52 protein-coding genes (1 of these 52 running past the window's edge) are annotated in these 56510 nt (G+C 65.7%); 30 read left to right on the top strand and 22 right to left on the bottom strand.

Annotated features, from left to right (window positions below):
• Positions 1-2452, top strand: partial view of an ABC transporter permease gene (locus tag QHC78_RS16020; RefSeq protein WP_319746269.1) — the 3' portion only. Its footprint begins 20 nt before the window's first position; the window shows 2452 of its 2472 coding nt (coding positions 21-2472); its start codon lies off the left edge, out of view; its stop codon occupies positions 2450-2452.
• Between the two features lie 10 nt (positions 2453-2462).
• Entirely contained in the window at positions 2463-2894 is a 432-nt protein-coding gene (locus tag QHC78_RS16015; RefSeq protein ID WP_319746267.1) for a group II truncated hemoglobin, read from the top strand.
• Positions 2895-2898: 4 nt separating this feature from the next.
• On the opposite strand, the gene QHC78_RS16010 is transcribed toward QHC78_RS16015, so the two are convergent.
• Positions 2899-3816, bottom strand: a complete 918-nt coding sequence (locus QHC78_RS16010; RefSeq protein ID WP_319746265.1) for a LysR family transcriptional regulator — start codon at positions 3814-3816, stop codon at positions 2899-2901.
• A gap of 100 nt (positions 3817-3916) precedes the next feature.
• Between QHC78_RS16010 and QHC78_RS16005 the strand changes: the two genes are divergently transcribed.
• The 6 genes from QHC78_RS16005 to QHC78_RS15980 all read left to right on the top strand — a co-directional run bounded on the left by QHC78_RS16005 (position 3917) and on the right by QHC78_RS15980 (position 11668).
• Positions 3917-5275: an FAD-dependent oxidoreductase gene (locus QHC78_RS16005; RefSeq protein ID WP_319746263.1), complete on the top strand. Its 1359-nt coding sequence runs from the start codon at positions 3917-3919 to the stop codon at positions 5273-5275.
• A gap of 87 nt (positions 5276-5362) precedes the next feature.
• Entirely contained in the window at positions 5363-6325 is a 963-nt protein-coding gene (locus QHC78_RS16000) for a Bug family tripartite tricarboxylate transporter substrate binding protein (RefSeq protein WP_319746261.1), read from the top strand.
• Between the two features lie 76 nt (positions 6326-6401).
• Positions 6402-7883 carry a DNA recombination protein RmuC gene (locus QHC78_RS15995; RefSeq protein WP_413816478.1) on the top strand — a complete coding sequence of 494 codons (1482 nt, stop codon included), beginning with the start codon at positions 6402-6404 and terminating at the stop codon, positions 7881-7883.
• Between the two features lie 140 nt (positions 7884-8023).
• On the top strand, positions 8024-8485 hold the full coding sequence (locus QHC78_RS15990; RefSeq protein ID WP_319746260.1) for a (2Fe-2S)-binding protein: 462 nt from the start codon (positions 8024-8026) through the stop codon (positions 8483-8485).
• Between the two features lie 10 nt (positions 8486-8495).
• A complete protein-coding gene (locus tag QHC78_RS15985; protein WP_413816477.1) occupies positions 8496-10745 on the top strand; it encodes a xanthine dehydrogenase family protein molybdopterin-binding subunit in 2250 nt (749 codons plus the stop codon).
• Entirely contained in the window at positions 10742-11668 is a 927-nt protein-coding gene (locus tag QHC78_RS15980; RefSeq protein WP_319746258.1) for an AraC family transcriptional regulator, read from the top strand. Before QHC78_RS15985 ends, QHC78_RS15980 begins: the two co-directional genes overlap by 4 nt.
• A 62-nt stretch (positions 11669-11730) precedes the next feature.
• On the opposite strand, the gene QHC78_RS15975 is transcribed toward QHC78_RS15980, so the two are convergent.
• From QHC78_RS15975 to QHC78_RS15960, 4 genes are all read right to left on the bottom strand, one after another.
• Positions 11731-13215, bottom strand: a complete 1485-nt coding sequence (locus tag QHC78_RS15975) for an aldehyde dehydrogenase family protein (protein WP_319746256.1) — start codon at positions 13213-13215, stop codon at positions 11731-11733.
• 83 nt (positions 13216-13298) lie between these two features.
• Positions 13299-14177 (bottom strand): TauD/TfdA dioxygenase family protein, encoded by an 879-nt coding sequence (locus QHC78_RS15970; RefSeq protein WP_319746254.1) that lies wholly within the window; start codon positions 14175-14177, stop codon positions 13299-13301.
• Between the two features lie 16 nt (positions 14178-14193).
• Positions 14194-15159, bottom strand: a complete 966-nt coding sequence (locus tag QHC78_RS15965; RefSeq protein WP_319746252.1) for a Bug family tripartite tricarboxylate transporter substrate binding protein — start codon at positions 15157-15159, stop codon at positions 14194-14196.
• A 72-nt stretch (positions 15160-15231) separates the two neighbouring features.
• Entirely contained in the window at positions 15232-15999 is a 768-nt protein-coding gene (locus QHC78_RS15960) for an SDR family NAD(P)-dependent oxidoreductase (protein WP_319746250.1), read from the bottom strand.
• A gap of 183 nt (positions 16000-16182) precedes the next feature.
• On the opposite strand from QHC78_RS15960, the gene QHC78_RS15955 reads away from it, so the two are divergent.
• The 4 genes from QHC78_RS15955 (at position 16183) to phoU (ending at position 20321) form a co-directional block, all read left to right on the top strand.
• A complete protein-coding gene (locus QHC78_RS15955; protein ID WP_319746248.1) occupies positions 16183-16953 on the top strand; it encodes an IclR family transcriptional regulator in 771 nt (256 codons plus the stop codon).
• Between the two features lie 114 nt (positions 16954-17067).
• The gene (locus QHC78_RS15950) at positions 17068-18735 is read left to right on the top strand and encodes an isovaleryl-CoA dehydrogenase (RefSeq protein ID WP_319746246.1); all 1668 of its coding nucleotides are present in this window, start codon (positions 17068-17070) and stop codon (positions 18733-18735) included.
• Between the two features lie 80 nt (positions 18736-18815).
• A complete protein-coding gene (rpiA, locus tag QHC78_RS15945; protein ID WP_319746244.1) occupies positions 18816-19502 on the top strand; it encodes a ribose-5-phosphate isomerase RpiA in 687 nt (228 codons plus the stop codon).
• 117 nt (positions 19503-19619) lie between these two features.
• Complete coding sequence (phoU, locus tag QHC78_RS15940; protein ID WP_319746242.1) at positions 19620-20321, top strand: phosphate signaling complex protein PhoU; 702 nt, start codon at positions 19620-19622, stop codon at positions 20319-20321.
• 250 nt (positions 20322-20571) lie between these two features.
• Here phoU and QHC78_RS15935 read toward each other — a convergent pair whose 3' ends face one another.
• Complete coding sequence (locus QHC78_RS15935; RefSeq protein WP_319746240.1) at positions 20572-20844, bottom strand: oxidative damage protection protein; 273 nt, start codon at positions 20842-20844, stop codon at positions 20572-20574.
• 76 nt (positions 20845-20920) lie between these two features.
• The gene (locus QHC78_RS15930) at positions 20921-21634 is read right to left on the bottom strand and encodes a GntR family transcriptional regulator (RefSeq protein WP_319746238.1); all 714 of its coding nucleotides are present in this window, start codon (positions 21632-21634) and stop codon (positions 20921-20923) included.
• Positions 21635-21790: 156 nt separating this feature from the next.
• Between QHC78_RS15930 and QHC78_RS15925 the strand changes: the two genes are divergently transcribed.
• The 3 genes from QHC78_RS15925 to QHC78_RS15915 all read left to right on the top strand — a co-directional run bounded on the left by QHC78_RS15925 (position 21791) and on the right by QHC78_RS15915 (position 24475).
• Positions 21791-22948, top strand: coding sequence for a hypothetical protein (locus QHC78_RS15925; protein WP_319746236.1), 1158 nt, complete (start codon positions 21791-21793; stop codon positions 22946-22948).
• A 72-nt stretch (positions 22949-23020) separates the two neighbouring features.
• Complete coding sequence (locus QHC78_RS15920) at positions 23021-24016, top strand: Bug family tripartite tricarboxylate transporter substrate binding protein (protein WP_319746234.1); 996 nt, start codon at positions 23021-23023, stop codon at positions 24014-24016.
• 129 nt (positions 24017-24145) lie between these two features.
• Positions 24146-24475 carry an Mpo1-like protein gene (locus tag QHC78_RS15915; protein WP_319746232.1) on the top strand — a complete coding sequence of 110 codons (330 nt, stop codon included), beginning with the start codon at positions 24146-24148 and terminating at the stop codon, positions 24473-24475.
• A 33-nt stretch (positions 24476-24508) separates the two neighbouring features.
• Here the strand turns inward: QHC78_RS15915 and QHC78_RS15910 are convergent, their stop codons facing one another.
• Genes QHC78_RS15910 through QHC78_RS15895 form a run of 4 tightly spaced genes read right to left on the bottom strand, consistent with a single transcriptional unit; the run spans position 24509 to position 27961 of the window.
• A complete protein-coding gene (locus QHC78_RS15910; protein ID WP_319746230.1) occupies positions 24509-25048 on the bottom strand; it encodes a 3-isopropylmalate dehydratase small subunit in 540 nt (179 codons plus the stop codon).
• 14 nt (positions 25049-25062) lie between these two features.
• Entirely contained in the window at positions 25063-26331 is a 1269-nt protein-coding gene (locus QHC78_RS15905; protein ID WP_319746229.1) for a 3-isopropylmalate dehydratase large subunit, read from the bottom strand.
• Positions 26332-26351: 20 nt separating this feature from the next.
• Positions 26352-26960 (bottom strand): RraA family protein, encoded by a 609-nt coding sequence (locus QHC78_RS15900; RefSeq protein ID WP_319746227.1) that lies wholly within the window; start codon positions 26958-26960, stop codon positions 26352-26354.
• A gap of 20 nt (positions 26961-26980) precedes the next feature.
• Positions 26981-27961 carry a Bug family tripartite tricarboxylate transporter substrate binding protein gene (locus QHC78_RS15895; RefSeq protein WP_319746226.1) on the bottom strand — a complete coding sequence of 327 codons (981 nt, stop codon included), beginning with the start codon at positions 27959-27961 and terminating at the stop codon, positions 26981-26983.
• Between the two features lie 185 nt (positions 27962-28146).
• Between QHC78_RS15895 and QHC78_RS15890 the strand changes: the two genes are divergently transcribed.
• Complete coding sequence (locus tag QHC78_RS15890) at positions 28147-28851, top strand: GntR family transcriptional regulator (protein ID WP_319746224.1); 705 nt, start codon at positions 28147-28149, stop codon at positions 28849-28851.
• A gap of 25 nt (positions 28852-28876) precedes the next feature.
• Here the strand turns inward: QHC78_RS15890 and QHC78_RS15885 are convergent, their stop codons facing one another.
• Positions 28877-29092, bottom strand: a complete 216-nt coding sequence (locus QHC78_RS15885; RefSeq protein WP_319746223.1) for a DUF3820 family protein — start codon at positions 29090-29092, stop codon at positions 28877-28879.
• 44 nt (positions 29093-29136) lie between these two features.
• On the opposite strand from QHC78_RS15885, the gene QHC78_RS15880 reads away from it, so the two are divergent.
• Together QHC78_RS15880 and QHC78_RS15875 are read left to right on the top strand one after the other, a co-directional pair.
• Entirely contained in the window at positions 29137-30009 is an 873-nt protein-coding gene (locus QHC78_RS15880) for an endonuclease/exonuclease/phosphatase family protein (protein ID WP_319746392.1), read from the top strand.
• Between the two features lie 94 nt (positions 30010-30103).
• Positions 30104-31810: an amidohydrolase gene (locus tag QHC78_RS15875; RefSeq protein ID WP_319746221.1), complete on the top strand. Its 1707-nt coding sequence runs from the start codon at positions 30104-30106 to the stop codon at positions 31808-31810.
• A 24-nt stretch (positions 31811-31834) separates the two neighbouring features.
• On the opposite strand, the gene QHC78_RS15870 is transcribed toward QHC78_RS15875, so the two are convergent.
• Entirely contained in the window at positions 31835-33004 is a 1170-nt protein-coding gene (locus QHC78_RS15870; RefSeq protein ID WP_319746219.1) for a zinc-dependent alcohol dehydrogenase, read from the bottom strand.
• A 265-nt stretch (positions 33005-33269) separates the two neighbouring features.
• On the opposite strand from QHC78_RS15870, the gene QHC78_RS15865 reads away from it, so the two are divergent.
• From QHC78_RS15865 to QHC78_RS15855, 3 genes are all read left to right on the top strand, one after another.
• Positions 33270-34235 carry a cyclase family protein gene (locus QHC78_RS15865; RefSeq protein WP_319746217.1) on the top strand — a complete coding sequence of 322 codons (966 nt, stop codon included), beginning with the start codon at positions 33270-33272 and terminating at the stop codon, positions 34233-34235.
• Between the two features lie 17 nt (positions 34236-34252).
• A complete protein-coding gene (locus tag QHC78_RS15860) occupies positions 34253-35929 on the top strand; it encodes a thiamine pyrophosphate-binding protein (RefSeq protein ID WP_319746215.1) in 1677 nt (558 codons plus the stop codon).
• 147 nt (positions 35930-36076) lie between these two features.
• On the top strand, positions 36077-37054 hold the full coding sequence (locus QHC78_RS15855) for a Bug family tripartite tricarboxylate transporter substrate binding protein (protein WP_319746213.1): 978 nt from the start codon (positions 36077-36079) through the stop codon (positions 37052-37054).
• A 13-nt stretch (positions 37055-37067) separates the two neighbouring features.
• On the opposite strand, the gene QHC78_RS15850 is transcribed toward QHC78_RS15855, so the two are convergent.
• Positions 37068-37715 carry a TetR/AcrR family transcriptional regulator gene (locus QHC78_RS15850; RefSeq protein ID WP_319746211.1) on the bottom strand — a complete coding sequence of 216 codons (648 nt, stop codon included), beginning with the start codon at positions 37713-37715 and terminating at the stop codon, positions 37068-37070.
• Positions 37716-37748: 33 nt separating this feature from the next.
• Here QHC78_RS15850 and QHC78_RS15845 point away from each other — a divergent pair, with 33 nt between their 5' ends.
• From QHC78_RS15845 to QHC78_RS15835, 3 genes are read left to right on the top strand one after another with little or no spacing between them, the layout of a single operon-like run.
• Positions 37749-38639, top strand: a complete 891-nt coding sequence (locus QHC78_RS15845) for a beta-keto acid cleavage family enzyme (protein ID WP_319746209.1) — start codon at positions 37749-37751, stop codon at positions 38637-38639.
• 19 nt (positions 38640-38658) lie between these two features.
• The gene (locus QHC78_RS15840) at positions 38659-39909 is read left to right on the top strand and encodes an LVIVD repeat-containing protein (protein WP_319746207.1); all 1251 of its coding nucleotides are present in this window, start codon (positions 38659-38661) and stop codon (positions 39907-39909) included.
• A 48-nt stretch (positions 39910-39957) separates the two neighbouring features.
• Positions 39958-40932 (top strand): Bug family tripartite tricarboxylate transporter substrate binding protein, encoded by a 975-nt coding sequence (locus QHC78_RS15835; RefSeq protein WP_319746205.1) that lies wholly within the window; start codon positions 39958-39960, stop codon positions 40930-40932.
• Between the two features lie 39 nt (positions 40933-40971).
• On the opposite strand, the gene QHC78_RS15830 is transcribed toward QHC78_RS15835, so the two are convergent.
• From QHC78_RS15830 to argA, 5 genes are all read right to left on the bottom strand, one after another.
• On the bottom strand, positions 40972-41736 hold the full coding sequence (locus QHC78_RS15830) for an amino acid ABC transporter ATP-binding protein (protein WP_319746204.1): 765 nt from the start codon (positions 41734-41736) through the stop codon (positions 40972-40974).
• The gene (locus QHC78_RS15825; RefSeq protein ID WP_319746202.1) at positions 41723-42376 is read right to left on the bottom strand and encodes an amino acid ABC transporter permease; all 654 of its coding nucleotides are present in this window, start codon (positions 42374-42376) and stop codon (positions 41723-41725) included. The genes QHC78_RS15830 and QHC78_RS15825 overlap by 14 nt, the downstream gene beginning before the upstream one ends.
• A gap of 8 nt (positions 42377-42384) precedes the next feature.
• Complete coding sequence (locus QHC78_RS15820) at positions 42385-43047, bottom strand: amino acid ABC transporter permease (protein ID WP_319746201.1); 663 nt, start codon at positions 43045-43047, stop codon at positions 42385-42387.
• A gap of 53 nt (positions 43048-43100) precedes the next feature.
• Entirely contained in the window at positions 43101-43886 is a 786-nt protein-coding gene (locus tag QHC78_RS15815) for a transporter substrate-binding domain-containing protein (protein WP_319746199.1), read from the bottom strand.
• 183 nt (positions 43887-44069) lie between these two features.
• A complete protein-coding gene (gene argA, locus QHC78_RS15810) occupies positions 44070-45422 on the bottom strand; it encodes an amino-acid N-acetyltransferase (RefSeq protein WP_319746198.1) in 1353 nt (450 codons plus the stop codon).
• On the opposite strand from argA, the gene hrpA reads away from it, so the two are divergent.
• Positions 45380-49309 (top strand): ATP-dependent RNA helicase HrpA, encoded by a 3930-nt coding sequence (hrpA, locus tag QHC78_RS15805; protein ID WP_413816476.1) that lies wholly within the window; start codon positions 45380-45382, stop codon positions 49307-49309. The two genes, argA and hrpA, sit on opposite strands and share 43 nt — an antisense overlap.
• Before the next feature lie 30 nt (positions 49310-49339).
• Here the strand turns inward: hrpA and QHC78_RS15800 are convergent, their stop codons facing one another.
• Entirely contained in the window at positions 49340-49720 is a 381-nt protein-coding gene (locus QHC78_RS15800; RefSeq protein ID WP_413816475.1) for a thioredoxin family protein, read from the bottom strand.
• Between the two features lie 85 nt (positions 49721-49805).
• Between QHC78_RS15800 and QHC78_RS15795 the strand changes: the two genes are divergently transcribed.
• Together QHC78_RS15795 and QHC78_RS15790 are read left to right on the top strand one after the other, a co-directional pair.
• Positions 49806-50585, top strand: a complete 780-nt coding sequence (locus QHC78_RS15795; RefSeq protein WP_319746195.1) for an EI24 domain-containing protein — start codon at positions 49806-49808, stop codon at positions 50583-50585.
• The gene (locus QHC78_RS15790; RefSeq protein WP_413816474.1) at positions 50582-51391 is read left to right on the top strand and encodes a competence/damage-inducible protein A; all 810 of its coding nucleotides are present in this window, start codon (positions 50582-50584) and stop codon (positions 51389-51391) included. The genes QHC78_RS15795 and QHC78_RS15790 overlap by 4 nt, the downstream gene beginning before the upstream one ends.
• Positions 51392-51406: 15 nt before the next feature.
• On the opposite strand, the gene QHC78_RS15785 is transcribed toward QHC78_RS15790, so the two are convergent.
• Positions 51407-52384 carry a Bug family tripartite tricarboxylate transporter substrate binding protein gene (locus tag QHC78_RS15785; protein WP_319746194.1) on the bottom strand — a complete coding sequence of 326 codons (978 nt, stop codon included), beginning with the start codon at positions 52382-52384 and terminating at the stop codon, positions 51407-51409.
• Between the two features lie 136 nt (positions 52385-52520).
• Between QHC78_RS15785 and QHC78_RS15780 the strand changes: the two genes are divergently transcribed.
• Positions 52521-53255 (top strand): isochorismatase family protein, encoded by a 735-nt coding sequence (locus QHC78_RS15780; RefSeq protein ID WP_319746192.1) that lies wholly within the window; start codon positions 52521-52523, stop codon positions 53253-53255.
• An 82-nt stretch (positions 53256-53337) separates the two neighbouring features.
• Here QHC78_RS15780 and QHC78_RS15775 read toward each other — a convergent pair whose 3' ends face one another.
• Positions 53338-53910, bottom strand: coding sequence for a phasin family protein (locus tag QHC78_RS15775; protein WP_319746190.1), 573 nt, complete (start codon positions 53908-53910; stop codon positions 53338-53340).
• Between the two features lie 423 nt (positions 53911-54333).
• On the opposite strand from QHC78_RS15775, the gene QHC78_RS15770 reads away from it, so the two are divergent.
• Together QHC78_RS15770 and QHC78_RS15765 are read left to right on the top strand one after the other, a co-directional pair.
• Positions 54334-55173 carry a DMT family transporter gene (locus QHC78_RS15770; protein ID WP_319746189.1) on the top strand — a complete coding sequence of 280 codons (840 nt, stop codon included), beginning with the start codon at positions 54334-54336 and terminating at the stop codon, positions 55171-55173.
• Between the two features lie 99 nt (positions 55174-55272).
• On the top strand, positions 55273-56265 hold the full coding sequence (locus QHC78_RS15765) for a tripartite tricarboxylate transporter substrate binding protein BugD (protein WP_319746187.1): 993 nt from the start codon (positions 55273-55275) through the stop codon (positions 56263-56265).
• Positions 56266-56510 lie beyond the last annotated feature (245 nt).

Below are 56510 nucleotides of genomic sequence, written 5' to 3'. Positions count from 1 at the left end.
TGCCGGCGAGCTCCGCCTCCTGGCGATGGCGCTGGTCGTGGCCGTGGCGTCGGTGACGAGCGTGGGCTTTCTGGCCGACCGTATCCGGCAGGCGCTGGAGCGCGACGCGGCCCAGTTGCTAGGCGGCGATCTCGTGCTCAACGCCGATGCGCCGGTTTCCGACGCACAGCGCGCCGAGGCGCGCCGCTTGGGTTTGTCCGTGACCGAGACCTTGCAATTCCCGTCCATGGCCACCGCCGGCAGCGGCGATACGGCGCGCTCGCAATTGTCGGCCTTGAAGGCGGTGTCGCCCGGTTATCCGCTGCGCGGGGCCTTGCAGGTTGCCGAAGGGCCGGGCAGGCCGGGTGCGCCTACGGCCGAGGTTCCCGCCCCGGGCACCGTATGGGTGGATGCGCAACTGCTGTCGCTGCTGGACGTGGAAGTCGGCGGCCAATTGCAGTTGGGCGACAGGCGCTTTCGCATCGAGCGGGTGATCACGGTGGAACCGGATCGCGGCATGAATTTCATCAACGTCGCGCCCCGGGTCATGATCAGGATGGACGACCTGGACGGGACCGGCCTGGTGACTTTTGGCAGCCGGGTGACCTATCGCCTATTGGTAGCCGGCCCGCAAGGGGCCGTGCGCGACTACGCGGCCTGGCTGCGCGCCCATCCCGAGCGCGGCCAGCGCGTGGAAACGCTGGATTCGGGACGGCCTGAAATGCGCCGTACCATCGATCGCGCCCATCAGTTCCTGTCCCTGGTGGCCTTGCTGGCTGCCTTGATCGCCGCCGTGGCCGTGGCGCTGGCGGCCAGGCGCTTTACGCTGCGGCATTTCGATAGCGTGGCGGTGATGCGCTGCCTGGGGGCGACGCAGTCCATGCTGACGTGGCTGTTTGCGGCGGAATTCTTCTTCATCGCGCTGGGTGCGGCGGCGCTGGGAAGTGCTCTGGGCTACGCGGCGCACGAAGGCCTGATTGCGGCATTGGGCGAGTTGATTACGTCGGATTTGCCGTCCGCCGGGCCGTTGCCGGCCATACAGGGATTTCTGGCCGGTATCTGGTTGCTGCTGGGTTTTGCCTTGCCGCCTTTGGCCCGGCTGCGGCATGTCTCGCCGGTGCGCGTACTGCGCCGGGACACCGGCATCGGCCAGACCCGCATCGCGGTCGGCTATGGCATCGGTGCGCTGGGATTCGCACTCTTGCTGCTTTGGTTTGCCCGCGATCTGAAGCTGGGACTCATGGTCGCCGGCGGCTTCCTGGGCGGTTTCCTGATTTTCTCGGCGGCGGCATGGCTGGGCATACGCTGGCTGGAGCCGCTGCGGCAATGGCAACGGGGGCCGGTGGCGTTGCGCTTCGCGCTGGCCGGCGTCGTACGGCGGCAGGGCGCTACGGTGGCGCAGATATGCGCGCTGGCGGTAGGCCTTATGGCGCTGCTGCTATTGTCCGTGACCCGCAGCGACCTGGTCGACGGCTGGCGCCAGGCCGCGCCGCCCGATGCGCCCAACCGTTTCCTGATCAACATCCAGCCCGACCAGCGCGAGGCCGTTTCCAGGCGCCTGGCCCAGGCCGGCCTGGGCCAGGTCGATCTGTATCCCATGATCCGGGGTCGTCTGATCGAGATCAACGGCCGCGCCGTCGGTCCTGCCGATTATCAGGACGGCCGGGCCCGGCGCCTGGTGGACCGCGAGTTCAATCTTTCCTACATGGAACGCATGCCGGGCCATAACCGTCCGGTGGCGGGCCGCTGGCTGGATCCGGCGCGCGCCGAGGTCTCCATGGAGGAGGGCATCGCACAGACGCTGGGCGTACACGTGGGCGACACGCTCAAATTCGACGTTGCCGGCAATCCGGTCGAAGCCCGGGTGTCGGGCCTGCGAGCGGTCGACTGGGATTCCATGCAGGTCAATTTCTTCGCCATTCTGTCGCCCGCCGCGCTGCGCGACATGCCGCAGAGCTGGATCACCGCGCTGCATCTGCCGCCCGACAAGGGCGAACTGTCGAGCTCGCTCATTCGCGAGTTTCCGAACCTGACCATTTTCGATACCAGCGCCATCCTGCGGCAGGTGCAGGGCGTCCTGGACCAGGTGGTGGCGGCGGTGCAGTTCCTGTTCCTCTTCACCCTGGCGGCAGGGTGCCTGGTCCTGTATGCGGCCTTGGCTTCTACCCGCGACGAGCGGGTGCGCGAAGCGGGCTTGCTGCGCGCCCTGGGTGCAACCCGGCGGCAACTGTCGATCGCGCAATGGCTGGAGCTGGCCGTCATCGGTGCGGCCGCAGGCCTCTTCGCCGCAGCGGGCGCATCGGTGGTGGCGTGGCTGCTGGCCCGCTTCGTGTTCAACTTCGCGCTGGCCCCCAATCCATGGGTGTGGGGAGCCGGCTTGCTGGTAGGCGTCGCCTGCGCATGGATAGGCGGCTGGATGGGTTTGCGCGGCGTGCTGCGCCATCCCCCGTTGGCCACGCTGCGCGACGCCTGAGAGAGATCGCATGCAGCAAGACAAAACGCAATTGATAAGGGAGCCGGCCGAACCGGCAGCGGCCGGCACGGTATTCGAGCGCGTAGGCGGGGAAGCCCGCGTGCGCGAACTGGTAGACCGCTTCTACGACCTGATGGACCTGGATGCCGACCTGGCCGATCTGCGCGCCGTGCACGGTCCTTCGCTGGACCAGGCGCGCGACAAGCTGTTCTGGTTCCTTTGCGGATGGATGGGCGGGCCGGACTACTACATCCGGCGCTTTGGCCATCCTCGCCTGCGGGCCCGCCACCTGCCTTTTTCTATCGGCACCCGGGAGCGCGACCAATGGGTGGTCTGCATGGGACGCGCCATGCAGCAGGTCGGCATCGCGCCGGAACTGGCGGACCAGCTCCTGGCGTCCTTCTATAACACCGCCGATTGGATGCGCAATCGGCCGGAATAGGGCGTCACCTCCGCAAGCGCGCGGCGGGCCGTTCCCACGGCGGCATACCGCCGAGATGTTCGCGCAACCATGCCAGCAGTGCCTCGATCCGGGGCAGCTGGCGCTTGCGCGCGGGGATAAGCGCCTTGAGCCATACGTCCTGCAGCGGGTGATCCTCCAGCAGCGCGACCAGCGTGCCGTCGTCCAGTGCCTGCCGGGCGATGTAGGTCGGCAGCACGGCGATGCCGTTGCCCGCGCGTGCCGCGGCGTACAAGACATAATTGTCGTTGGCGCCGAGACGGGCGGGGACATCGACGTTGACGGGGCCGCGGGCGCTGTTGAAACGCCAAGTGTGACCGGTCGGGGTGAACACCAGGCAGTCATGATCGGCGAGCTCGCGCGGATGGCGCGGCGCCGGCCGGCGCGCCAGATAGGCCGGCGCCGCGCAGACCACCTGGCGTAGCGGGCAGAGGGGCTCGTCGATCACCCCTTCATAACTGTCCGCCCGCCCGCTGACCGAAATGTCGAAACCTTCTTCGGCCGGGTTGGCCGAGCGGTCCAGCAGCATGATCTCCAGCGTCAGCCGGTCATAGCGTTGCTGGAAGGCGCTCAGGATGTCGGCCAGGTAGAGCACCGTGAGCGAGGTCGGGGCGCGGAGCCGGATCTGGCCGTCCAGCGCGTTCTCGTCGCGCCTGAGCTCCGAGGCGATGTCATCGAAGTCGCTGACCAGCGCCCGGGCGCGCGCATGGAATTTATGCCCGGCCTCGGTCAGCATGACCTTGCGGCTCGACCGGTCGAACAGACGCGTGCCCAGGGTCCATTCGAGGTGGCCGATACGCTTGGCCACGACCGACGGTACCGTGTCGAGCTGCCGCGCCGCTTCGGAAAAGTTGCCGCCCCGCACGGTCGCGAGGAAGGCCCGGAGATTGGCAAGGGTGTCCATAATCTATTCCCAATCGCGAAAGATGGTTGCTCAAATTAGACCAGATAATCCGATTTGAAATAGATACCATCTCGGCATTCAACGATGACGAGGTGGAGATATGACATCGGGACATCCGTCCAGCGTTTCTGAACCGGCCCGGCAGACGCCCGTGCTGGGCGAGTACGACGTGGTGGTGCTGGGCGGCGGGCCGGCCGGCATGACCGCCGCCGCGGCCGCGGCCCGGCATGGGTGCCGCACGCTGCTGATCGAGCGCTACGGCTTTCTCGGCGGGATGGGGACGGCCGCCGGCGTGACCAACTTCTGCGGCCTGCATGCCAACGTGTTCGGCGATAACCGGCGCGTGGTCCATGGCCTGGCCGACGAGTTGCTCGCCACGCTGGAAAGCCTGGGTGGCCTGTGCGAGCCGCACCGCATGTTCCAGGACAAGATCATGGCGCAGGCCTATGACAACGCCGCCTACAAGCTGGCGGCGGACGATCTCGTCGCCTCCAGCGGCGTGCAGGTGCTGTTCCATGCGCAGGCCGCCGGCGTATTGATGCGCTCGGCCGGCGAGATCTCCGCCCTGTTGCTGGAAACCAAGTCCGGGCGGGGCGCGGTAGTCGGCAAGATCTATATCGATTGCTCGGGCGACGGCGACATGGCCGCCGCGGCCGGTGTGCCGTACGAGAAGGGCGATGGCCACGGCGGCATGCTTTACCCCTCGACCATGTTCCGTGTGAACAACGTCGATCCGGCTCGCGCCGGCAACGCCTGGGAACATTTCGGGCGGCTGATGGAAGAGGCCGCCAGGCACGGCCGCAAGTTCGCCCGCAAGACGCCCATCGTGCGCCCGCAGAGGAACCCGGTGGAGTGGCGCGCCAACGTGACGCAACTGAGCAATCCCGATGGCTCGGCCATCGACGGTACCGATGCCTGGCAACTGAGCGAAGGCGAGTTGCAGGGCCGGCGCCAGGCGCGCGAATTCTTCGAGTTCCTGCGCGAGTACGCCCCCGGCTTCGAGTCGTCCTACATCCTCGATATCGCGCCGCAGGTCGGCATACGCGAGACGCGCCGCATCGTCGGCGAATACCAGTTGACCGAGGAGGACGTGCTGGGCTGCGCAAGCTTCGACGACACCATCGGCGTCAATGGCTGGCCGGTGGAGGCCCACGTGGCGGGCGACATCGTCTTCAAGTTCGTCGATGTACCCAATTGCCGCGGCTTCAACCATCTGCCCTATCGCATGTTGCTGCCGCTGGGTGTGGACAACCTGATGGTGGCGGGCCGGTGCGCCTCGATGACGCATATGGGCCAATCGGCCGCGCGGGTGACGGGGCCGTGTTTTGCGATGGGCCAGGCGGCCGGCACGGCCGCGGCCTTGTCGCTGCGCGCTGGCGTAGCGCCGCGCAAGCTCGAGGTGCCCCGACTGCAGCAGGTGCTGCAACAGGACGGCGCCTACCTCGGCCTGGACATGTAGTACGGCGCTTCCCGCGAAAGCCGGAACACGTGGTTGCCGGCCGCCCGCCAAGAAGGGCGGCTGGCGTTCATTCATCAAGGAGACAATATGATCAAACGTTTGGCGACAGCCCTGCTTGTTCTTCCCCTGGTCGCGGGGACTGCCCATGCCCAATGGCCGGAACGCACCGTGCGCATCATCGCGCCGTTCGCGCCGGCCTCCACGCCCGATACGCTGGCCCGCGTCCTGTCCGAACGGCTCTCCAAGCAGCTGGGCCGGACTTTCATCGTCGAGAACAAGGCCGGCGCCGGCGGCATGATAGGCACCGACCATGTCGCCAAGGCGGCACCGGACGGCTATACGCTGGGCGTCAGCATCACCGGGCCGCTGGTCAACAACAAGGTGCTCTACAAGAAGATGCCGTACGATCCCGACCGGGATCTCACGCCCATCACGGTGGCCGTCATGCAGCCCAGCGTGATCGTCGCCCGGGCCGGACTGCCCGCGGCCAATCTCGAACAGCTGATCGGGCTGCTCAAGCAGTCGCCGGGCAAGTTCAACTATGCGTCCATCGGCAACGGCTCGCTCTCGCACCTGACGATGGAACTCGTGGCCTCGCGTAGCGGAACCAGCATCGTGCATGTGCCCTATGGCGGATCCAGCCAGGCCGTGACCGCCCTGATCGCCGGGGACGTCGACATGGCCTGCTTGCCTGCAGCCGCGGTGCAATCGTTCGTCAAGGCCGGCAAGCTGCGGGCCATTGCCGTGACCACCGGCAAGCGTACCCGCTTCATGCCGGATGTGCCGACCCTGGCCGAACAGGGCATGAGCGGTATCGACACCGGTGCCTGGATGGGCATCGTCGCGCCGGCCGGCATGACGCCCGAGCTGAAAGACCGCATTCACCAGGAGGTGGTGCGCGCCCTGCACGATCCCGAGGCCCGCCGGGTCCTCGACAGCCAGATGATGGAAGTGGTGGCCGGCACGCCCGCCGAATTCTCGGCCTACCTGAAGGAAGAAGCCGATCGCTGGTTCCCCGTCATCCGCACGAACAAGATCGAGCTGGACTGATTCCTTCCGCCGGTCCGGGCGTGGGCCGGCAAATCCTTCCCAAGGCTCTAAAATCCCGGGTTTTGGGGGCCGAGTCTTGACCGAATACCTGATGTGGGGCAGCACCGTCGCTGCCGTGTTGGCGGCGTTGTTCGCCTTGCTCGTGCTGCTGCGCCGCCCCGGGCAGGGCGATGCGCGGCCGGACCAGATCCTGGCCGCACAGGAGCGGCTGGAGCGTACGCTGCGTACGGAAATCACCGAAAGCCAGCGTGAGATGCGCTCGGAGCTGGCCGAATCCACCCGCGGACTGCGTACCGAACTGGGACAGACGCTCGCCCAGGGCCTCCAGGCGCTGGGTGGCCAGCAGGCCCAGCAGGCACAGGTGCTCAATCAACAGCTCGACGCGTTCGCGCAGAACCTGACCACGCTGACCACGCAGCTGCAGGAGCGCTTCGAATCCTTGCGCATTTCGCTCACGCGCGACGCGGCCGCCAACCGGGATGAAACCGCCCTCGCGCTGCAGCGCTTTGCCGACCGGTTCGCCGAACAGCTGCGCGTGCTGACCGAAGCCAACGAGCGCCGGATGGCGGAAGTGCGTGCCACCGTCGAGCAGCGGCTCAAGGACATGCAGACCGACAACGCGGCCAAGCTCGAAGAAATGCGCCGCACGGTCGACGAGAAGTTGCACGCGACGCTGGAGCAGCGGCTGGGAGAGTCTTTCAAGCTCGTGTCCGACCGCCTGGAAGCCGTGCACAAGGGCCTGGGCGAGATGCAGACCCTGGCCGCCGGCGTGGGCGACCTCAAGCGCGTGCTGACCAATGTGAAGACACGCGGCACATGGGGCGAGGTCCAGCTCGGCATGTTGATCGAGCAGACCATGACGCCGGCGCAGTACGGGCGCAACATCAAGCCGGTCCCCGGCAGCGACGAACTGGTGGAATTCGCCATTCGCCTGCCTGGCCGGGGCGACGACGGCACGCCGGTATGGCTGCCCATCGATGCCAAATTCCCCAAGGAAGAATACGAACGGCTCGTCGATGCGCAGGAGCGCGCCGACCCCGACGCCGTGCGGGCCGCGGGACAGGCCTTCGAGCGCGGCGTCGAGCTCGAGGGGCGCCGCATCGGCACCAAGTACATCGCCCCTCCGCATACGACCGACTTCGCCATCATGTTCCTGCCTACCGAGGGCCTGTACGCGGAAGTGCTGCGGCGTCCCGGGCTGATGGATAAGCTGTATGCGCTGCGCATCAATGTCGCCGGGCCCAGTAATCTGGCGGCTTTGCTCAACAGCTTGCAGATGGGGTTCCGGACGCTGGCGATCGAGCAGCGCTCGTCCGAGGTCTGGAAGGTGCTGGGCGCGGTCAAGTCGGAATTCGGAAAGTTCGGCGACGCGCTCGCGAGCGTCAAGAAAACCCTCGAGACCGCCAGCAACAAGATCGGGCAGACCGAAGTGCGCACCCGCGCGATGCTGCGCAACCTCAAGACCGTGGAAGCGCTGCCCGAGAACGAGACCCAGCGGCTGCTCGGCACGGACGACGAGAACCTCGCCGACGAGGCGGATGGCGGCGGGGAGGACTGAGCGCCTCGCGTTTTTCCGTTTGGTTTGCAGGATCAGGCAAAACGTACGCAGGAATCGGTATTGCCGCAAGCAGGGCTCGCTACGTAAGCTTGCTGGCAACCGGGTAGTAGGCCCGACGTTTTTCCCTAGGGGATCTGGCAATGGCGATTCAGCTGAACATTAACGGAACCGAGACTGCGCTCGACGCGCCCGGCGAAATGCCGCTCTTGTGGGCATTGCGCGATTTGGCAAATCTCACAGGCACCAAGTATGGCTGCGGCATGGCCTTGTGCGGCGCCTGTACGGTGCATGTGGAAGGCGAGCCGGTGCGGGCTTGCGTGACGCCGGTATCCACTGTCGCGGGCAAGGCCATCACCACCGTCGAGGGCGTGGGCCAGGACCGGGTGGGGCAGGCCATCCAGGCGGCGTGGCAGGAACTCGATGTGGTCCAGTGTGGCTATTGCCAGTCCGGCCAGATCATGTCGGCCGCCGCGCTGTTGCGCAGCAACCCGCGTCCCACCGACGACGACATCGACCAGGCCATGAGCGGCAACGTCTGCCGCTGCGCCACCTACGTGCGTATACGGGCCGCGATCCACCGCGCCGCCCAGGCGCTGGCTTGAGGAGAGCGGCATGATTTCCATGATGGATACCGATATGAAAACCGGCCAGCCATCCGCCGTGCTGGTCAACGTCAGCCGCCGCCGTTTCATGCAGGGCGCCGGCGCGCTGGTGCTGGGATGGCAGCTGCCCTCGGCATTGGCCGGGGCCACGACGGCCACGGCGGGCGACACGTTCGCGCCCAACGCCTTTCTTTCGATAGACGGGCAGGGCCGGGTTACCGTCTACGCCAAGCATGTGGAAATGGGGCAGGGCGCCTATACGGGGCTGGCGACGCTGGTGGCCGAAGAGCTCGACGCCGACTGGTCACAGGTCAGGGTCGAAGGGGCGCCGGCCGATACCGAGCGCTACAAGAACCTGGCGATGGGCATACAGGGCACCGGCGGCAGCACCGCCATGTCCAACTCGTTCCAGCAGATGCGCGAGGCGGGTGCCGCCGCGCGTGCCATGCTGGTCGCCGCCGCGGCCCAGGCCTGGAAGGCCGATCCCGCCACGATCACGGTACGCGCGGGGGTGGTCAGCCATGCCGCTTCCAAGCGCCAGGCGGGCTTCGGCGAGCTGGCGGCCGCCGCGGCGCAGCAGCCGGTGCCGGCCAAGGTACGCGTGAAGACCCCGGCCGAGTTCAGCCTGATCGGCAAACCCCTGCACCGTACCGATTCCGCCGACAAGGTCCATGGGCGGGCCTTGTTCACGCAAGACGTCAGGTTACCCGGCATGCTGGTGGCGGTGGCCGCCCATGCGCCCCGCTTCGGCGCCACGGTGGCCAAGTACGATGCCAGCGCCGCGCTCGCAGTTCCTGGCGTGGTGGCGGCCATTCCCTTCGAAGGCTCGCCCTACCGCTCGGCCGGCGTCGCCGTGCTGGCGCGCAACACCTGGGCCGCGCGCACTGGCCGCGACGCCTTGAAAGTGGAGTGGGACGAAAGCCAGGCCTATGCCGAAGGCAGCGACGAGCTCCTGGCGCGCTACCGCAAGGCCGCTTCGCGCCCGGGAACGCCGGCTGCCAACCGGGGCAACGTCGACCGCGCCTTCGAGCAGGCTGCGCGTGTGATCGAGGCCGACTACGAATTTCCCTACCTGGCCCATGCCAGCATGGAACCGCTCAACTGTGTCGTCCATCTGCGCGATGGCCAATGCGAGATCTGGAACGGCGAGCAATTCCAGACCATGGACCAGAAAGAGGTGGCCGAGTACCTGGGCATTCCACCGGAACGCGTCAAGATCAACCAGCTCTACGCCGGCGGCAGCTTCGGCCGCCGCGCGAACACCCATGCCGACTACATCGTGGAGGCCGTGGCCATTGCCAGCGGAGCGCGCAAGACGGGTATCGATGCGCCGATCAAGCTGGTCTGGACGCGCGAGGACGACATGCGGGCGGGCTACTATCGGCCGCTGTATCTGCATCGCGCGCGGCTGGCGCTGGACAAGCAAGGCCGCTTACAGGCCTGGCAAGTACGCATCGTCGGCCAGTCGCTGATCAAGGGGACGGTATTCGAGTCCGGTATGGTCAAGAACGGCATCGACGCCACGTCCGTCGAAGGCTTGTCCGACCTGGCCTACCGCGTACCGAACCTGCGGGTCGAATTGCACACGCCCGAGGACGCCCGGGTGCCGGTACAGTGGTACCGCTCGGTCGGACATACCCATACCGCGTTTTCCGCGGAAACGCTGATCGACGAAGCCGCCCATGCGGCGCAGCGCGACCCGGTGCAATTGCGCCGCGAGCTGCTCCAGGGCCATCCCCGCCATCTGGCGGCGCTGGACCTGGCGGTACGGCAGGCCGGATGGGACCGGCCGCTGGCCGCGGGCAAGGACGGCGTACGACGCGGCCGGGGCGTGGCTGTGCACGAGTCTTTCAATACCGTCGTTGCCCAAGTGGTCGAGATCTCGGTGGACGCCGAAGGCGGGCTCAAGGTCGATCGCGTCGTGTGCGCGGTGGCCTGTGGCCTGGCCATTAATCCCGACGTGGTCAAGGCGCAAATGGAAGGGGGCATAGGCTTTGCGCTGTCCATGGCGCTCCATGGCGCCATCACGCTCGACAAGGGGGCGGTGGTGCAGAGCAACTTCCACGACTATCCGGTCTTGCGCATGAACGAGATGCCGCGCGTGGAGGTCCATATCGTGCCGTCGCAGGATCCGCCCACAGGCGTGGGCGAGCCGGGCGTGCCGCCTTTGGCGCCGGCACTGGCCAACGCCGTCTTTGCCGTTACCGGCGAGCGGGTGCGCGCCTTGCCTATCCGGACGCCTTTGCGCAAATCCGCGTGATCGGCGAGCCTGACCTGCTGACCGCGGCGCGCCGCGAGCTGGCATGGCGCATCGCAAGGCATGCGCCGGCCGACGGGGCGCATTCTTGCGCCTATCCAGGGCTGTCGTTCGTCCGTTTCTCGGGGCCCTCCGAGTCCAATTGCGGGGTCTACCGGCCTTCCTTGACCATTGCGGCGCAGGGAGCCAAGCGCGTCGAACTGGGCGAGGAGGTCTACGAATACAACGAGCGCCACTTCCTGCTGTCGTCGTACGACCTGCCGGTGCAGGCGCGCATTACCTGCGCCTCGCCGACCGAACCCTATCTTTGCGTGGCGCTGGATCTCGATCCCCAGCGCCTGGGCGAGCTGATGGGGGACCACGACCTGCCGCCGGCTCCCGAGCCGCCCAGCATGCGCGGCCTGGCGGTGGGGACGACCACCATCGACCTGATCGAGCCCATGCTGCGCCTGGTGCGCTTGCTGGACACGCCCGAGCACCTGCCGGTGCTGGGGCCCATGGCCGAGCGCGAAATCCTCTACCGCGTGCTGACCGGGGAACTGGGGCGGCGGCTGCGGCAGACGGTGCTGCCTGCCGGTGCTGCCAGCCAGGTTGCGCAGGCCATCGCCTGGATCAAGGAAAACTACGCCGTGCCGCTGCGCATCGAGGAGCTGGCGGCCGCGGTCAATATGAGCGCCTCGTCGCTGCACCATCATTTCAAGGCCGTCACGGCCATGAGTCCGCTGCAATACCAGAAGCACCTGCGGCTGCGCGAAGCCCGCATGCTGATGCTGTCCGAATGGCTCGATGCCGGTACCGCCGCGCGCCGCGTCGGCTACGAAAGCGCGTCGCAGTTCAGCCGGGAGTACAGCCGCTTGTACGGTTCGCCTCCACTGCGCGACGTGGCCCGGCTGCGCAACGGCGAGCCCGCCGAATCGCAGGGCTGACTTTCCCAGCGTCTGCGGCCCGGCGCAACAACCTGGCGGACGGCGGCGCCGCCGATGAGGGCTTAGAGCGCCACGTGCACGTTCTTGACCTGGGTATAGGCGAGCAGCTCTTCCAGTCCTTCTTCGCGGCCCAGGCCCGACTTCTTGTAGCCGCCGAAATTGGCCCCGGTGTAGTGGGCGCTGCTGGTGTTGATCCACACGTAGCCGGCCTCGATCCGTCGCGCGAGCCGGTGGGCCCGGGCCAGGTCGCGAGTGTAGATGGAGGCGCTCAAGCCGTACTCGACGCTGTTGACGTCCGCCACCAGCCGGTCCTCGTCGTGCCACTTGATGACTGACAGCACGGGCCCGAATACCTCTTCCCGGAAGATGCGCATGCCTGGCGTGACGTCGGCGAATACCGTGGGCTCGATGAACCACCCCGCGGCCAGCGCCGGGTCGGCGGGCCGCCCGCCCCCGTACGCCAGGCGAGCGCCTTCGGAGCGGGCCAGTTCGATGTAGCCCATGACCTTGTCGAACTGGGCTTGCGAGATCAGGCACCCCATGGTGGTGGCCGGGTCGGTGGGCAGGCCGCAGCGGTGCAGGTCCGGCAGTTTGCTGCAGATGCCGTCCAGGATGCGGTCGTACAGCGATTCGTGCACGAACAGGCGCGAAGTCGAGCCGCACGACTGGCCGGCCCAGGTGAAGTTCATGCCGTTGATGGCGCCCAGCACAGCGCCGTCGGGATCGGCGTCGGGGCATACCACGAGCGGGTTCTTGCCGCCCAGCTCCAGAGTGACCGGCATGATCTTGTCGGCCGCGGCGCGCAGGATGGCGGCGCCGGTGGGGACCGAGCCGATCAGCGCCACTTTCTTCACCAGCGGGTGGCGCACCAGCGCCTCGCCGCATTCGCGGCCGCCGGTGACGATGTTCAGCACCCCGGGAGGCAGCACGCCGTCGACGATTTCGGCAAAGCGCAGTGCCGACAGCGGCGCCTGGTCCGGGGCCTTCATGATCACGCTGTTGCCGGCGGCCAGCACCGGCGCCAGCTTGCCGGCCAGGAACATCAGCGGATGGTTGTAGGCCACGATGCGCGCCACCACGCCCAGCGGCTCGCGCACGCTGTAGTTCAGGCCGCCGTCGGCCGTGGGAATGGTCTCGCCCTTGAGCTCGTGCACCAGGCCGGCGTAGTAGTCGATCTGGGCCGCAGCGTTGTGGGCGTCAGGCTGCATGCGCTTGAAGGGATTGCCGCAGTTGGCCGAATCGAGCAGGGCCAGTTCGTCGGCATGTGTGCGCAGGCGGTTTGCGATTTCGCGCAATAGAGCGCCGCGCCGGGCGGCGGGCACCTGCGACCAGGTACGAAAGCCCTGTTGCGCCGCCCGTACCGCGGCATCGACATCGGCGGCGTCGGCCTGTGGGGCCTGGGCCAGTGCCTGGCCCGTGGCGGGATTGAATGTGGCGGCGAAGCCGCCTGCGGGGGCGTGCCAGGCTCCGCCGTAGTAGAGCGCGAGATGCGTGGGCATGGCGCGCGTCACGGGGTCGGGATGGGTGGAAGTGGCAATGGCATTCATGTCGGCAGGAGAGAAAGGCGGGCAGGGCCCGCGTTTGCGGCACCGGCGCGGCGCGCCGGCGGAAGGCTTGGGAAGTTGCACGGTCAGCGGATGCGCTCGCCCTTGACCGTGATGCGGCGCAGCTTGCGAAGCTCGCTGGCATCGAAGTCCGTGCGGGCGTGCAGCATGCAGCGGTTGTCCCAGATCAGCAGGTCGCCCGGCGTCCAGCGATGCTCGTAAATAAATTCGGGCCGCTCTTGGAAGTCGAACAGCGACTCCAGCAGGGCGTCGCTTTCCTCGCGCGGCATGCCTTCGATGTACTCGGTCATGAGCCTGTTCACGTACAGGGCTTTGCGCCCGGTCACAGGGTGGGTGCACACCACCGGATGGCTGTACGAGCGTACTCCCTCGGCCCGCGCGCTGCGCATCCGTGTGGCCGCCATGGGCGCGCTGGTGCCGGGCTCGTAGCTGTTGACCGCCTTCAGGCCTGCCAAGCTTGCACGGGTGGCTGCCGGCAGTGCCTCGTAAGCCTTGTACATGTTGGCAAAGAGCGTGTTGCCGCCTTGCGAGGGAATCTGCATGGCGTAGAGCATGGTCGCCTTCGACGGTTTTTCCACGTAGCACATGTCGGAGTGGAAATACATTTCGCCGTCGGGCAGGGCGCCCACGTATTCGCCGTTCTCCTTCTCGTTGGTGATGTACATGATGGCGGGGTGGCTCTTGCTGATCTGGTATTCGCCCTGGGTCGTGGCCAGTTCGCCGAAATACTCGCCGAAGCGCACTTGCTGCAGTTCGTCCAGCGACTGCCCGGGCAGGCACAGCACGCCGTGCGCATGCCACAGGTCGAGCAACTGCGCGAGCGTGGCGGGCGATAGCGGCTGCGAGGCGTCCACGCCGCGCACCCGCGCGCCCAGTGCGGGCGACAGCGGCTGCGCCTCGATGGCTGGCGCCGCCGGTCGCGGAATGTCGATGTCGGGGGTCATTGCACGAATCTCCGGTTCAGTCCGCCACGACCTTGGCCGCGGTGATTACTTGTTTCCATTCGACCAGCTCTTTCTTCAGCAGCGCCGCCAGCTGGGCAGGCGTGCCGGGGGTGGCGATGATGCCCCGGTCGGCCAGCTCTTTCTGCACTTCCGGCGTGGACAACTGGGCCAGCAGTTCCTTGCTCAGGCGGTCGACCACCGGCTGCGGCGTGCCCTTGGGCAGGAACACGCCCACCCAGTCGTAGTCGTTCAGGCCGTTGATGCCGCTCTCGCGGAAAGTGGGCGCCTCGGGCGTCCATGGCGAGCGGGTGTCGCCGCTGGTGGCCAGGATGCGCAGCTTGCCGGAATGGACCATGGGCAGGATCGAATGCAGCGGGAACATGCCGATCTGCACCTGGCCGCCGGCCAGGTCGGTGACCGCGCCGGCCGAGCCCTTGTAGGGCACGTGCAGGATGTCGGTGCCGGTGATCTGCTTGAACTGCTCTGTGCGCAGGTGGTGCGGGGTGCCGGCGCCGGGCGATGAATAGGCCAGCTTGCCGGGTTCTTTCTTGGCCAGCGCGATCAACTCGGCCAGGTTGCGAGCGGGTACCGACGGGTTTACCACGGTCGAGACCAGCATCTTGCCGACCTGGGCCACCGGCTCGAAATCCTCGACCGGATCCCACGTCAAGTTGGTGTAGAGCGAACTGATCATGGCCATCGTGTTGGGCACGAACAGCACCGTGGCGCCGTCGGGCGCGGCCTTGGCGACCGCACCGATGCCTATGGTGCCGCTGGCGCCGGTGCGGTTCTCGACCACGATGGAAGCATCCAGCGCCTTGGACAGCCGCGGCGCCAGCAGGCGCGCCGCGATGTCGCTGCCGGTGCCCGGCGTGGTCGGCACGATGATGGTAATGGTCTTGCCGCCCGGCATCTGGGCCTGGGCGAGGCCGGCCGCCGCACACAGCACCGCGGGCAGGATCGCCTTGAACACTCTCCTCATTGTCGTCTCCTCTTGGTGGTTGGGGGGTGCGGCGAGCCCCTGTGCCGGGGCCTTGCTGCCGCCGGACGGCCCTCAATGCAGGCAGTTGCCGCCGTCCACGACCAGCGTCTGGCCGGTGATGAAATCGCTGTCGGACGAGGCGAAGAACAACACCGCCCCAGTCAGGTCTTCGGGCGTCTGAACCCGCTTGAGTGCCCGCACCGAGGCGGCGTCGCCCCGCATCTTGAGCACGCCCTCATCCGGGTTTTCTTCCGACAGCGTGCTGCCGGGGGCAACGCAGTTGACGCAGATGTTGTCGCCGCCCACTTCGTTGGCCAGGGTCTTGGTGAAGCCGATGACGCCGGCCTTGGAGGTGACGTAGTGGATGCGGCTGGGCGACCCCTTGATGGAGGTGCTGGAACTGATGTTGATGATCTTGCCGTAGCCGCGGGCGCGCATGTGCGGGATGACTGCCAGGCAGGCGAGCCAGGTCCCCTTGACGTTGACGCTCATCATGCGGTCCCACTCCTCGACGGCGATCTTGTCGAAAGCCGCGCGCGACATGGGCACGGTGGCGAAGATGGCGGCATTGTTGACCAGCACGTCGATGCGGCCGAAACGCTCCATGGCGGCCGCCGCCATGCGCTGGCAACTGGCGGGGTCGGACACGTCGGTGGCCACGGCCAGTGCCTGGTGGCCGGCCTCGGCCAGTTCGCGGGCCACGGCGTGCGCCGCTGCCTCGTCGAGCTCGGCGATGACCACCCGGGCGCCTTCTCCGGCCAGCCGGCGGGCGTAGGCCTTGCCGATGCCGTGGCCGCCGCCGGTCACGATAGCTACGCGGTTCTCCAGTCTTCCTGCCATGGGTTCCTCCTGGTTGCGGCACTCTCTGGCGCCGGTTTTTTGCGCCGTGGTGTTTATTCCACGGTATGGACATGCATCCATTCTATGGACAATGAACGGGATGTCACTCAGGGTAAGCCCGAGCCCCAGGCACGGCGGCTGAGCCAGGAGGCGCGAACGGAATGCAGTCGGTAAGATGGCGCGATGGATACGAAGACCAAACCGGCGGGGGAGAAATCGGGCGACGCCGTGCGGGCGGTGGGCCGCGCTCTGGACATACTCATGGCGTTCCGGGCCGGCGATCGTGAGCTGTCCGCCAGCGAACTGGCGGGGCGGGTCGGCCTGACACTGCCTACGCTCTATCGCTTGCTGTATACGCTCGAGCACAACGGCTTCGTGATGTCGGTCGGCGAACCGCAGCGTTTCCGGTTGGGGCCCGCGGTGGCTCACCTCACCCACGTTTGGAGCGCGGGATTCAACCTGCGCAGCGTGGCCGCACCCATTCTGCGAGAGATCTGGGAGCAGACCGAAGAAACCGTGTCCCTCTTCGTGCGCCAGGGGGACGACCGCATCTGCATCGCCGAGCTGCCCAGTCCGCATGCCCTCAGCTTCAAGCGCGGCATCGGGCGGCGCGAGCCGCTGCTCCACGGTGCCAGCAGCCACGCCATGCTGGCGCATATCGACATGAGCCGAGACCAACTTGCGGCCTATCTGCAGGACGCCGATGTCGGACTGGAACCGTACCTGGCAGAGCTCGAGGCCGTGCGCCGCCAGGGCTATGCCGTCAGCCATGCGGAAGTGCTCAAGGGGGCGGTTTCCATCGCCGCGCCTTTCTTCAGCGGGCCGGGGGTGGTAGGCGGCGCCATCGTCGTGTTCGGTCCTGCCTCGCGCCTGCGCGAGCCGCAGATCCAGGCATGCGCCAAGCTGCTGGTGCAAAAGGCAGCGCTGCTGTCCACCTTGCTGTTCGCGGGCTAGGGCGCCGGGCCTGCGGGACGGCGAGCCGGCTGAATTGCAAAGCTGACTCGACGCTGCCCGGCGGCGCTACACTGGGGGCTGGCGACGAAGCCGCCCCGGCGGCGGGGAGCGATCATGGCGGACGGCGATCTGGATGACCCGGTCAATGTAGTGGAGCCATGTACCGGCTACTGCTTGTACGAGACCGACGTTGCCCTGCAGGAGTCCGTGCGGCGGGAAGGGGCCGGCCATGCGGGTGACTCGCTGCGTGAACACGGAAGCTGGCTGGGCCGCCGCGAGACCATGGAGGCGGGCCGCGACGCCAATGCCTATCCGCCGCAGTTCGTTCCGGTCGATCCGGTGGGCCGCCGGATCGACGAGCTACGCTTCCATCCCGCCTGGCACTACCTGATGCGCGGCATCATCGAACGCGGCCTGCATTCGGCGCCGTGGTCATCCCCGCGCGCGGGGGCCATGGTCGAGCGGGCCGCCGCCTACATCATGCAAGGGCAGGTCGAGGCGGGCACGTTGTGCCCCACCACCATGACTTTCGGTGCAATTGCCGTTCTGGCCCGCGAACCTGCCGGCGAGCTGGATTTTTCCAGGGACTGGCTGCCCGCGCTGTATTCCCGTACCTACGATGCGGCCAGCGAGCCCATCGACCGGAAGCACGGCGCCTTGGTCGGCATGGGCATGACAGAAAAGCAGGGCGGCTCGGACGTGCGCGCCAATACCACCCGCGCGGAGCCGTGCGCAGCGCCCGGCCGCGGACGGGCCTACCTGCTAACCGGCCACAAGTGGTTTTATTCCGTACCGCAATCCGATGCCCACCTCGTGCTGGCTCAGGCGAGCGACGGGCTGTCGTGTTTCTTCGTGCCCCGCTACGGCCCGGATGGCCGGCGCAACGCCACGCGCATCCAGCGCCTCAAAGACAAGCTCGGCAACCGCAGCAATGCCAGCGCCGAAGTGGAGTTCCACGGCGCCTGGGGGGTGATGGTAGGCGAGCCGGGACGAGGCGTGCCCACCATCGTCGAGATGGCCACCTATACCCGCCTGGATTGTGTGCTGGGCAGTGCCGCGCTGCTGCGGCAAGCCGTGGTCCAGGCCACGCACTTCTGCTCGCGTCGCACCGCCTTCGGCAAGCCTTTGCTTCATCAACCCCTGATGCAGCACGTGCTGGCCGACCTGGCGCTCGAAAGCGAAGCCGCCACGGCGCTTGGGCTGCGGCTGGCACGCGCGTTCGAATCCGATGGTCCGCTCGAGCGGGCGATGCGGCGCATCGTGACGCCTGCGGCCAAGTACTGGGTATGCAAGCGGGCCGCCGCCGCGATCGGCGAGTGCATGGAGGCATGCGGCGGCAACGGTTATGTGGAGGACGGCCCCATGCCCCGGCTTTATCGGGAGGCCCCGGTCAACTCCGTCTGGGAAGGCGCAGGCAACATCATGTGCCTGGACGTGCTGCGCGCCATTCGGCGCGAGCCCGAGGCCTTCCGCATGCTCGCCGATCACCTGCGCGAACGGGGCGGTACTCGTGCCGAGTTCGGTGCCGCCTGGCAGCAATGGGTGGCGTTATGCGGGCGGGAAGACGCTGAGTTCCATGGCCGGCGCATCGCCGGCCTGCTGGCGCTGCTGGTGCAAGCGGCCTTGTTGATGGAGGGGCCGGGAGGGACGGTCGCCGATGCCTTCATGGCAGCCCGGCTGTCGCAACCGGGCTGGCTGTACGGCGACGCCGCAGCCGCTCATCCGGGGGAAGCCGCCTGCGACGTGTTGCTCGAGCGCGCCTGGCCGCCGGCATGCGCTTGACAGCGGCGCCTGCGGACTGGCTAAGTGCTAAAGTGTCCGCTCGCACTTTCTCCATTGGCACCGTTTTCGCACCACTAATCATGCTTTCTCAACAGCAACTGAAACAGCAGGCCGCCGATGCGGCGCTCGCCTTCGTCGCCGACGTGGCGGGGCCCGACGTCGTCATTGGCGTCGGCACGGGATCGACCGCCGATCTGTTCATCGACGGGCTCGCCGCCTACAAGGGACGCATCCGCGGCACGGTCGCGAGCTCCGAGCGCAGCGCGGCGCGCCTTGCAGGCCATGGTTTGCCGGTGTTCGACCTGAACGAGGTCGACTTCATGCCCATCTACGTCGACGGTGCCGACGAAATCGACGATCATCTGCATATGATCAAGGGCGGCGGCGGGGCGCTCACCCGCGAGAAAATCGTCGCCTCCGTGGCTGAACGCTTCATCTGCATCGCCGACGAATCCAAGCTGGTCGACCAGTTGGGCGCGTTCCCGCTGCCGGTCGAGGTGATCCCGATGGCGCGCGAAGCCGTCGCCCGGATGCTGCGGCTGCTGGGCGGCGAACCCCGGTTGCGTGATGGCTTCACCACCGACAACGGCAACGTCATCCTGGATGTGCATGGGCTGCGCATCGCAGAGGCGCAAGGACTGGAGAAGGTGATCAACGATATTCCGGGCGTGGTGACCTGCGGCCTGTTCGCGCTGCGCGGTGCGGACGTGGCGCTGCTGGCCACCCAGTCGGGCGTCCGGCGCCTGGACAAGCCGCGCCACGCCTAGCGGGTGGGAACATCGTGCGACATATTCTTGTCACATGGTGTTCATAAACTCAAGAATGCATTGCCCATCGGGCCGGGGCAGATGCGAGGCCCATTGTTCTTCCGTTGGGGAGCCGGCATGACTGAACATACTCATAAACAATACGACGCGGAACTCGAGGAAGTCAGGTCTCGTTTCCTGCAGATGGGAGGCCTGGTCGAGTCCCAGATCACGGCTGCTATCGACGGCCTGGCCAACGGCGACCTGGCAGCGCTCGAGCGGGTCATCGGCCGTGATACGGAAGTCAACCGCTTCGAGATCGAACTGGACGAGGCCTGCAGCCACATCCTGGCGCGCCGTCAGCCCACCGCCGGCGACCTGCGGATGATCATTACCGTCATCAAGATGATTACCGACATGGAGCGGGCGGGGGACGAGGCGGAAAAAATCGCCCGCATGGCCAAGATGATCCATGAAGCCGGACGCATGAACATGCCCGCCGTCGAGCTCTGGCACATGGCCAATACGGTGGTCACGATGCTGCGCAAGGCCCTGGATGCCTTCGCCCGCCTGGATGCTCAAGCCGCGGCGCAGGTCGTCCGCCAGGACAAGGGCGTCGATGCGGAATGGCAAGGCGTGATCCGCCAGCTCATCACCTACATGATCGAAGATCCCCGCAAGATCTCGCGCTCCATCGAGCTGCTGTTCATCGCCAAGGCGCTCGAGCGTATCGGCGACCACGCGAAGAACATGTGCGAACTCGTCGTCTACATGGTGAAAGGCCGCGACGTGCGTCACACCGGCGTCGACAACGTGGAACGGGAAGCTGCAGCGGGGTAGGGGACCCCCCCTACGCGCTTACGCGCGCCCCCCAGGGGGCGATGCGGGTGGACCGGCGGAGCCGGATCCACCGCATCCTGGGTCTCGTTCCATTTTCTTGGGTTGGTGCGCCGGTGCTGTCGCTGGCTGCCATAGCAACCGTGCGACAAACCAAGATGGCGATGCTTAATCGAGGGCACAGCGGATCCGGCTTTGCCGGTCCGCCAGTGCCGCCCCCTGGGGGGCGCGCGTAAGCGCGTAGGGGGGGGCTTCAACCCCCCGGCGGCACGTATCCTTGGGCTTCGACGTTGCCGTCTTCGAAGAGGTAGCGCTGCATCTGTTGCTGTAGGTATTTGCGGGCGCGGGCGTCGGCGAGGTTCAGGCGGTTTTCGTTGACCAGGCGGGTCTGGGTCTGCATCCATTCCTGCCAGGCTTGCTTGGAAATGTTCTGCCAGATCTTGGTGCCGAGTTCGCCAGGGTAGGGAGGGAAGTCGAGGCCTTCCGCCTCTTTCTTGAGCTTGACGCAATAGACCATGCGAGCCATGTGAACACCTGTTCCGCGATTGTTTGCAATGGGTCTATTGTAGTAGCGAAGAAGGGGGGCCGCAGCGCGCCGGCCCTTATTTCGCAGGCTGCCGCAATGCGTCCATCTTGAGTTCGTAGATGCGGCGCTTGTTGTCGCGGCTGCGGCGCACGTGTTCGCGCATCAGGTTCTCGGCGCGCGCCCCTTCGCCTTGTCCGATCGCCGAGACGATGTCGTCATGGTCCTGCTGGGCCCGATGGATGAAGGCGTACTCCGGCTGAGGCATGGTCTCGTCCAGCCCGAGGCCCAGCACCGCGGCTCCCACCAGCGGGATCTGCGATACATGTGCCAGGGCGCTGGCCAGGGGAGGGTTGCCCGCGGCCTGGATCAGGATCGCGTGGAATTTCTCGTTCATGGCCGACCAGCGCGGCGTTTCTACCTGGTAGCCGTTCTCCGCGGCGTCCTCCAGCAGAATCCAGCCTTCTTCCACGCAATCGCGCAGCGCGTCGAGCACCGCGGGCGAAGGCCGCTCGGCCACTAGCCGGGCTGCCATGCCTTCCAGCGTGCCGCGAACGTCGAGCGCGTTCGCCAGGTCGTCGAGGTCGAAGGCCTTGACCCGGAAGCCCCGCGTGGGCAGCCGTTCCAACAGGCCTTCCTTGACCAATTCTTCGAAGGCCAGCCGGATAGGCGTGCGGGACACGCCGAGTTCGGCCGCCAACTGTAATTCCACCAATCGTTCCCCGGGGGGATAGGCGCCGGACATGATGCGTTGGCGCAATTCGCCTGCGACCGTGTGTATCTGAGTGGCCATCTGCCAGGAAAGCTTCGCTTCTGTTGGTGTACGGATAGTAACCGTAAGCTCAGGCTAATCCCTTATTGCATGCAAAATAGGCAGTTATTTGAATAAATTTAGCATTTGAACGATAATTTGCATGCAATTTAATTAGATCTCTTAGGATGAGGCGACATGATTTCCCCATCGGCATTTGTCGGCTTGCCGCCACCGCTGCCCGACTCCATCGTTCAAACCAAGCATTTTTTCCAGGCACTGGACAACTTCGCCAAGGTGTTCGCCATCAAGCCCGGCGAGCGTGTGCTGATGCTGACCGATCAATTGCTGGACACTCGCGTCGTCGATGCCGTGGTGGGCCTGGCAAAGGCGCGCGGCGCCCAGGTGCGCGTCTATACCGAGCCCAATTCCCGCGTGACGGCGGTGCCCGAGCCGGTAAAAGGCTTGCTCGAGCAGGCGGATTTCGTCGTCTCGACCTGGTTCTGCTCGATCGAGGATCCGTTCTGTATCGCCATGCGCAAGAAAGGCCAGCGTTGGGTGAAGATCACCTACTTCCGCAACCTGGACCTGCTGCATACGCCGCAAGCCCGGTTTCCCAGCGAGATCGTGGGGGCGCTGTGCCGCGCCACCGCCAAGCGCTATCCGAAAGGCGAGCATTTCGACCTGCATTTCACCGACTCGCGCGGCACGGATTTCCGTATCGGCTTCACGCCCGAAACGCGTGACACCATGTTGTCGTCCAACCGCTGGCGCGGCGTGACCACCGCCGAGGAGCCGGGTTGCTACGTGCACTACTTGCCCACGCACGGCCCTAATTTGTGGGACCGGACGGCGGTGCGCAACGACCACAGTGTCAAGACGCCGATGTCGGGGGTGATCTACCCCCAATGGGCGGTGGGCTTTGCCAAGCCTTTCGAGGAAAGGATCGCCGTGCGCTTCGAGGGCGAGTATGTGAGCGCCGTCGAAGGAAGTTCCGACGAAGCAAAGATCCTGCGCGACATGCTGGTGGGCGGGCGCATGATCGAAGGCGGCGGCTGCGGCTTCAATCCGAAAGCCCCGCGCCACACGATTTATCCCGCGGGGTCGAACGCACCGGGCGCGCTGCATTTCGGTATCGACCTGGCCAAGCCGAACGACTACATCCGGCGCGTGCTGCCCGACTGGGAGGAACCGCCCGTCCACATGGACCTCGTATGCCTGGATGCGACGGTCACCGCAGGACCGAACACCTTGATCGACCAGGGTTTCCTGTGCGCTTTGCGGGACCCGGAGGTGGTCGAGATCGCCACGCGCTATGGCGATCCGGTCGAACTGCTCGAGGCCGGCGTGGACTGAGCCGCCAACATCGTGATCGTGCCGGTATCCGCGATGGCAGGACACCGGCTGAAAAGTAAAAAGGAGACGCTTATGAACCTGAAGAAACCCGGGTACGCGCCGACGCGCGTGTTGGCCATGCTGGCCCTGTTCACCGCAGTGGCGGCCGGCCCTGCGGCAGCCGGGAGCGATGCGGATTGGCCGCAGCGCCCCGTTACCATGATCGTGCCCTTTGTTGCCGGCGGCGGCGATACGCTCGCACGGCTGTATGCCCGCGAACTGGAAAAACAGATTCGCCAGCCCATCATCATCGATAACCGGGCGGGGGCGGGGGGCAACATCGGCACGGCAGCCGCGGCCCGTGCGACGCCGGACGGCCAGACGGTGGTATTCGGCACCAATGGCACGATGGCCACCAACCATTGGTTGTACAAGTCCGTCGGCTATGCACCGGAAGATTTCGAGCCGATCGCGCGCTTCTCCGTCATTTCGATGGTGATGTTCGTCGGCCCCGAATCGCCGTTCAAGTCTGCGCGGGAACTGATCGCTTATGCGAAGAAACACCCGGGCGAATTGACCTGCGCTTCGGCGGGCAACGGTACGGCATCGCACATGGCCTGTGGCCTGCTCCAGCAGATGGCCAAGGTGGAGTTCACGCACGTGCCCTACAAAGGGGGCGCGCCGGCATCGACCGATGTGCGCTCCGGGCGCGTGTCCTTCATGATAGACGTGGCGCCCCATCTGGTACCGCTTGCCAAGGGCGGGCAGATCAAGGCGCTGGCCGTGTCCACGCCCGAGCGCATCCCCGCGTTGCCTGACGTCCCCACCCTGGCCGAGAGCGGTGTGCCGGGCTACGAGTTGTTCGCCTGGGACGGTCTGTTCGCGCCCAAAGGAACGCCGCCCGAACGCCTGGATCGCTTGCACCAGGCCGTGAATGCCGCGCTGGCCGACCCGGCTTTCGACCGCTCCATGCAGGAACGCGGGTCCATCAACTCGCCCATGAGCCGTTCCGAGTTCGCCGCATTCGTGCGCAAGGAGTATGAGCGGCTGGGCGAGATCGTGAAGCTGACCGGCGCGCGGGTGGACTGACGCCCGCAGCTTGACCGTCGACGGGGGACGCATGCTGAGGTGATAGCGCGCGGCCGTCCGTCGGCATGGAGCGGCGACCGGGAACGGGTGTATAAAAAAGTCGGCCGCTTCGTGCGAGGACCCTGCACCATGGACACCTTGGATCCGCTTCCTCCCGGCGAGCGTTATCGCACCTTCGACGCTTTCTACCGTTTCTATCTCGCCGAGCACGCCCATCCGGTGTGCCGGCGGCTCCACGTCGTAGGTACCGGCCTGGCGGTGCTGCTGCTCATTCTAGCCGTGGCGCTGCGCAATCCATGGCTGGTGCCTGGGGCACTGCTATGCGGGTATGGCCTGGCCTGGATCGGGCATTTCGGCTTTCAGAAGAACCGGCCGGCCACGTTCAGCTATCCCTGGTGGTCGCTGGCGGGCGACTTTCGGCTGTTGGCCGAAACGCTGTCCGGCCGCCGCGCATGGTAAGGCGGCGGCCGCTTGTGGGCGGACGGGCGCGGGCTATTCGGCGTACGGTTGCGCGAGCTCTGGATGCGCCCGCAAATGGGCCTCCAGCGCGCCTCGCATGCCGCCGTTCTGGATCATGGTGCGGATTTCGCAGGGCAGCGGCGGGTAGTAGCTGACCTCGCCACTTGCGCATCGCCGGACTTCGCCGCTCGCGTAGTCCACTTCGATCTCGTCTCCGTCCGACACGAATCCGGTGATGCCGCTGCATTGCGTCAGCGCCGGCACGGCCAGCGCCACCACGCCCTGGAACGCGCGCACGGACATGGATTCGCACAGTATGCCCAGGCCCAGCGCCTTCATGGCGATGATGCCGGCATTGTGCGCCTTGCCCGCCAGGAAGTTGCGGCCGGCCACGATCAGGTCGCCCGGGCGGATGCGGCCGATCAGCGTCGGGTCCAGTTCCGCGAACAGGCGGGGAATGAGTTCCTCGGGGTCGGTCGTGCGTGACAGCACGATGTCGAAGGCCATGACCGCGCCGTCATGGGGAACGTCGTGGCCCAGTACGTGGGCCGTGCCGCGTTGTTTCCAGTTCATGGGAGATGTCTTCCTCAAAGTGCCGGCGCGAGCTGCGCCTGGCGCGGATCGGCGATCCGGCCGGCGATGGCCGACGCGGCAACGGTGAGCGGGCTGCCCAGATAGCACAATGCATCTTTGGCGCCCATGCGGCCCGGGCCGTTGGTGGCGGCGGTCGAGATCGACGTTTCCCCTGGGCCCAGAGGCCCGCCGGCACCGCCCGCGCAAGGGCCGCAGCCGGGCGGCAGCAGGATGGCGCCGGCATCGAGGAATTGCTGCGTCAGGCCTTCGCGTGCCATGCGCTTGGCCGTCTCGACCGTGCCCGGCACGACGATGAGCCGCACGTTGGGCGCGACGCGATGACCGGCAAGTACCTGCGCGGCAGCTTCGAGATCCTCGTACATGCCGGAACCGCATGAGCCAAGATACGCATGGTCGATGGCGATTCCCAGCGTGTCGTCTACCCGTACGGCACGGTCGGGTGCGCCAGGCAGCGCCACTTGCGGCGCCAGGCGCGATATGTCCAATGTCAGCGTGTGCTCGAACTGCGCATCGGCATCGCTTTCCATCCAGCTGGCATCGCGCGGCAGGCCCTGCGGCGACATCGGCGGGAAAAGGATGTTAAGCACGCCGATCTCGGTCAGGGTATTGCACAGGGCGACGCGGCCGGCCAGCGGCAGGCGGTCGCTGTACGACCCGCCGAATTCCACGACGCGATAATCGAACTCCACGCCGAGGTTGCCCGACGTCAGCTGGTTCGCCAGCCAGAAGCCCACGTCGCGCGGATGTACGCCGGGGGAAGGCGTGCCCTGTAGCAGAATGCGCAGCGTGTGCGGCACGACGGTCCAGGTCGTGCCCGTGGCCAGTACCGACACCACATTGGGCCCGACCCGCATCGCACACGCCCCGATGGCGCCGAAGTTCGTGCAGTGCATGTCGTAGGCGAACAGGAACATGCCGGGCCGCACCAGGCCGGTCTCGATGGGGAACAGGTGGCCGTGGCCCCCCTGGCCGGCGTCGTAGAAGTGGCCGACGCGCCATTCCGCCGCGATGCGCCGGTTCGCCCGGCCTTGCATGATGCCGGCCGGGGTCGTGTAGATCACCTGGTGGTCGGTGACGAAGACGACCCGTTCCGGATTGGTGACGCGGCGATAGCCGATATCGCTCAATTGCTTGTAGGCGCTTTCCACGTAGCCATCATGGACGATGACCAGTTCGGGATCGGGCAGCACGATGTCGCCAGGCTTGACCGAAGTCTTGCCGCTGGCCCGTGCCAGCATTTTTTCAACCAGGGTCATACCCATGTTCGAGCTCCTTCGCGTGGTCAGGGCCGGCGGCTGACCGCTTCGGCATACGACGCCCCCGCGCGTACCTGGGCGTCGGCATCGCGCTCGAAGGCCAGACGCGCGGCCAGGCGCTCGGCGAAGGTGTCGAAGTATTGGGCGCCGATGACGACGACACCGTCGTCGTCGGCGCATACCAGATCGCCCGGCTGCACGATTTGCCCGCCTATCGCGACGGGAACCTGGAAATCGGCGGTGCCGTCCTTGCGGCTGCTGCGTACCGTGGCGCCACGCGCGAATACCGGAAAGCCCAGCGCACGGATTTCGGCGATGTCACGGACCCGGCCGTTGGTGACGCAGCCGGCGAGCCCCCGCCGCTGGGCGGCCAGCGAACCGGTGCCGCCTAATGTGCAGGTGTCGGGATCGCCGCTGACGTCGATCACCAGCACGGACCCGGCGGGGGCCAGATCCAGCGCCTTGCTGACCGCGCCGCTGTGATGCGGATGCGCGCGCACCGTATAGGCGGAGCCGACGCAGCGCGCGCCGGGCACCAGGGCCGCGATGGCCGGGTCCAGATCGCCCCGGCGGCCCAGTGCCTCGTAGGCGGCTGCCGCCGAGGCAGTGGCCAGCAAGTCGATGAGTGGTTGCATGTCGGTTCCTATGGTTTGCGTCAGTCCAGCTGTATCTTCACTTCCTTGGCTACCCGTGCCCACTTCTGCCGCTCGGCATCGATGAATTGTCCGAATTGCTCGGGCGTATTGGGCATGGGCAAGAGTCCCTGGCCGCGCAACTGCCGTACGACGTCCGGCTGCGCGAGGATGGCAGAGAGCTCTTGGTGCAAGGTGCCGATGATTGCAGGGGGCGTCCCGGCGGGGGCCATGAAGCCATTCCAGTCAAACATCTCGTAGCCCTTGACTGTCTCGGCCACGACCGGCGTGTCAGGGAATTCGGCCACGCGCTCACCGCTGGTCAAGGCAAGCGCGCGCAGCTTGCCGGCCTTGACCAGGGGCCAGGCCGGCGGCTGGCCGCCGAAGGTGAGCGTGACATTGCCGCTGGCCACGCCGGTCAGGGCATCGGGGGCGCTCTTGAACGGCACGTGCGTGAGCGAGATGCCGGCAACGGTCTTGAAGTATTCCCCCGCCATATGGGAGGCGGTGCCATTGCCGGCGGACGAGAACGTCAGCTTGCCCGGATCCGCCTTGGCGGCCGCAATGACGTCGCCGATGGACTTGTATGGCGAATCGCTGGAGACGACCACCAGCAGCGGCGTGCGGGCCGACAGCATGATGGGGGCGAAGTCCCGGGCCGGGTCGTAGGGCAGCTTGCTGTAGACGCTGGGATTGATCGTTAGCGTACCGACATGCCCTACCGTGAGGGTATAGCCATCGGGCTGGGCGCGGGCCGCGGCACCCAGGCCGATCGAGCCGCCGGCGCCGGGGCGGTTTTCGACCACGAAGGGCTGTCCCAGTCGTTCGCCCAGATGTTGTGCCAGCAGGCGGGTAATCGTGTCGGGCGAAGAGCCTGCGCTGTGGGGCAGCAGGATGCGGACCGGACGGGAGGGGTAGGCCTGCGCGAGTGCGCTTTGCGGGAGGGCGGCGAGGGCGGCGGCCGTGAGGCCTGCGCCGAGCAGGGCTCGGAAAGGGGGCGGCATGGGGGTCTCCTCTGGTAATGGCGGCAATACCTGCAGGTTTGTAAGACAAACTCTGTTTTTTTTCGCCGAATATGCCATATTGACCACTCTACCATCAATATTGTAAGACAAAGAGTAATCGCCCCAGCATGGCACGGTAAGCCGCGGCGTCGCTACAATGAAATCCCCATCGTCGTTGAAGATCCATGGACTCCAAAATCGTAGCGTTGAGCGAAACCCGCCGGTCTGCCGGCGCGGCCGGCCAGCAATTGATCGATCGCTTGCGCGATGCCATTACCGAGGGCGTCTATCTGCCGGGGGACAAGTTGACCGAGCGGGAGTTGTGCGAACGTTTCGGCGCCAGCCGCCCCTCGATGCGGGAAGCGATTCGTCAGCTCGACGGCGAAGGGCTGCTGGAGGTCTTGCCTCATCGCGGACCGGTGGTGCGTGCCGTCGACGAAGCTCAGTTCCTCGAGTTGCACGACGTGCGGGTCGCCTTGCAGAAGTTGGCGGCCGCATGTTTCGCGCTGCGCGGCACCGCCGAGCAGATGGACGCTTTCGCCGCGCGCATCGATGAGTTCGAACAGGCGCTCGCATCGCGCGAAGTGACGCGCATACGGGCGGCCAAGCATCAGTTGTTCGAAGCTTTCGTCGCCGGTGCGCACAACGAGCCGCTGGCCGCGTTCATCCGCAAGATCAACGCACGCCTTGGTTTTCTATGGGCATCGTCGATGAACCACCCCAATCGGCCCGCCGAGAGCGTGGACGAATTCCATCGGCTGCTCGAGGCGATCCGGCAACGGGATCCGGAGGCCGCGCAGGCCGTCATCGTGCTGCAGAATCTGCGCGCGCGGGCCGTCGGTCTGCACGCGCTGCAGCTGTTCAAGCAGCGGCGCCGCATCTCGTCGTGAGCAAAGGCCCGCGGCCCCGGCCGGTCTAGCTGCCGCGGCGCAGCGGCGTCAACAGCGGCGACAGGCCGTTATGGTCGATCTCGTGCATCAATGCGAGCAGGCGGCCGATTTCCCCCGGGGGGAAGCCTTTGCGCGCGAACCAGGCAAGATAAGGGCCGGGCAAGTCGGCAATCAGCCGTCCCTGGTATTTGCCATAGGGCATCACCACGGTTACCAGGCGTTGCAGATCTTCGGGGTTCATGGGCAGAAGGCGCGTGGCAGCATAGCGGCGAAGGAGAGTCCATGATGCGGCTGTTGAACTGGAACATCCAATGGGGCCGAGGCGTCGACGGCCGGGTGGATCTGGCGCGCATTGTGCACGAAGCGCAAGCGCTTGGCGATTTCGACCTGATTTGCCTGCAGGAGGTCAGCCGCGGTTTTCATCCCACGCACGCGAGCGCCGGCTTGCGGGGAGGACCCAGTGCCGACCAGTTTGCCGAACTGGCGAACTTGCTGCCCGGCTATACCGTGTTCGATGCGGTGGCGACGGACCTGGCTCCCTTGGCGCCAGGGCTGCCGCGCCGCCAATTCGGCAACGCCATTGCCTGCCGCCTGCCCGTGGTTCGGGCGCTGCGTCATTCGCTTCCGTGGCCCCCCGATCCGGCGCAACCCTCCATGCAGCGCATGGCGCTCGAACTGGACGTGCACACCGGCTTTGGCCCCTTGCGGGTCGTCACCACACACCTGGAGTTCTATTCGGAGACGCAGCGCATGGCGCAGGTAGAAGCCTTGCGTGCGCTGCACGCCCAGGCGGTTGCGCATGCCCGGCAACCCGTGCGGGGGGAAGGCGGCGATAGTCCTTTTGCCGATACCGGCCGGCCCGTGAGTGCCCTGGTGTGCGGCGATTTCAATAGCGCGGCCGGAACCCAGGCCTATCGCCGCATGCTCGAGCCGGAGAAAGGCGTGCCGTCTTTCCGGGACGCGTGGCTGTGCGCGCATCCTGGCCAGCCGCATGCCCCGACCGTGGGCCTATACGACCATGAGCAATGGCCGGACGGGCCTTTCGCCTGCGATTTTGTCTTCGTGACCGACGACCTGGCCGGCCGTATACACCGGTGCGACGTCGATGGCCGTAGCACCGCTTCCGACCACCAGCCGGTAGCGCTCGAGCTCGGATAACGGGCTGGAGGCGTTGCGAGTGGGATGGGCAGATATTTGACATATAAAGATTTCCGGTACCAAACTAGCGTCTTCCTATAGACGGGAGGACGCCATGGGCGTGCGAAGGAGCGGGGCGTGGGTGCGGGCGATGGGCGCGGTCGGCGCCGCGGTGCTGCTGGCAGGCTGTGCGGCGCGCGGCCCGGCAGGGCCGGAGCCGTTGCAAGGAGGCGTCGCGGACGCCGTGTTCGTGAATGGCAAGGTCGTGACCGTCGATGGCAAGTCGTCCATCGCGCAGGCGTTTGCCGTGCGGGGCGGGAAATTCGTCGACGTAGGCACCAGCCAGCGCATCATGGCTTATGCCGGGCCGGCCACGCAGGTGGTGGATCTGCAGGGCAGAACCGTTATTCCCGGACTGGCCGATTCGCATCTGCATGCCGTGGGCGGCGGGCCGGGCATCGATCTGTCCGCCACCCGTTCGCTGGCCGACTTGTTCGCCAAGGTAAGGGAAGCTGCCAAGAACGCCAGCCCTGGGCAGGTACTGGTGTCCAATAGCGATTGGCACGAAGCGCAACTCAAGGAGCAACGCCTGCCGACCGCCGCCGAATTGGAGGCTGCCGCTCCCGGCGTGCCGGTAATCCTGGTGCGCGGCGGACACAGCTACTTCCTGAACGAGACGGCCCTGGCCAAGTACGGCATTACGCCCGCGACGCCGGTACCCGCGGGCGGCTCGATTCCGCGCGATGCCGCGGGGCGCCTGACTGGTGAACTGACCGACGCGGCCAAGCGCCTGGCGCCGCTGCCGCCCCGTCCGCCCATGACCCAGGCGGTATTGGAAGCCCAACAGCGGAAGCTGAACGAGTATGGCCTGACCAGCATCCGCATACCGGGCACGACGGTGGAAGCCTATCGCCAATTCCAGCAACTGCGGGACAGCGGCAAGGCCACGGTGCGCTACAGCATCCTGTTTCGTCCCAAGGACCTGGCGGATTTCCGTTCGAGCATCGTCCAGGCCGGCATCGAGCAGGGCGAGGGCGATGAGTGGGTGAAGGTCTGGGGCATCAAGATCAGCGTCGACGGCGGCTTTGAAGGCGGCTACATGACGCGTCCGTACGAAGGCGAGATCGGCAAGGGGGGCACCTACTACGGCCTGCAGCTTATTCCCCAGGCGACCTTCGACGAATACGTGGCGGGCATCAATCAGGCTGGCTGGCGTACGGCGGTCCATGCCGTCGGCGATGCTGCGGTGGACCAGGTCCTGGCCGGTTTCGAGCGCGCTCATGCCGAACGCAACATCACGGGCCGCGGCTGGACGATCGAACACGCTTTCATCACCCGGCCCGACCAGTATCCCCGCATCCGGGCTCTCAACCTGAGAATGTCGGTCCAGGACCATCTGTACTTGGCCGCGCCCGTCCTCAAGCGGTATTGGGGCATGGACCGGGCCTCGCAGGTGACGCCGCTCAAGGCCTATCTGGACCAGGGGTTCATGGTGGCCGGCGGCACGGACTCGCCCGTCATTCCTGTCAATCCCTTCTGGGCCATGTACCACTTCCTGACCCGGGATACGATCTCGGACGGCATTTATGGCGCCGACCAGGCGGTGTCTTCGCGCGATGCCGTGTTGCGTCTCATGACCATCAACAACGCCCGCCTGACGGACGAGGAAGCCATCAAGGGATCGATCGAGCCCGGCAAGCTGGCCGATTTCGTTGTCTTGTCGGCCGACTACCTGACCATCCCGGCCGCCGAGGTGCAGCACCTCAAGGCCTTGGCCACCTATGTGGGAGGCCGGCAGGTCTATCGGGCTTCGGCATTCTGACGCGGCTGCTGCGAGGGCGCTGCCTCAGGGCTTGAGCACGACCTTGATGCAGCCGTCCTCTTTGTCGCGGAAGATTTCGTACATGTCGGGCCCGTCCTCCAGCGCTTCGCTATGCGTGATGACGAAGGACGGGTCGATCTGGCCTTCCGCAATGCGGCCGAGCAGCTCGTCGCTCCAGCGCTGGACGTGGGTCTGGCCCATGCGCCAGGTCAAGCCCTTGTTCATCGACGCGCCGAACGGCAGCTTGTCGATCAGGCCGCCGTATACGCCCGGTATCGACAGCGTGCCGGCCGGGCGGCAGACATAGATCATTTCGCGCAGCACGTGCGGCCGGTCGCTTTCCAGCATGACCGCCTGCTTGGCCCGGTCGTACATGGCATCGAGCGAACGCGCCGCGTGCGACTCCAGGCCTACCGCGTCAATGCACTTTTCCGGCCCTTTGCCGCTCGTGAGCTCGCGCAGCCGCTCGACGACGCTTTCCTGCTCGAAGTCTATCGTTATCGCGCCGGTCGCGGCTGCCATGGCCAGGCGTTCGGACACCCGGTCGATGACGACCACTTGCCTGGCCCCCAGCAGCTGGGCGCTGCGGACCGCCATCTGGCCCACCGGCCCCGCGCCCCAGATTGCCACGGTATCCGTGGGCTGGATGTTGCATTGCACCGCGGCTTGCCAGCCGGTAGGCAGGATGTCGCCCAGGAATAGCACCTGTTCGTCTGTCAGGCCCTGGGGAACCTTGATGTGCGTGGTGTCGGCATGGGGCACGCGCACGTACTCCGCCTGGCCGCCGGCATAGCCCCCGGTCAAGTGGGTATAGCCGAAGAGCCCCGCAGTCGAATGGCCGAAGGCCTTTTCCGCAAGGTCCTTGTTGCGGTTGGTACGCTCGCATACGGAGTAGTTGCCGCGCTGGCATTGTTCGCAGCCGCCGCAGGCAATGGTGAACGGGACAACGACCCGGTCGCCCACCTTGAGGTTGCGCGTGGCCGGCCCGACTTCGACCACTTCCCCCATGAACTCGTGGCCCATGATGTCGCCGGACTTCATTCCCGGCATGAAACCGTCGTAGAGATGAAGGTCGGAACCGCAAATGGCGCATGCGGAGACCTTCACGATGGCATCGCCCGGTTGTTCGATGCGCGGGTCCGGAACGGTGTCGTACCGGATGTCCTTCTTGCCATGCCAGCACAGCGCTTTCATGCCGTTCTCCTTCTCCGGGATACGCGCCGGGATGCGCGAGCCGCCACCTTCAGCAAGCGCCGTGCCGCTGATGCGGCGCGTCGTAGGGCTGCGGCGGCGGGCGGCCTGGCGGGCCGCCGCCGCCCCTTGACACGCCGGAATTTCGTTCTTGCTCAAGCAAGACTTTGGCCGCGCCCGTTCTAGACGCCCCCCATTGACGCTCGCCGGGACATCCTCCATACTCGTTTAAACATCCGTTTAAAACGATCGTTTAGGAGGGTGGTCCATGAAGAAAGTGACGCGCGATGATCTCAGGCAGGCGGCGGAGCGGTTCAAGAATTGGGGCAAGTGGGGGGCTGACGACGAAATCGGGACGCTGAACTACACCCGCCCCGAGGACATCGTCCGGGCAGCGGGGCTCGTCCGGCAGGGCAAGGTCATCTCGATGGCGCTCAACTTCGACCAATACGGGCCCCAGGGGGCCAAGAGCAAGTACCCCGCCATGGGACGCATCAATCCCCTGCATCTCATGCTGCGTACCGGAACGGACGCTTATTCCGGCGTGCTCGATTCCCGCGGCATACGGGCCGCCGATGATCTGGTCGTGATGCCGCTGCAATGCGGCACGCAATGGGACGGCCTGGGCCACGTGTTCTACGAGAACTGGATGTGGAACGGCTATGACTGCCGGGAAGTGACATCCGCGGGCGCGCAGAAGGCAGGCATCGAAAAGACGAAGAACAGGATGGTGGGGCGCGGCGTGTTGTTGGATGTGGCGCGCGCCAAGGGGGTGGAACAACTCGAGGACGGGTACGCCATTACCAGCGATGACCTTGAAGAGACGGCCCGCAAGCAAGGCGTGCGAATCGGTCGGGGCGATTTCGTCATCGTCCGGACAGGGCAGATGGAGGGCAAGTTGAGGCAGGGCAGTTGGGACGGCTACCCGGGCGGCGATGCGCCGGGCTTTTCGTTCCAGACCCTGGAGTGGGTGCACGGCTCGGAGATTGCCGCGCTGGCGAGCGACACCTGGGGATGCGAGGTGCGTCCCAACGAGTCCGAGCCCGGTATCAACCAGCCCTGGCACTGGATCACGATTCCCATCATCGGCCTGACCATGGGCGAGATTTTCTACGTCGCCGACTTGGCGGCCGATTGCGCCGCCGACGGCCAATACGAGTTCCTGTTCGTGGCACCGGCGCTTCCCATTACCGGTGCCGTCGGATCTCCGACCAATCCGTTGGCAATCAAGTAACCCGCAAGGAGGCGATCTTGGCTAAGACTACCGGGGCGCAGGTCATTGCCGACATGTTCAAGGGATATGGCGTGACCCATGTATTCATGGTGCCCGCCGTATTGCGGCGAACCTTCGCCGAACTCGAGTTTCGTACCGATATTGCCCGTATCCATACGCACGGCGAAAAGTCCGCGGCATATATGGCCGACGGGTATGCGCGCGCGTCGGGCAAGCCCGGCATCTGCATGGCGCAGGTCGTCGGGGCGCTGAATCTGGCCGCGGGTTTGCGCGACGCCTGGCTCGCGCAGTCCCCCGTCATCGCGATGACGGGAGGGAGGGACCCGCGCACCAAGTTCCGCAAGCTTTACCAGGAAGTCGACGATGTTCCCGCGTTCGAACCCGTGACCAAATGGAACGCCACGGTCGATGCCCCCGAACGTATTCCCGACATGGTGCGCCAGGCTTTCCGCGCCGCCGTCACCGGTGCGCCGGGTCCGGTACATCTGCAGTTCCGCGGTAACGAGGGGCAGATCGACGCGGAGGAGGCGGAGATGGAGGCCGAGATCGACGAGCGTTGTGCTCGCGTGCCGCCGTTTCGTCCCGAACCCGAGCCGGAGCAGGTCGACCGGGTGCTGGCCTTGCTGCGGGAGGCCGCGCGGCCGATATTCGTTGTCGGGGGCGGCGTGCGCAACTCTCGCGCCCAGGCGGAGCTGCGCGCGCTGGCCGAGCAGTTGCAGATTCCGGTGGCCACATCGTTGAACGCCAAGGATGCGATCCCGGCCAACCATCCCCTCAGCGTCGGAGTGGTCGGATCGTATTCGCGGGAGAGCGCCAATCTCACGGTCAAGCGGGCCGATCTCGTGTGCTTCGTCGGTACCGAGGCGGGGGGGATGACGACCCATATCTGGCAGGTTCCGGCGCCCGGCATTGCGGCAATCCAGATCGATATCAATCCGGAAACCATCGGCCGCAACTATCCGCTGCAGGCGTCGTTGTGCGCCGATGCCCGCGCGGCGCTGACCAGGCTCATGGAGCGTGCAGGCACGCAGCCGCCGGTGAACCGGCGGGCGTGGCTGGACGAAGTCGCGGGACTCAAACACCGTTGGTACGACAAGTACCTGCCGGCGCTGACTTCCGACGCCATTCCCATCCGTCCCGAGCGAATCTGCCACGAGCTGTCGCTGCATACGCCGGACGATGCCATGGTCGTGGTCGATACCGGCCATGCGGGCATGTGGATGGGCGGCATGTTCGACCTGCGATCGGCCAGCCAAAGCTACATCCGCAGCGCCGGGCATCTGGGATGGGCGTTCCCGGCCGGCCTCGGCGCCAAATGCGCCCAGCCGGAGCGCCCGGTGATCGTCTTCACGGGCGATGCCGGCTTCTGGTACCACATCGCAGAATTGGAGACAGCGGTTCGCTGGAAGATCAATACAGTCGTCGTGGTCAACAACAACGGTGGCGGCAACCAGTCCAAGCGCGGGTTCGACCGCGTCTACGGCGGCCAGCAGACCGAAAAAGGGCGCGAGCTGTGGACCTACACCCAGGTCGACTTTGCCGAGATCGCGCGCTCGATCGGCGCGGTCGGCATTCGTGTGACGCAGCCCGCACAGTTTGCCGGGGCGCTCGAGCAGGCGCTGGCAGCAGGGCGGCCGGCAGTGATCGATGTGGTCACCGACATCGAGGTTCTGGCGCCCCCGCCGGTGGCGTAAGGCGAATGAGGGAGGTGTTGTTCCCTACACCGTCAACCGGCGACAGGAGGAGGTTTACCCGATTGGAGCGCCGCCCGCCGTAGCCAGGTCTGGCCGAGCGGGCTTCCTCGGGCGTGTAGCGGTATCCACTACGACAAGGAGGAGACGATGCATCGCATGATAAGGCGTTTGATCTTGGGTTCGGCGAGTTGTGTCACCGCTATGGGCGTCTGGGCCGCGACCCCTGACTATCCGAACAAGCCGATCAAGTTGATTGTGGCCTTTCCGACCGGTGGCCCGGCCGACGTGACCGCCCGCATCATCTCCCAGCGGGTGAGCGAGCATCTGGGCCAGGCCGTGGTAATCGAAAACCGCGGTGGCGCGGGAGGAAACATCGGCGCACAGGCGGTGGCGAAGGCGGACCCGGACGGCTATACCTATCTGGTCACCACGACGTCCTTCGCGGTGAATCCGGCACTGTTCGGCAAAGAGGCGGGCTATGACGCGGTGAAAGACTTCGTACCGGTGTCGATCATCGCCACGCAGCCCAATGCCATCGCCGTCCACAAGAGCCTCGGCATCCAGACCTTGGCGCAGTTGCGGGAGCGCGCGGGCAAAGGCAAGTTGTCCTTCGCCAGCCCCGGCGCCGGTACGACGCCTCATCTTACCGGCGAGAATCTGTTCAAGATCAAGTGGAAGGCCGACCTGACCCATGTTCCGTATCGAGGCGCCGGTCCCGCTGCTGCGGCCTTGGCCGCGGGCGAGCCGGCGGTGGGTTCGCTCGCCGTGGCGGGCATTCTTCCGTTCGTCAAGAGTGGGCGGGTCGTGCCGCTTGCGGTTTCGAGCAAGGAGCGCATCCCCACGCTGCCGGACGTGCCGACCCTTGCCGAGCTGGGGTATCCGGACATCCTCGATTACACCTGGACCGCCGTCCTTGCGCCGGCGGGAACGCCGAAGACTCGGATCGAGCGATTCGGCCGCGCCATCGATCAGAGTCTCCAGGATCCCGAGGTCAAGAACAGCCTGGCGGTGCAGGCCTTGATCCCCGTGGGTGGAACGCCGGACGAGTTCGGTACCTATCTGAAGGGTGAACTCAAACGGTGGGCGGCGATCGTCCGCGAGACCGGCGCCAAGCTGGAGCAGTAAGGCCGCGGCGGCGTCAGAAACCGTGCTCGCAGAAATCCAGGATTTCGGCCAGCGCCTGGGAAAGGTCGGTTCCCTTGCACTGCCCGCGGGAAATGATCTCGATGCGCCCCGTGTTCGAGGCCACGTAGATATAGATCCCCATGACAAAGGTCAGGCGCCAGTAGATCGACTCCGGAGGGCGGTCGGGAAAGCAGGCGCGCAAGGCATCGACGAACTTGAAGGTGGTTTCGTCGTAATAGTGCGCGCGCAGGGTTTGCTCCAGTTCCTTGGGTTCGTGGTGCAAGCGCGCCTGCAGTTTCACGAACGCCCGGCCGCCCGGTCCATCGTCGTTCGCCATGCGCAGCGGCGGGTAGACGAAGGCGTAGATGATGTCGCGCAGTTCCACCTTGCCCTGTTCGGCGCCGCGGCGCATGGCCTGTGCCAGCAGCTCCTGGCGTTCCTGCATCAGTACGCGGCAGCGCCGTTCGAACACCGCCATGAACAGGCCCTGCTTGGTCTTGAAGTGATAGTTGATGAGCGCCTGGTTGACTCCCGCCGACTGGGCGATCTGGCGAACCGAGGCGGCGGTGAAGCCGTGCTCGGCAAAAAGAAGTTCAGCCACATCGAGGAGCCGCGTCACGACCTGCGGCGTGACGTGGGGGGCGAGCTTGGAGTTGTCCACGTGAAGTTTTATCAGGCCTGAGAAGGAAGCACTATGAACCACAAGACCATTATTACCTGCGCGGTCACCGGTAACCTGACCAAGCCGGAACAGACGCCGTACCTGCCGATCAGTCCGCAGCAGATCGCTCAGGCATGCATCGAAGCCGGGCGCGCGGGCGCTGCCGTTGCCCACATACACGTGCGGGATCCGCAGACGGGCAGGCCCTCGATGGACGTCGAATTATATCGTGAGGTGATTGCGCGAATCCGCCAGCAGGACGGGGACTTGATCATCAATCTCACCACGGGTCCGGGAGGACGCTTTGTCCCGAGCGACGACGATCCCAAGGTGGCGGCGCCCGGCAGCACGCTGTGCCACCCGCTGCAGCGCGTGGAGCACGTGGCCCGGCTCAGGCCGGACATTTGCTCGCTGGACCTGAACACGATGAATTCGGGCCCCGACGTGGTCATCAATACGCCGCGCAACGTCCGGCTGATGGCGCAGGTCATCCGCGAGGCAGGGGTCAAGCCTGAACTGGAAATTTTCGATACGGGCGACCTGAACCTGGCCATCGACCTGATCAAGGACGGTACGCTGGACGGCCCCGGCCTCTACACCTTCGTCATGGGGGTCAAGTATGGATTGAACACCGACCCCGCCACGCTGCATTACATGCGCGGGCAATTGCCGCCGGGCGCAGCCTGGGCCGCCTTCGGCATCGGCCGCGCGGAGTTTCCCATCGTTGCGCAGTCGTGGCTGCTGGGAGGGCACGTGCGCGTCGGGCTGGAGGACAACATCTACCTGTCCAAGGGCGTGCTGGCCAAGAGCAATGCCGACCTCGTCGCCAAGGCGCGGCGCATCGTCGAAGACCTGGGAGGCGAAGTGGCGAGCGCCGCCGAGGCGCGGCAGATGCTGGGACTGCGGTCCCAGCCGAGCGCGTGAACGACTACGGGAGCTGCCCATGGACCATTCATTGCGATTCGCATCGCCGCAGACCTCGCGCCCCATGGCCTTCAACATGCGCTTGCTCGCTCAGCACGAGCTGGGCGGATATGGCGGCCTGGGAGAAGGCATGGCACTGCAACAGGCGCCGGACGGCCGGAGGATTCTCTGGCTCGCCCACGAATCGGCGCCGAAGAATTTCACGGGCGTGGACGTCACCGACCCGCGTCGTCCCGAAGTCGTTGTGCAGACCGAACTGCCTCATGCCCGGGTGCGGTCCAATTCCCTGGACGTCAGCGGCCATCTCATGGCGGTGGCCTACCAGGTCAATGCCGTCGGCCTCAAGCCCGCCGGTTTCGACCTGTACGACATCAGCAGGCCCGAGGCCCCACGGCTCATCAGCCATTTCGATGCGTCGGGGCCGCGTTCGCGCGGGGTGCATGCCCTGTGGTTCGTCGACGGCGAGTTCGTCCACATGGCCAGCGGCGCGGACGACTTTGTGCCGCACGATCCGCGAGACGACCAATGCTATCGGATCATCGACGTGAGAAACCCCTTCCGGCCCGTGGAGGCAGGACGCTGGTGGATGCCCGGCGTGCGGGTGGGGGACGAGGCGCCGCCGCCCGACCGGCTGCCTGCGCCGTTCGACGCCGGCATGCGCGCCCACAACACCAATGTCTACCCGCAGCGGCCGGACCGGGCCTACGTGGCGTACCTGGATGGCGGGAGCTTCATCCTCGATATTTCTGACAAGTCTCGACCCAAGGTCGTCGCGCATTGGCGCAATTCGCCGCCCGCGCACGGGTTCACCCATACCGTGCTGCCGCTGTTCGAGCGGGGCCTGATGGTCGTCAGCGACGAGTCCATCAAAGACGGCGCGGCCGATTGGCCCAAGCTGGTCTGGATTCTGGATATGCACTACGAACAGCGTCCGTTGCCGCTCTCCACGCTGCCGTTGCCCGACCCGCAAGTGTTCAGCCGTCGGGGAGGCCGCTATGGTTCGCACAACCTGCACGAGAACCTGCCCGGCCCGACCTCCTGGCGCTCGGAAGAAATCGTGGTCGGCACCTTCTTCAATGGCGGCGTCCGCGCCTTCGATATCCGCAACCCCTACCAGCCGCGCGAAATCGCTTACTTCGTGCCGTCCAGCCCCCCGTTGTCGCCCGCCGGCGCCATACAGCTCAATGACGTCTACGTCGACGAGCGGCAGCTGGTCTATACGGTGGATCGATTCTCCGGCGGCCTTTACATCCTGGAAATGACGCCATGAGCCAGCGCTGACACGTAGTCCCATCATGTACGAGGAGGAGATATCAAGATGAAGCGTATCGTCGCGCGTTCCGTATCGCTGGCCGCGGCCGTGGCGGCTGCCGCCGCGGCTGGCGCCGAGACTTTCCCTTCCCGGCCGATCAAGGTGGTCGTGCCGTTTACCGCGGGCGGCAATGCCGATACCGTGGCGCGTATTCTTACCCAGGAGCTGTCACGCCAGCTCGGACAAGGCATCGTGATCGACAACCGTGGCGGCGCGAACGGGATCATTGGCAGCGATATCGTGGCCAAGGCGCCGCCCGATGGCTACACGCTGCTTTTCACGACCGGATCGCACGCCATCAATCCTATCGTGTCGGACAAGTTGCCCTACGATACCGTCAAGGACTTCGCGCCGGTGGCGCTGGTCGGCGTCACCGGCAGCCATGTGCTCGTCGTTCCGCCGTCCAGCCCTTTCAAGACCCTGCAGCAGCTGGTCGAGGCCGGCCGCAAACCCGACTCCAAGCTGAGCTTTGGTTCGGCCGGGGTGGGCAATACCATGCATCTGGTAGGCGAGTACTTCAAGATGCTCACTGGTACGCACTTGCTGCATGTGCCTTACCGAGGGTCAGCCCCCGCGGTGAATGCATTGATGGCGGGGGAAGTGCAACTGGTCTTCCTCAATCCCGTCGGCGCCGTCGAGCAGGTCAAGCAGGGCAACCTGCGGGCGCTCGCGGTGTCGGGCGACGGCAGGCTGGCCCAGCTGCCGGATGTGCCCACGATGGCGGAGGCGGGGTTGCCGCAGTTCGACCTGAACGGGGGCTGGCAGGGCTTGTTCGCACCGGGCGGAACGCCGCTCCAGGTGATCGCCACCCTCAACGAGAAGGTCAACCAGGCCTTGAAGACTCCTGCCGTCAGCGAGCGGTTGCAAGCCATCGGGATGCAGCCGGCGGGGGGGCCGCCCCAGGCGCTGGCGGACTATGTCCGGCAGGACATGAAGAAGTTTTCCGAAATCGCCAAGGCTGCGGACATCCGGCCGCGGTGAGCCGGCCCAGGGGCGCTTCTGCCCGTATGGCGGCGAATGTCAATGCAGCGACGACAGGAATTGCCGCAGTTCGGGGGTCTGGGGGTCCCCGAACAGTTGTTCCGGGGGACCTATTTCGTGTACCCGGCCCTGGTGCATGAAAACGACACGGTCGCTGACCTTGCGGGCAAAGTTCATCTCGTGCGTCACCATCACCAGCGTCATGCCGTCGTTGGCCAGGCTTTCGACCACGCGCAATACCTCGCCTACCAGTTCCGGGTCCAGGGCCGAGGTGATTTCATCGCACAGCAGCACCGTGGGTTCCATGGCCAGCGCCCGCGCAATGGCCACCCGCTGCTGCTGGCCGCCCGACAATTGATCGGGGTAGCTTTCGAACTTGTCCCCCAAGCCTACGCGCTCGAGCAGCCTGCGCGCCTTGTCGGCGGCCGCTGCCTTGGGCAGCGACTTGACCAGCGTGGGGGCGAGCATCACGTTCGCCCCCGCAGTCAGATGAGGAAACAGGTTGAAGCTCTGGAAGATCATGCCCACGTGCTGCCGCAGGGCGCGCATGGCCCGGGGATCGCCGTGGCGCAGCGGTTGGTCTTCCACGCGCAGCGTACCGGATTGGAAGGTCTCCAACCCATTTATGCAGCGCAGGAGCGTGCTCTTGCCCGACCCGCTCTTGCCGATGACGGCCACGACTTCGCGCCGTCCGATCGCCAGGTCTATGCCTTTGAGCACTTCGTTGTCGCCGTAGCTTTTGCGCAGATCGCGAATGTCCACCAGCGCATAGGGTTCGCTTGCGGCGGGATTAGCGGTTTGCATGATCGAGTTTCCTTTCGAGCTTGCGGCTCCATGCCGAGATGGGATAGCACAGGGCGAAGTACAAGAGGCCGACGCAGCTGAAGACCAGGAAGGGCTTGAAGGTGGCGTTGGCAATCATGGAACCGGCCTTGGTTAGTTCCACGAAGCCGATCACCGAGGCCAGCGCGGTGCCTTTGACCACTTGCACCAGGAAGCCCACCGTGGGCGCGACCGCGATGCGCGCGGCCTGAGGCAGGATGACGTGGCGTAGCTGCTCGCGCAGGTTCAGGGCCAGGCTTGCCGATGCTTCCCATTGGCCAAGTGGAATGGCCTGCACGCAGCCGCGCCAGATCTCAGTCAGATAGGCACTGGTATAGAGGGTGAGGGCCAGGGTGGCGGCGAACCATGCGGACGTTTCCACTCCGAACAGAGCGATGCCGAAGTAGGCCAGGAAGAGCTGCATGAGCAGCGGAGTTCCCTGGAAGAGCTGGACGTAGGCTCCGATCGCGGTCTCTGCACCGGGCAGGCGCGCCAGCCGCGCGAAGAGCAACGCCAGGCCGAGCAGGCCGCCACCGAAGAAAGCAACCGCCGACAATGCCACCGTCCAGCGCAAGGCCAGGAGCAGGTTGCGCAGGATGTCCCAGAACGAGAAATCGACCATAGGCGCTCCTAGCGGCCGAACAGCAGGCGAGGGCCCGCCCAGTTCAGCAGCCGCCGCAGCGCAATGGCGAGCACCAGGTACAGTGCGGTGGCTACGATGAAGGCTTCGAATGCGCGGAAGTTGCGGCTCTGGATCAGGTTGGCCGCCAGCGACAGTTCTTCCGTGGAGATCTGCCCGCATACCGCGGAGCCCAGCATGACGATGATGATCTGGCTGACCAGGGCCGGCCAGACCCGGGAGAGCGCCGGCGGCACGATGACGCGGGTAAATATCTGCCAGCGGTTCAGGGCCAGGCTCTGGGCCGCTTCGATCTGTCCGCGTGGCGTGGCTTCGATGCCGGCGCGCACGATTTCGGTCGCATACGCGCCGAGGTTCAGGATCATCGCAAGCAAGCTGGCGACGATCGGGGTCATTTTCAGGCCCAGCGCCGGCAGCCCGAAGAAAATGAAGAACAATTGGACGATGAACGGCGTGTTGCGGATCAGTTCCACATAGGCGCCGGACACGGCCGACAGCCACGCCGGGCCCTGCGAGCGGGCCCAGGCGCAGGCAACGCCTACGACGCAACCCGCCACGGTCGAGACGGCGGTAAGCATCACGGTCATGAGCAGCCCGGCCGCGAGCAGCCGCCATTCGGCCAGGACCGGCAGAAAGTCGAGTTCTACGCTCAAGGGGACGTCCTAACGAGAGCCTCGCCGTTGGCCGGCGGGGCAGGGAAGAAGGCTTATTCGGGCAGCTCGCCCGCCGGGCGCTGCAGCCATTTCTGCGACAGCTTCTCCAGCGTGCCGTCCTGCTTGGCGGCCGCGATGATCTGGTTGACCCGCGTGCGCAGGCCATCCTCGCCCTTGGCGACCGCCATGAAGTTGGGCGAATCCTTGATCAGCAGCTTGTACTCCGTGTCGAGCTGCGGATTCTTCATCATGATGGTGCCCGCCACCGCGGCGCCGACGGCGATGAGCTGGGTCTGGCGCGCCACGTAGGCGGATACGGTGACGTTGTTGTCCTCGAAGCGGCGGATCTCGACTCCAGGCGGAGCGAGCTTGCTCAACTCCTGGTCTTCCATGGCGCCGCGTGTCACTGCCACGGTCTTGCCGACCAGGTCGGCCGGGGTTTTGACGGCGATGTTCTTGGGTCCGAACACTGCCTGGAAAAAGGGCGAGTAGGCGGAAGTGAAGTCGATCACTTTTTCGCGCTCGGGATTCTTTCCTAGCGTCGAAATTACCAGGTCGGCTTTGCGGGTCTGCAGATAGGGAATGCGGTTGGCGCTGGTAACGGGGATCAGTTCGGCCTTGACGCCGAGCCGGGATGCCACCAGGTTCGCCATGTCGATATCCAGGCCTTGCGGCTTGAGGTCGGGTCCGACAAAACCGTAGGGCGGGTAGTCGGTGGGAATGGCGATCTGTATGGTCTTGCGGGCCTGGATGCGGTCCAGCGCGGATTGTGCCTGGGCGGGAGCGTGGGCCAGCAGCAGGGCCGCGGCCAGGGCGGGAAACAAGGTGGAGGGCTTCATGGCGATTGTCGGAATGGATACGACTTCGCCGCAAGCGATTTCCGTACCAGGCCGGTACCTCGGCCCAAGCCGGCGCAGTGGCCGGAGCAGGTGCGACGCAGCTCGTGTGAGGTTCCCCAGAGGCCGCTGGCCGACGTTGTGTGCACTTCTTTGGTGCATCAGGTGGTGCGGCGCCTCGTCGGCCTACAGGCGCTTGATGAACACCTGACTGTTACGGCTGCGGTTGTAGTGCGCCTGCTTGTCCTTGGGCAGGTCTGCCACGCTGCCCTGGGCGAAGCCGCGTTTGATGAACCAGTGGGCGGTGCGGGTCGTCAGCACGAAGAGGCGCGTGATGCCCGCGGCGCGCGCACGGCTCTCGATGTGGCGCAGCAGCTTGTCGCCTTCGCCGGAGCCCTGCCACTGCGGATTGACGGTAAGGGCGGCCATTTCGGCCATCTTTTCCTCGGGATAGGTGTAGAGCGCCGCACAGCCGTAGATGACGCCATCGTGTTCGGCCACCGAGAATTTCTCGACGTCGCGCTCGATGCTGCCGCGGCCGCGGCGCACCAGCGTGCCGTCCACTTCCAGCGGTTCGATCAGGTGCAGGATGGCGCCGACGTCGTCGATCGTGGCGGGACGCAGGTCGTCCAGCGTGTCTTCCACCACCATGGTTCCCACGCCGTCGTGAGTGAAGACTTCCAGCAGCACGCCGCCATCGAGATCGTAGGGGACGAGATGGGCGCGGGCCACGCCTTGCTTGACCGCACGCGACGCATGCTTGAGGACGACCGCGGTGCCAGGGTCGAGGTCGCCTTGGGCAAGCAGGGCGTCGGCATCCTCCCGCGCAAGCTCGGCATCGACGTTGCCGTCCTTGTCGCGGATCACCGGCGTGTCGGTCAGGAAGATCAGCTTTTCGGCACGCAGGGCAACCGCTACCGCGGTGGCCAGGTCTTCCATGGACAGGTTGAAGGCCTCGCCGGTGGGGGAGAAGCCCAGCGGCGACAGCAGCACGATGGACCCATGGTCCAGCGCCAACCGCAGCGCCTCGGCGTCCACTTTGCGTACCTGGCCGGTATGGCGGAAATCGACGCCGTCGATGACGCCGACCGGCCGGGCCGTAATGAAATTGCCCGAGACGACCCGGATGTGCGAATGGGACATGGGCGTGTTGGGCAGGCCCTGGCTGAACGCGGCTTCGATATCGAGGCGGATTTCGCCGGCCGCTTCCTTGGCGCATTCGAGCGCCGCGGCGTCGGTGATCTGCAAGCCGCGGTCGAATTGGAACGAAATGCCTTTGAGCCGCAGCTGCTCGTTGACCTGGGGCCGGGAACCATGGACCAGTACCAGCCGTATGCCCAGCGCGCTGAGCAGGGAAAGATCCTGGATCAGCACGTTGAGCGAGCCGGCCTGGACCAGTTCGCCGCCGAAGGCCACCACGAAGATCTTGCCGCGGAACGCGTGTACGTAGGGCGCGACCTCGCGAAACCACTGCACGAACCGGGCGTGCAAATCGGGTGCGGCAGGGTCGGGGGCGGGAGGTTGGGCGGCAGCGTTCATCCCAAAATTATAATGACGGGTTAAACCAAGTTCTTCTCATGGTCGCACAATCCCGCAAGAATGTGCCTTTGGCACGACGGCGCAATCCGGTTCCGTCCATTACCTACCCCGAAGATCTGCCCGTCAGCGGCCGGCGCGAGGAAATCGCGCGCGCCCTTGCCAGGCACCAGGTGATCATCGTAAGTGGCGAAACCGGTTCCGGCAAAACCACGCAATTGCCCAAGATCTGCCTGGAGGCCGGCCGGGGCGCGGCCGGCATGATCGGCCACACCCAGCCACGCCGCCTGGCCGCGACCTCGGTGGCGCGCCGCATTGCCGAGGAACTCGGCACGCCGCTGGGCGAGGTGGTCGGCTACCAGGTGCGCTTCAACGACCGGACGGCGCCCGGTGCGTCGGTCAAGCTGATGACCGACGGCATCCTGCTGGCGGAGTCGCAGCGCGATCCCTGGTTGCGCGCCTACGACACGCTTATCATCGACGAGGCCCACGAGCGCAGCCTGAACATCGATTTCCTGCTGGGGTACCTGCGCCAGCTGCTGCCGCGCCGGCCCGACCTCAAGCTGATCATTACCTCGGCCACGATCGATGCCGAACGCTTTGCGCGCCATTTCTCCACGCCGGGCGAGCCGGAAGTGCCGGTCATCAATGTCTCGGGCCGCCTTTATCCGGTCGAGGTGCGGTACCGGCCGGTCGACACGCGAGGCATGCAGGCCAGTGATGCCGACGAATCGCCGGGGCGCAAGCCGGAGCGCCCGCGGGACAAGGAAAACCTGTCCCGCGACGAAGAGCGCGACCTGATCGATGCCATTGTGGATGCGGTGGACGAGTGTGCCCGCCATGGCCCGGGCGACGTCCTGGTCTTCCTGCCGGGCGAGCGCGAGATCCGCGAGGCGGCCGAGGCCCTGCGCAAGCACCATCCCCCCGGCACCGAAGTGCTGCCGCTGTTCGCGCGCCTTTCGCAGGCCGAGCAGGAGCGGGTGTTTCATCCCAAGGGCAGCGGCCGGCGCGTGGTACTGGCGACCAACGTTGCCGAGACCTCGCTGACGGTACCGGGTATACGGTTCGTGGTCGACACCGGCCTGGTGCGGATGAAGCGGTATTCGTGGCGCAACAAGGTCGAACAGCTGCGTATCGAGCCCGTCAGCCAGGCCTCGGCCAACCAGCGGGCGGGGCGCTGCGGCCGGATCGGACCGGGCGTCTGCATCCGCCTGTACGAAGAAACGGATTACGCGGCGCGGCCGCCTTTCACGGATCCCGAGATCCTGCGTTCGTCGCTGGCCAGCGTCATTTTGCGGATGAAGTCGCTCAAGCTGGCCGACATCGAGCAGTTTCCTTTCGTGGAAGCGCCGCCCGGGCGGGCCATTGCCGACGGCTATCACTTGCTGCAGGAACTGGGCGCGATCGACGAGGACAACGCGCTTACTCCCGTCGGCCGCGAGCTGGCCCGCCTGCCGGTGGATCCGCGTATCGGCCGCATGATCCTGGCTGCGCGAGACCATGCCTGCCTGAGCGAGGTGCTGATCATCGCCGCTGCGCTGTCCGTCCAGGACCCCAGGGACCGGCCGCTCGATGCCCAGGAAGCGGCTGACCAGGCGCATGCCCGGTTCGCCGACGAGCGTTCCGAATTCATGTCGTTCCTGAAACTGTGGAAGTGGTTCAACGAGGCCGTCGAGCACAAGCAGTCGCAGCGCAAGCTGGTGGAGAACCTGCGCCAGAACTTTCTTTCGCCGGTCCGCATGCGTGAATGGCGCGATGTCCACTCGCAGCTGGCGTCCGTCGTGGGCGAGCATGGGTGGCGGCTGAACCAGGCCGAGGCTACCGTCGAGCAGATCCACCTGGCCCTGCTTTCCGGGCTGCTGGGCAATATCGGATACAAGTCCGACGAGGAGGCCCAGTACCTCGGGGCGCGCGGCATACGCTTCTTCATCCACCCCGGGTCGCGCCTGGCCAAGAAGGCCGGGCGCTGGGTGATGGCCGCCGAGCTGGTCGAGACTTCGCGCTTGTTCGCCCGCTGTGTGGCCCGTATCGATCCGACCTGGGTGGAGCGCGTCGGCAGCCATTTACTGCGCAAGAACTGGTCCGATCCGCGCTGGGAAAAGAAAGAAGGACGCGTGGTGGCCAACGAACGCGCCACCTTATATGGATTGACGGTGTATGCCGGCCGCAGGGTGGACTATGGCCGTATCGATGCCGCCCACGCCCGGGAGCTGTTCATCCGCCAGGCGCTGGTGCCAGGCGAACTGGACAGCAAGCTGCCGTTCATCGCGCACAATCGCAAGCTCGTGGCCGATATCGAGAAGCTCGAACATAAATCGCGGCGGCCCGACATCCTGGTCGACGAGGAGCTGATCTATGCCTTCTACGATAGGCAGGTCCCCACGGACGTGAACAGGCTGGTGACCCTGGAGAAGTGGTATCGCGACGCCGGCACGGCGGCGGGCGGCAAGTTGCTCTTCCTGTCGCGCGACGAGCTGATGCGGCACGAAGCGGCCGGCGTGACCACCGAGGTGTTCCCGAAGAAGTTGTCCATGCACGGCATAGACATGGCGCTCGATTATCACTTCGAGCCGGGGTCGCCGCGCGACGGGGTCACGCTATCGGTGCCGCTGTTCGCGCTCAACCAGCTCGATCCTGCCCGCTGCGAATGGCTGGTGCCGGGCATGCTGAAGGAGAAGGTCCATCTGTTGCTCAAGTCGCTGCCCCAGAAGCTGCGCCGGCATTGCGTGCCGCTGCCCGAGTACGCGGCGGGGTTCTACGACCGATGGTTCGATCGGGCGCAGAGCCCCGACCGGAGCTTGGTCGATGCCTTGATTGCCGACGTCAGAGAGCGGACCGGCGCGCAACTGGCACCAACCGACTTCAAACAGGAAACGCTGCCGCCCCACCTGTTCATGAACTTCCGTGTCGTGGACGAACACGGCCGCATGCTCGACATGAACCGCAACCTGGCCCATCTGAAGGCCGAACTGGGACGCGAGGCGCAAGCCACGTTCCAGCAGGTGGCCGCCCGTGACAAGGACGTGGCGCAGGCCCTGGCGCACGAGAACCTGACCGACTGGACGTTCGGGCCCTTGCCGGAGCTGATGGAAATCAAGCGCGGCGGGTTGTCCGTCATCGGCTACCCTGCGCTGGTGGATCGCGGTTCGCATTGCGACCTGGACGTGTTCGACGATCCCGACGAGGCCGCGCGGCATCATCGCGCCGGGCTGCTGCGCCTGTTCCGCCTGCAGTTGAAGGAACAGGTCAAGTTCCTGGAAAAGAACCTCAACGGTTTGACCCAGATGAGCATGTTGTACATGCCATTGGGCGCGCAGGAGGAGTTGCGCGACCAGATCATCGATGCCGCCCTCGCGCAGGCATGCCTGTCGGATCCATGGCCTGCCGACGCCGAAGCGTTCGCCCAGCGGCGTGCGGAGGGCAAGGGCAGGGTAGGGCTGCTGGCTCAGGAAATCGCCCGCCTGGTCGGGACGGTATTGAGCGAATGGGCCGCCGCCCAGCGCAAGCTGCCCCAGGCCCGCCCCCACGCTGCCGCCCACGCCGACATGGAGCAGCAGATGCGGGCGCTCATGGGCAAGTGGTTCGTGCGCGACACGCCGTTTGCGCAGCTCGGCCACTTTCCCCGGTATTTCAAGGCGGCCCAGGCCCGTATCGACAAACTGCGCGCCGACCCGGCCCGAGACGCCCGCCTGCAGGCCGACCTCGCACCGCTGCTCGTCCTCTACCAGCGTGCCCGCGCGGCTCGCAAGGGCGTGTCCGATCCCAAACTGGACGAATTCCGCTGGATGCTGGAAGAGCTTCGTGTCGCACTGTTCGCCCAAGAGCTGCGCACCCCCATGCCGGTTTCGGTCAAGCGCCTGCAAAAGGCCTGGACCGCCATCGGGGGGTAAGGTCCGCGACGCGCTTTGGCGCGTGGGAGGCTAGATCAGTGCCCGGCGCAGCGCGGGCGCTCCCGGGAGATTGGGGGCCGGGCTGTCGGTCTCGAGGGTCATGAGCAGGCGCTCCAGGTGGCCGATATGCGGCAGCATGGGGCCGTAGAACAGCGTTTGCTGGCCATCCTGGACCAGCAGGGTGGGGAAGTCCTCGATGTCTTCGTCATCCAGCAGGTCCGGGTGCTCCTCGACGTCCACCCATAGGAATACGTGGTCGGGAAAGCGGTCGGACAGTTCTTCGAACTTGGGCTGGTATTCGCGGCAGGTGCCGCACCAGGCGGCGCACAGGCAGGCCACCAGCATGATCTTGGGGTCGTCGAGGCGGTGCGCCAGATCGGTGGCGCCGGAGTCGGGAAGATAAACGGCCATGGTGCCTATTGCGGAACGTTTCTGTAGTCATTATGCCTGTGCCTTGCGTCATACTTGCAACTCGTGTCCTCTTGCCGGAGATCCCATGAATGCTTCCCCCGCCGCCACAGGGCCCGCCAGCGCAGGCCTGGAAGGCGTGGCCCTGGCTTTCGGACGGGCGCTGGTGTCCCAGTTCCGTCCTCCCATGCTGCTTGCGCTGCTGCTGCCCTTCGCGGTCGCCTTGGCCGGCGCCATCATCCTGGTATGGCTGTTCTGGACACCGCTGACCGAGTGGCTGCAAGCCACCTTGTTTTCCTGGTCCGTGGTGGACCAACTCGACAGCATGCTGGTGGCCGTGGGTATCGCGTCCCTCAAGTTATGGCTGATTCCCGTAGTCGCCACGCTCATATTGCTGCCGCTCTCGGGCATCCTGGGCCTGGTGGTGGCGGCGGTGCTGATCATGCCGCTGGTGCTGCGCCACCTGGACCGGCGCGACTATCCCGGCCTGGCCCGCCGCGGCCGCGACGCTACGCTTACCAGCGTCTGGAACGCGCTCTGGGTCACGACGGTGTTCGTGCTGGGCTGGTTGTTCACGATGCCGCTGTGGCTGCTGCCGCCACTGGCCATCCTATTGCCCATCGCCTGGTGGATGTTCGCCTTTACGCGGATGCTGCGGCTCGATTCCATGGTAGAACATGCATCGCCGGACGAGCGCAGGATACTGCTGGCGCGTCATAATCGCGGCTATTGGACGCTCGGGCTGATTTGCGCCCTGGTCAACCTGCTGCCCCCGGCCTGGTTCCTGCTGCCCGTCTTCTCGGCCCTGCTGTTTTCGCATTTTTCCCTAGAGGCGCTGCGCCGCCTGCGCAGTGGAACGACACCATGAGCATCGACTCCCAAGCATCGCGCCGCATCGGCCTCATCATCATCGGTGACGAAATCCTTTCCGGCCGCAGACAGGACGGCCATTTTGCCAAGGTCGTCGAGCTGCTGGGCGCGCGGGGCCTGCGCCTGTCGTGGGCGCAGTTCCTGGGCGACGACCGCGACGCGCTCACCGAGGCATTGCGCCGCAGTTTTGCCAGTGGCGACATTGTGTTTTCGTGCGGAGGCATAGGCGCGACTCCCGATGACCATACGCGGCAGGCCGCTGCGGCGGCGCTGGGCGTGCCGCTGGCGTTGCACGACGAGGCGCGGGCGTTGATTACCGAGCGCTGCGCCGAAACGGCCGCGCAGGGACAGGGGAGCGCCGACATGAGTACACCGGACAACCAGCGCCGGCTGCAGATGGGCGAGTTTCCGCAGGGCAGCGAAATCGTGCCGAATCCCTATAACAAGATCCCCGGGTTTTTCATCCGCGACCATACTTTCGTACCGGGTTTCCCCGTCATGGCATGGCCCATGATCGAATGGACCCTGGATCATCGCTATGCGCACCTGCATCACGCGGTGCCGCACGTGGAGCTGTCCTTCAAGGTATTCGAGCTGGCCGAGTCCGCCATCGCGCCGGTCATGGAGGCCATCGAGCAGCGCTGGCCCGGGATCAAGGCGTTCAGCCTTCCCAGCATGGGGGCGGGCAAGCGCCGTCACATCGAGTTGGGCGTCAAAGGCGATCCGGCCACCGCCGCTGATGCGTTGACTTGCCTGCGGGACGAGGCGCAGAGGCTCGGTGGGGTATTCAACGCTGCCGAATAGCCGTTCTACGTCGACCTATTCCAGCGTGATACCGGCCGCCTTGATGACGTCGCCCCAAGTCTTCAGGTCGGCCTGTATGGTCTGCGCGAATTCCTCAGGCGTGCCGGCGCGCGGTTCCGACAGATTCAATGTGCGGAAGCGTTCCATCATCTCGGGGCCGCGCAGGATGCCGTTCAATTCCCGGTTCAGCCGCCGCACGATGTCGGCCGGCATGCCTGCCGGGCCGAACACGCCATACCAGACGTCGGCATCGAACCGCACGCCCTGTTCGTTCATCGTGGGTACCTCGGGCGTGGCCATGCCGCGGCGCGACCCGCTCACAGCAAACGCCCGCATTTTTCTGGCGCGGATCAGCGGCAGCGACGAGCTGCCGTCGGCGAGTCCGACCTTCAGGCGCCCGGCCTGCATGTCCACGAGTATCGGCGGAATCGATTTATAGGGAATGTGGCGGATCGCGATGCCCGTTTGCATCTTGAGGCTTTCCATGACGATGTGCCCGCCCGATCCGTTGCCCCAGGAACCGTAGTCGAGTTCATCAGGGCGCTTTTTTACATAGTCGACGAATTCCCGCAGGTCGTGCACAGGCAAGTCGGCCGATACCAGCAAGTACACGCCACCCCCGCCGAATTGCGAGATGGCGGTGAAATCGTTCACGCTATGTGGCATCTGCGGCTGCAGGAAGGTGTTGGCGACGAGGGCGGTGGTGAAGGTGAACAGCAAGGTATGGCCGTCCGCAGGCGCCTTGGCGACGACTTCGCCGCCGATCAGCCCTGTCGCGCCGGGCCGGTTCTCTACCACGACGCGCTGACCGAGGCGCGCGCCCAATCGGTCCGCCAGGCTGCGGCCAATGCCGTCGAAGCCGCTGCCCGGCGCGGAAGGCACCACGAGCCTGATCGGCCTCGAGGGCCAGGACCGTGCATCGGCCGCGGATGCGTCATCCTGGCCGGCCATGCCCGCCAGCACCACCCAGGCAATCCAGACTGCTTTACTCATTGCACCGCTCCCGAGGGGGACGGCAGGGACGCCGCGCCGTCATGGTCTTATATTATTGTTTTAAGTGAATATTATAAGTACGATATTTTCGTATAGGAAGCTGCCGCAGCCCGCGGTGCGCATCGTGGAGCCGTAGATGAACGAACCGATCTGGAACCAGTATTTAAGCCAGGAAGAGAAGGAAATTTTTGCAGGGTGCGGCTGGGGGGCCCGGGCGGGATTCGGCAAACGGCCGGCCTTGGCCGTGATCGATGTGAGCTATGGGTTCTGCGGGGAAAAGGACCAGCCTGTGGCAGTGTCGCAGCAGAAGTGGCCTCTGGCCTGCGGCCCTGGCGCCTGGGAGGCCGTGGGCCATATCAAGCGGCTGGTAGACAAGGCGCATCAAGCGGGGGTGCCGGTTTTCTACACCACCGGCGAGAGGCGCCCCGACCGCTGGGACGCCGGATCATGGGCGTGGAAGAACTCCCGCATCCGCCAGTGGGGCGTGGAGCCTGCCAATCGCGATCATCACAAGATCGTCGAGGAGATCGCGCCGGCGCCCCAGGACGTGGTCATCATCAAACAGAAGCCCTCGGGCTTCTTCGGCACCAACCTGGCGAGCTTCATGACGCTGCTGGGCTGCGACAGCCTGATCGTTACCGGCACGACGACCTCGGGCTGCATCCGGGCCACCGTGCTGGACGGATTCAGCATGAACTACCGGATGGTGGTGGCCGAGGAGGCCTGCTTCGACCGTTTTCCGGTGTCCCACGCGATCAACCTGTTCGACATGAACTGCAAATACGCCGACGTGCTGAAGACTAACGAGATTCTCGAGTATTTCGATACTCTGCCGGCAGGACTGTTCGACCTGCCGCAAGGACGAGCCTAGGCGCGCGCCGGCGCGGACGTGGGGCAAAAAAAGCGCGCCTCGAGGGCGCGCTTGGCATTGGGCCGTCCGCCAGGAGCGCGGCTCAGGCGGCCGCGGCGGTCCTGCGGGTGCGAGCCGATTTGCTGGAATCGGCGGCGGCCTTGAATGTGGCATTGGCCGCGGCGGTGAGGTTGGACTCGGCCATTTCGGCGGCCTGCTTGGCAGCCTTGGTGACGGATTCGTAGGCCGAGGTCGCGGTGGCCAGCGAGGACTTCAGCATGGCCAGGGCGCTTTCCGAGCCGGCAGGCGCATTCTTGGCCAGTTGCTCGACCGCCTCGGAGATCTGGCGGTGCTGTTCGGCGATTTGAGCTTCGCCCAGGCGCGCGAACTCGGTCTGCATGCCGGCGACGATGTCATAGATGTGCTTGCTGTAGGCCAGTGCCTTGTCGGGGCTGGGTTGGGCCAGGGAGGAAACGAAGGCCAGCGCTTCCTGGCCGTCCTTCAGTTCGAAGGCTTCTTGCGCCTTGAGGGAGGCTTCCTCGAAGGTAGCCTTGGTGACTTTCAAATGCAGATCGACCAGTTTTTCGAAACCGGCGAAAGCTGTGTTCTGGACGGCGAGCAGTGCGTCGAAGGCGGCTTTTTGCGAGGCCAGGGCGCGTTCAGGGGTGGCAAACATGGTGACTCCTTGTGGGCTTTCTACGAGGCGACCGGAAACCAGGGAGTTCGCCCCACCAGCCCGATCCTGGTGCACGCGCACAGCCAGGGAGAAATAAGCTTTGCTGCGTTGCACAAAACGTATTTTAAGGGGGGATGAAGGAAAGTCAAGAGCCTTTGGCGAAAATCGGCATGGCTGGCGGAATATCGAGGCAAGATGCTGATTTGTAAGCATTTTTTAGGCGCGAGGGCCGCGGGCGATAGGCGGAAGCGGCCGCTGGTGCCAACCCCCGCGTGCAGCGCGGCGTGCTGCGTTGCGCCATTCAATTTGGGGGACACGACACGGCCCCATGCCGCTCCGTAATGGTGCGAGGCGTCGCGGGCCGCTACACTGCTGCGGATCCTGTCCAAAGGCATGTCCGTGGGTTCATCGCTGCCTTCCCGCATGATTTCCCCCTTTTTCGTCGTTATTTGGAGCACCGGTTTCGTCGTGGCCCGGTATGGGCTTCCCTATGCCGAGCCCTTGACCTTCCTGGTGCTGCGCTTTGCCGGTGTACTGGCGGCTGTCGGGCCGGTGTGCCTGGCCGCAGGCACGGGGTGGCCGGGCTGGCGGCAAGCGGCGCATGTGTCCGTTGCCGGCGTGCTGTTGCAGGCAGGTTACCTGGGAGGGGTCTGGATCGCGATCCACCAGGGCATGGGCGCCGGGCTGGCCGCTTTGGTGGTGGGGCTGCAGCCCCTGCTGACGGCCGTGGCGGGCCGCTGGCTGGGAGAAGTCGTGACGCCGCGGCAATGGACAGGCCTCGTACTCGGCGTGGTCGGCGTGGGGCTCGTCGTCGAAAATCGCCTCGGCACGGCAGGCCTGACGCTGCAGTCGCTCGGCTTTGCGCTGGCGGCGCTCGTCTCCATTACCGCCGGCACGTTGTACCAGCGCAGATTTTGCCCCCGCGTCGATCTGCGGGCCGGTTTGTTGCTGCAGTTCGGTGCGTCGCTGGTAGTCGTGCTGCCTGCCGCCATGGTGTTCGAGACCATGCGCATCCAGTGGACCTGGACGTTTGTCGGAGCGTGGGCGTGGTCCGTGTTCGCGTTGTCGATAGGGGCGATCTGCCTGCTGTTCCTGCTTATCCGGCGCGGCGCCGCCACGCGGGTGGCCAGCCTCATGTATCTGACGCCCGCGGTGACTGCGTTGATGGCCTGGGCCGCGTTCGGCGAGCCGCTTACGCCGGCCATGCTGGGAGGCATGGCGCTGTCGGCTTTTGCGGTGGCCTGGGCTCAGGGGAAACGATAGGCCGATTCCCAGTGGCGATGCGGTTGCGATCCCTTACACTTCCTTCACCGCCAAGGGAGTCGTGCTCCCTAGCGCATTTTAACGAGGCAGGAGATAACGATGGGCATCCATAAAGCAGTGTCCGTGGTGGTCGGGGGCGCGGCTCTGGCCGGCGCCGCCGTGCTTGGTCCTTCGCAGGCCGTCGCGCAGGCTTATCCGACCCGTCCGGTCACGATGATCGTCCCGTTTGCCGCTGGCGGACCGACCGACGTCGTGGCGCGTTCGCTGGCCGAGGCCATGCGCAAGTCGCTTGGTCAAACCGTAGTGGTGGAGAACGTCGGCGGCGCCGGCGGCACCATCGGCACCGCCCGTGTGGCACGGGCTCCCAACGACGGCTACACCGTGCTGCTCATGCACATCGGCTTTTCCACGGCGCCGGCCCTGTACCGCAAGCTGAGCTACGACCAGGCGAACGATTTCCTGCCGATCGGACTCACGGTCGACGTGCCGATGACCATGATCGCGCGTGAGAATTTCCCGGCGAACAACATCAAGGACTTCCTCTCCTACGTGAAGACCAATGCCGACAAGCTGTCCATGGCCAATGCCGGGATCGGGTCGGCCTCGCATCTTTGCGGCTTGATGTTCATGAGCACGATAGGTGCCGAATTCCAGACCATTCCCTACAAGGGAACCGCGCCGGCGATGAACGACCTGTTGGGCAAGCAGGTCGATTTCATGTGCGACCAGACCACCAACACCACCGGTCAGATCAAGGCGGGGAAGGTGAAGGCCTACGCCGTGACGAGTATGGAGCGCGTGCCCAGCCTTCCCGATCTTCCGACCTTGAATGAATCGGGATTGAAGAACTTCTCGGTCGGCATCTGGCACGGCATGTGGGCGCCCAAGGGTACCTCGCCGGAGATCATCGCCAAGCTTCAAAGCTCGTTGAAGGCCGGGCTCGACGACCCTGCGTTCAAGCAGCGCATGGCCGAACTGGGCGCCATCGTTCTCGGCGACAAGGCAACCCCGGCCGCACTTGATCAGCTGGTCAAGTCTGAAACGGCCAAGTGGGGCGCGGTCATCAAAAAGGCCGGCATCTACGCCGACTGAGCGCGGGGCTGCACCAGCCGAGGCGGCCACCTGCGCCAGCGGGTCGCCGCTTTTTTTGCAGCTTTTGCATCCTGCCCGCCGGGCTGGTCTGCCCGCGGCCGGGATGGCGTGTAGTTTTTGCCTTGGCTTTAATTAATAACTTAAAAAAGAGGGGCTAAGTTGTTCATTTAACAGGCCGTTGAAAAAGTGGGCATCGAACGCATCAGGGACGCTGTTTTCGAAGAAACGAGTGGCCCAGACGCGTC

The sequence above is a fragment of the Pigmentiphaga sp. genome, assembly GCF_033795525.1.
In the GTDB taxonomy this organism is placed as follows: Bacteria; Pseudomonadota; Gammaproteobacteria; order Burkholderiales; family Burkholderiaceae_B; genus Pigmentiphaga.
Note: the sequence above shows the minus strand (reverse complement) of the source record. Positions and strands in the feature narration are given on the sequence as shown.

Coding starts and splice junctions, on each gene's coding strand:
- QHC78_RS15775 (WP_319746190.1), bottom strand. CDS start 53,910: ATGTTTGCCACCCCTGAACGCGCCCTGGCCTCGCAAAAAGCCGCCTTC.
- QHC78_RS15955 (WP_319746248.1), top strand. CDS start 16,183: ATGGATACGAAGACCAAACCGGCGGGGGAGAAATCGGGCGACGCCGTG.
- QHC78_RS15990 (WP_319746260.1), top strand. CDS start 8,024: ATGGCGATTCAGCTGAACATTAACGGAACCGAGACTGCGCTCGACGCG.
- QHC78_RS15885 (WP_319746223.1), bottom strand. CDS start 29,092: ATGAACCCCGAAGATCTGCAACGCCTGGTAACCGTGGTGATGCCCTAT.
- QHC78_RS15780 (WP_319746192.1), top strand. CDS start 52,521: ATGAACGAACCGATCTGGAACCAGTATTTAAGCCAGGAAGAGAAGGAA.
- QHC78_RS15895 (WP_319746226.1), bottom strand. CDS start 27,961: ATGCCGCCCCCTTTCCGAGCCCTGCTCGGCGCAGGCCTCACGGCCGCC.
- QHC78_RS15880 (WP_319746392.1), top strand. CDS start 29,137: ATGCGGCTGTTGAACTGGAACATCCAATGGGGCCGAGGCGTCGACGGC.
- QHC78_RS15815 (WP_319746199.1), bottom strand. CDS start 43,886: ATGAAGCCCTCCACCTTGTTTCCCGCCCTGGCCGCGGCCCTGCTGCTG.
- QHC78_RS15925 (WP_319746236.1), top strand. CDS start 21,791: ATGATTTCCCCATCGGCATTTGTCGGCTTGCCGCCACCGCTGCCCGAC.
- QHC78_RS15795 (WP_319746195.1), top strand. CDS start 49,806: ATGAATGCTTCCCCCGCCGCCACAGGGCCCGCCAGCGCAGGCCTGGAA.
- QHC78_RS15920 (WP_319746234.1), top strand. CDS start 23,021: ATGAACCTGAAGAAACCCGGGTACGCGCCGACGCGCGTGTTGGCCATG.
- phoU (WP_319746242.1), top strand. CDS start 19,620: ATGACTGAACATACTCATAAACAATACGACGCGGAACTCGAGGAAGTC.
- QHC78_RS15875 (WP_319746221.1), top strand. CDS start 30,104: ATGGGCGTGCGAAGGAGCGGGGCGTGGGTGCGGGCGATGGGCGCGGTC.
- argA (WP_319746198.1), bottom strand. CDS start 45,422: ATGAACGCTGCCGCCCAACCTCCCGCCCCCGACCCTGCCGCACCCGAT.
- QHC78_RS15765 (WP_319746187.1), top strand. CDS start 55,273: ATGGGCATCCATAAAGCAGTGTCCGTGGTGGTCGGGGGCGCGGCTCTG.
- QHC78_RS15985 (WP_413816477.1), top strand. CDS start 8,496: ATGATTTCCATGATGGATACCGATATGAAAACCGGCCAGCCATCCGCC.
- QHC78_RS15800 (WP_413816475.1), bottom strand. CDS start 49,720: ATGGCCGTTTATCTTCCCGACTCCGGCGCCACCGATCTGGCGCACCGC.
- QHC78_RS15835 (WP_319746205.1), top strand. CDS start 39,958: ATGAAGCGTATCGTCGCGCGTTCCGTATCGCTGGCCGCGGCCGTGGCG.
- QHC78_RS15930 (WP_319746238.1), bottom strand. CDS start 21,634: ATGGCCACTCAGATACACACGGTCGCAGGCGAATTGCGCCAACGCATC.
- QHC78_RS15970 (WP_319746254.1), bottom strand. CDS start 14,177: ATGACCCCCGACATCGACATTCCGCGACCGGCGGCGCCAGCCATCGAG.
- QHC78_RS15785 (WP_319746194.1), bottom strand. CDS start 52,384: ATGAGTAAAGCAGTCTGGATTGCCTGGGTGGTGCTGGCGGGCATGGCC.
- QHC78_RS15865 (WP_319746217.1), top strand. CDS start 33,270: ATGAAGAAAGTGACGCGCGATGATCTCAGGCAGGCGGCGGAGCGGTTC.
- QHC78_RS15915 (WP_319746232.1), top strand. CDS start 24,146: ATGGACACCTTGGATCCGCTTCCTCCCGGCGAGCGTTATCGCACCTTC.
- QHC78_RS15845 (WP_319746209.1), top strand. CDS start 37,749: ATGAACCACAAGACCATTATTACCTGCGCGGTCACCGGTAACCTGACC.
- QHC78_RS15840 (WP_319746207.1), top strand. CDS start 38,659: ATGGACCATTCATTGCGATTCGCATCGCCGCAGACCTCGCGCCCCATG.
- QHC78_RS15975 (WP_319746256.1), bottom strand. CDS start 13,215: ATGAATGCCATTGCCACTTCCACCCATCCCGACCCCGTGACGCGCGCC.
- QHC78_RS15960 (WP_319746250.1), bottom strand. CDS start 15,999: ATGGCAGGAAGACTGGAGAACCGCGTAGCTATCGTGACCGGCGGCGGC.
- QHC78_RS16000 (WP_319746261.1), top strand. CDS start 5,363: ATGATCAAACGTTTGGCGACAGCCCTGCTTGTTCTTCCCCTGGTCGCG.
- QHC78_RS15830 (WP_319746204.1), bottom strand. CDS start 41,736: ATGCAAACCGCTAATCCCGCCGCAAGCGAACCCTATGCGCTGGTGGAC.
- QHC78_RS15900 (WP_319746227.1), bottom strand. CDS start 26,960: ATGCAACCACTCATCGACTTGCTGGCCACTGCCTCGGCGGCAGCCGCC.
- QHC78_RS15870 (WP_319746219.1), bottom strand. CDS start 33,004: ATGAAAGCGCTGTGCTGGCATGGCAAGAAGGACATCCGGTACGACACC.
- QHC78_RS15935 (WP_319746240.1), bottom strand. CDS start 20,844: ATGGCTCGCATGGTCTATTGCGTCAAGCTCAAGAAAGAGGCGGAAGGC.
- QHC78_RS16015 (WP_319746267.1), top strand. CDS start 2,463: ATGCAGCAAGACAAAACGCAATTGATAAGGGAGCCGGCCGAACCGGCA.
- QHC78_RS16005 (WP_319746263.1), top strand. CDS start 3,917: ATGACATCGGGACATCCGTCCAGCGTTTCTGAACCGGCCCGGCAGACG.
- QHC78_RS15910 (WP_319746230.1), bottom strand. CDS start 25,048: ATGAACTGGAAACAACGCGGCACGGCCCACGTACTGGGCCACGACGTT.
- QHC78_RS15905 (WP_319746229.1), bottom strand. CDS start 26,331: ATGGGTATGACCCTGGTTGAAAAAATGCTGGCACGGGCCAGCGGCAAG.
- QHC78_RS15855 (WP_319746213.1), top strand. CDS start 36,077: ATGCATCGCATGATAAGGCGTTTGATCTTGGGTTCGGCGAGTTGTGTC.
- QHC78_RS15770 (WP_319746189.1), top strand. CDS start 54,334: ATGATTTCCCCCTTTTTCGTCGTTATTTGGAGCACCGGTTTCGTCGTG.
- QHC78_RS15790 (WP_413816474.1), top strand. CDS start 50,582: ATGAGCATCGACTCCCAAGCATCGCGCCGCATCGGCCTCATCATCATC.
- rpiA (WP_319746244.1), top strand. CDS start 18,816: ATGCTTTCTCAACAGCAACTGAAACAGCAGGCCGCCGATGCGGCGCTC.
- QHC78_RS15890 (WP_319746224.1), top strand. CDS start 28,147: ATGGACTCCAAAATCGTAGCGTTGAGCGAAACCCGCCGGTCTGCCGGC.
- QHC78_RS15950 (WP_319746246.1), top strand. CDS start 17,068: ATGGCGGACGGCGATCTGGATGACCCGGTCAATGTAGTGGAGCCATGT.
- QHC78_RS15825 (WP_319746202.1), bottom strand. CDS start 42,376: ATGGTCGATTTCTCGTTCTGGGACATCCTGCGCAACCTGCTCCTGGCC.
- QHC78_RS16010 (WP_319746265.1), bottom strand. CDS start 3,816: ATGGACACCCTTGCCAATCTCCGGGCCTTCCTCGCGACCGTGCGGGGC.
- QHC78_RS15965 (WP_319746252.1), bottom strand. CDS start 15,159: ATGAGGAGAGTGTTCAAGGCGATCCTGCCCGCGGTGCTGTGTGCGGCG.